The sequence below is a fragment of the Actinoplanes hulinensis genome (genome assembly GCF_019429605.1).
Lineage (GTDB): Bacteria > Actinomycetota > Actinomycetes > Mycobacteriales > Micromonosporaceae > Actinoplanes > Actinoplanes campanulatus.
On the sequence record NZ_JAHXZI010000013.1, the window covers coordinates 230,687 to 288,357 of the forward strand.

Below are 57,671 nucleotides of genomic sequence, written 5' to 3' on the forward strand. Positions count from 1 at the left end.
ATCAGCGACGTGCTGGCCAAGGCCGGCGCCGACCCGGCCACGAACGTCGCCGCGGGACGGCCGGTCACCGCCACCTTCTCGGCATCCGGCCGCGGACCAGGGGGCGCGGTCGACGGCACCACGATCAACGAGCCTTTCTGGGGTACGGCGGGATCGTCCACCGGCAGCGACGCCATCACGGTCGACCTGCAAGAGCCACGCCGCGTCGATGACGTGCGGGTTCACTTCTACAAGTCGTCCACCACCGCCACGGCACAGGGGTACGAGCCGCCCGCACAGTTGCTCGTCGAATACGACGACGGAACCGGGTGGAAGACCGTTTCCGGCCAGTCGCGCTTCCCCTCGTACCCCCGGGGGAATTTGAATCAGATCCGCTTCCCCGCGGTGACCGCGCAGAAACTGCGGATCACCGTGCAGCACGCGGCCGGCGCGAAGACCGGCATCAAGGAGATTCAGGCGTTCGACAGTGGTGTCGCGGCACCCGAGCCGACCTCGGTGCCGCCCCTCGCGGACGCGTGGATCGACTCCACCTACAGCCAGGCCGGATCGGTGCGCCTGATCGGCCTCGCCCAGGACGACGGGAATCCCGGCGCCGCGCTGACCTCGGTCTGGTCGATGGTGGACGGGCCGGAGGGCGGCACGGTCGCCTTCGACCCGGCGAACACGCCCGGCACGGTCGCCCGGTTCACCGTCTCCGGGCGGTACACGCTGCGGCTAACCGTCGGCGAGTCGACCAGGGACGTGGTCGTCGACGCCACCGCCCTGGCCGAGGGCGAGATCAACGTGGCGTCGACCGCGACCCCCTCGGCCGGCTACACGGCCGGGTGGAACAACGTGAACGCGGTCAACGACGGGAAACCGCCACTGTTCGCCGGTGGGGCCCAGACCGACCTGTGGGGCACCTGGACCGGGAACGAGCCGGCCACCCGCTGGTTGCAGTACGACTTCGCGGCCGGTGTCCGCGTCGACCGGGCGTCCGTCGACTTCTGGTCGGACAGCGCCACCGGCGGCAGCGGCGTGTCCGTGCCCACGTCCTGGAAGATCCAGTACTGGGACGGCGCGAACTGGCAGGACGTCACCGGGGCGAGCGGTTTCGACCCGGCGGTTCGCGGGCGCACCAACGAGGTCACCTTCGACCCGGTGACCACCACCCGGCTGCGGGCCACCTTCAACGCCCTGCCGAACACGGCCGGTACCGCCTGGTCGGCGGTCGGGGTCTCGGAATGGCGGGTGTACGCGGCCGCGTCGTCGTCGATTCAGGGCGTCGACGTCCGTACCCCCGTGGGTGTCGTCCCTGCTCTTCCGGCGACCGTCGAGGTCACTTACGCCGACGGGGCACGCCTGCCGGTGGCGGTCGCCTGGAGTGCCGTCGACCCCTCCCGCGTGGCCGAGATCGGTGACTTCCGGGTCACCGGGTTCGTCGCCGGGACCACCTTGACCGCCTCGGCCCATGTCTGGGTGCGCGGCAGTGATCCGGTGCAGATCAACACGATCGACCCGGTGGCCGTGAGCACCCGCGTCGGTGTGGCGCCGGTGCTGCCCGCCACGGTCACGGTCGGCTACAACGACGGGTCGCGGCAGAGCGGCATCGGGGTCACCTGGGCGGCGATCGACCCATCCGAATATGCGGCCGCGGGCGTCTTCGAGGTGACCGGCCAGGTGGCCGGAACCGACAAGCCCGCGGTCGCGGCCGTCACGGTCGGGGCGGGTGGACCGGATGACACCGCGCCGCCGGTCGCTGTTCTCACGGCCGACCCGGCTGACGCCTGGACCAGTGGGAACGTCAAGGTCACGCTCTCCGCTACGGACAACCGGGACTCCTCACCGGACCTGGAGATCGCGGTCGGGGCGGGGGAGTGGGACGACTACGGCGGGCCGGTCACGGTCACCGCCGAGGGCGAGACCACGGTGAAGGGGCGGGCCACCGACGACGCCGGCAACGTCTCGGCGGTCACGCAGCGGATCGTCGGCATCGACCGGACCAAGCCCACCGCCACGGCCTCGTTCGACTCGGGGGCGCGGGCGGTGACGATCACCGGTACGGACGCGCTGTCCGGGATCGGGGCGGTGCAGTACCGGCTCACCGTCGGTGGGGTCGTCACCCAGGACTGGACGGTGGCGAACGGGGCCGTGCCGGTCGGGTCGGCGGCCACCACGGTCGGCTACCGGTCGGTGGACCGGGCCGGGAACACCTCCGACGCCGGGAGCATCGACGTTCCGGCTGGACAGGCGCCGGTCAATGTGGCACGGACGGGGACGGCCTCGGCTTCGTACACGCCGGGGTGGCTCACCGTCGACAACATCGCCGACGGGGTCACACCTGCCGGGCCGTCCGGGCCCGACACCGACGTGTGGAACACCTGGCCGCAAGTCGGTGAACAGTGGATCCAGCTCGACTGGGCTTCGCCGGTGACCGTGGACCGCACCCGGATCTGGTTCACCGAGGACCTCGACGACACCGGTGCGGGTGTCGCCCCGCCGAGCGCGTGGAAGCTCCAGTACTGGGACGGGGCCGCGTTCAAGGACGTTCTCTCGCCCAGTGCCTACGGCACCTCGGCAACCGGATGGAACACGGTGACCTTCACGAAGGTCACCACCACCCGGCTGCGGGCACTGTTGACCGCCAGTGGCGCCGAGGAGGGCAAGGGTGCACCGGGTGTACAGGAGTGGGAGGTGTACGACGTTCCCGCCCCTGTCGAGCCCGGGTTCGACGTGACGGTCCAGGCCAAGGCGCAGTGCACCGGCGCCAACGCGTATATATCCGTCAACGCACGCAACATTGACGATCAACCACTCAACATTGAGCTGATCACGTCGTACGGGACACGGACGGTCGTCAACGTTGCGCCGGGCAAGGCCGCCTATCAGTCCTTCAACACGCGGCAGGCGTCGGTCGCGGCCGGCACGGCCACCGTCCGGATCACCGGCGGGGCTGACACCGTCTCCGTCGAAGCTCCCTACAGCGCCATCACCTGCGGTTGACCCGGTCACCGCGGCACCCGGTCCTGGGCGCCGCGGTGACCGGTCACGGCGGCGCCCGCGACCAGGAGCCGTATTGACCACGTTGCGGTGGCGCCCACGAGCGGGCGCCACCACCCCGACTCCGACAGGAATCGCCATGAGACCGCTCCGAGCAGCGGTCGCAGGACTGGTCGCGGCCGGGCTGCTGCTCGCAGCACCCGCAGCACCGGCCCGGGCGGCCGACCCATACACCTTCACCAACACCGTCAATCCGATCCTCGGTGACGGCTCCTACCACTCCGCCGACCCGGCGCCCCTGGTCGCCGACGGGCAGCTCTACGTCTACACCGGCCACGACGAGGCCGGGCCCGCGGTCAACGACTTCGTCATGAACGAATGGGGCGCGTTCCGTACCTCCGATGTCGCCGAAGGCGAATGGACGCATTTTCCGTCGCTGATGCGGCCCGAGCAGGTCTTCGCCTGGGCCACCCCCGGCCGCGCCTACGCCGGCCAGGTCGTGCAGGGCCCGGACGGCCGCTACTACTGGTACGTCCCGGTCAGCGAACGCGACTCGACGGCCGCAAACACCTTCGCCGTCGGCGTGGCCGTCTCCGGCACGCCGACCGGGCCGTGGACCGACCACATCGGCGGACCGCTGATCTCGCAGCGCACCCCGACAGCCAACACCATCGAGAACATCGACCCGACGATCCTGGTGGAGGGGCAGCGGGTCTTCGTCTACTGGGGCACTTTCGGCCAGCTGCGGATGCTGGAGTTCCACGCCGACATGAAGACGCCGGTCGGCACCCAGCGGGCGGTCACCGGTCTGACCGGGTTCTTCGAGGCGTCCTGGCTGTTCAAACGGGGGAACACCTACTACCTGGCCTACGCCGGGAACAACGCCGGCGCTTGTACCCCGGCGCACTATCACGCCTGCATCGCCTATGCGACCGCCACCGCACCGGCCGGACCGTGGACCTACCGCGGCATCATCCTGCCACCTGTCTCTTCCACGACCAGCCACCCGGGACTCGTCGAGTTCAACGGCCAGTGGTATCTCGTCTACCACACCGCCGATGCCGTCGGAGGCGGTCATTTCCGCAGGTCGGTGGCGATCGACCGGGTCGTGTGGGACGACACCCAGTCGCCTCCGCGGATCAGGCCGGTCGTGCCGACACCACCGAAACAGGCCGACCGCACGCCGCGCGCCAACATCGCCCAGGCCGCCACGGTGACGGTCTCCAACGAGCCGGTGCCGACCCAGTACTGGGTGAAGGCGCTCAACGACGAGATCGTCCGCGCCAACCCGCTGCCACCGGACATGTGGGGCACCTGGACCGGCGGCAACCCGCCTCAACAGTGGATCCAGTACACCTGGGACCAGCCGATGCGGATCACCGGTTCGCAGATCGACTTCTGGAACGATCAGCCGCAGGGCACCGGCGTCGGTGTCGCCGCACCGGCCCGCTGGAAGATCCAGTACTGGAACGGGCAGTGGACGGACGTGCCCAATCCGAGTGGCCATCCGACCGGCACCCAGGGCTTCCAGGACACGACGTTCGACCCGGTCACCACCACCCAGGTCCGGGCCGTGTTCGACGCGTCCACCAACGGCAGCACCTACTCGGCCGTCGCCGTCGAGGAGTGGAAGATCCTCGCGGCGCAGCCCGCCACGATCACCCCGCCGCCGATCACCGTCGAGGTCGGCGAGAACGAGCTGCCCGGGTCCGTTCCGGTCACGTTCGGATCGGAGACGTTGCAGGTCCCGGTCCACTGGGATCCGATCACCGCTGATCAGCCGGGCACCCTCGGCGTCAGCGGCAGCGTCCTCGGATACGCGGCCGGGACTGTCACCGCACCGGTCACCGTGATCTCGCCGGGCGACACCGAAGGAGATCGAACCCCACCGTCCGTCGTGCTCACCGCGAGCGGTTCGGCGGGCGCCGCCGGGTGGTTCCGCTCCTCCGTCCGGGTACGGGCGGGCGCCGCCGACGACCGCGGCGGCCGCATGCGGATCGTCACCACGGTCGACGACGGCACACCGCAGACCGCCGAACCGGTCCGCTCCGCCGAGGTGACGGTCACCGGCGACGGCCGCCACACGGTCACCGCGACCGCCACCGACCGGGCCGGGAACACGAGTCCTCCGGTCTCCCGCACGGTCGACGTCGACGCCACCAACCCGGTCAGCAGCGCCGCGGTGGCCGACCGGAAGGTGACCGTCACCGCCACCGACGCCACCTCCGGGGTGGACCGCGTCGAATACGCCGTCGGCACCGGACCGTGGACCGTCTACAGCGGGCCGGTCAGCGCCCCCGACGCGGCCAAGCACACCGTGTCGTACCGGGCCGTCGACAGGGCCGGGAACCTGGAGACCGCGCGGACCGTGGTCATCCCGGCCGACCTGTCCGAGCCACTCAACGGCAACGTCGGCCCGATCGCGGCCGGGACCGCCTCCTACACGGCCGGATGGAACAGCCTCACCGCCCTCAACGACGACTCCGACCCGGCGTCGCCGTCACAGGCCCAGATCTGGGGCACCTGGTCCGGCACCCGGCCGGAGTCGCAATGGATCCAGTACGAATGGTCCCGGCCGGTTCGGCTCACCGGCGCCGAGATCAGGTTCTGGCGGGACGTCGACCAGGGCACCGGAAACGGCGTCGCCGAACCCTCCGGCTGGATCCTCCAGTACTGGGATGGCACCGGCTGGCAGGACGTCACCGGAGCCACCGGCTACGGCACCGCCACCACGGCGTTCAACCGGGTCACCTTCGATCCGGTGGTCACCGCCCGGCTGCGGGCCATGATCAGCGCCGACGGCAACGGCAGCACGTACTCGGCGGTGGCCGTCACCGAGTGGCGGGCGTTCGCCGCGGAACACGCGCTCACCGCCACCGCCCAGCCGCGCTGCATCGCCGGCAAGGTCTATCTCGCCGTCACCGCCCGCAACGGCCACACGGCGGCACTCGACATCGAGGTCGTCACCGCGTACGGGAAACGGGTCTTCGCCGCGGTCGCACCCGGCGTGAGCGTCTATCAGAGCTTCCCCGCGCGTGCCGTCTCGGTGCCGGACGGCGCCGTGACCGTCAACGGAACCGCCACCACCTATCCCGCCCACTCCTGTGGAGGCTGAAATTGATCAGAAGAATGCCGGTTGCCGTCGCCTGCTCGGTGCTCGCCGCGGCGACCGCTCTCCCGGCCACCGCGAGCGCCGATCCCGGTGAGGCCGAGGTCGAGGTGACCGTCCAAATCCCCGAGATCGAGGAACCCGGCGTGCTCGCCCTGTCCGTCGCCGGTGACGCCGTGGCGCTCACCGAGAACGGCTCAGACCTGCTGGTACGCCAGTTCACCGGCCGCCTGCCGACGGTCACCGTCACCGACACCCGCACGCTGGAGGAGATTCCCGCCGGATCGTCGTGGGCGGTGCTCGGCAGCTCGGGCGACTTCGCCGGAACCGCCGGGCAGGCCCCGATCAGCGCCGGGCACCTGGGCTGGAAGCCGAGGCTCATCGACGGCGGCGGTACCGGGCTGGTCGCCGAGGGCGAGGAGGTGGTGACCGTTCTCGACGATCCCACCCAGCCGGGCAACAACGTCGGCCTCGTCGACCAGGAATTGCTGGTGTCCACCTACGACTCGGCGGAGGTGACCGGCGGCGCCTACACCGTCGACGCCGACCTGTACCTGCGCACCCCGGCCGACGTGGCGGCCGGCTCCTACCACTCCACCCTGACCCTGTCCCTCTTCGAGTAGGACCGATTCCGAGCAGGACCGATTCCGAGCAGGACCGATTCCGAGCAGGACCGATTCCGAGCAGGACCACCGATTTCCGAGCTGGACCGATTTTCGAACAGGAGCCGCCATGCGCCGTGCCGTCGCCGTCCTCGCCTGCCTGGCCGTGCTGTCACCCGCGACCCCGGCGGCGGCCGCGCCGGCCACCGTCACCTGGACCGTCCAGCCCGCCGGCACGAACGGCCCGGACGGGCGGCGGTGGGCCGAGCACACCCTCGACCCGGGCGGGACGGTCACCGACCATCTGGCCGTCCGCAACCTCGGCGACGCCACGGCGGTGTTCGCGCTCAAGGCCGCCGACGGCTATCTCACCGAGAACGGCCGGTTCAACATGCTGCCCTCGGACCGGAGATCGGCGGACGGCGGAACCTGGATCAGCGTCCAGGAGACGGTGACCGTGGCGGCGGGCCGGACCGTGGTGGTGCCGTTCACCGTCACGGCTCCGGCCGACGCCGCACCCGGTGACCATCCGGCGGGGATCGCCGCCTCGATCGCCGGGAAGCGGGGCACCGTCCAGGTGGAGAGCCGGGTCGGTTTCCGGGTGCTGCTCCGCGCCTCCGGCACGCTGCGGCCGGCGCTGGCCGTCTTCGGGGTGACCACCCGTTTCCGGCCGAACTGGAATCCGCTGCGACCCGGCACACTGCACGTCGCCTACACCGTCGCCAACACCGGCAACGTCCGCGCCGGAATCCAGGGCCGGGTCGCCGGGAACCGGGCCGATCTCGGCGAACTCCTGCCCGGCGGTAGCCGCACCGCCACGGCCGCGGCGGAGTCCTGGCCCCTCGGCCGGATCCGGACCACCCTCACCCTCACGCCGGTGGTCCCCGGCGCCGCCGCCGAACCCCACACGGTCACGGTGACCACCTGGGCACTCCCGTGGCCGCAGGTGCTCGCCCTCGCGGCCGTCGCCGTCCTGATCCTGTTGGCCCGGATGAGGCGGGCACGCCTGAAACGGCTGCTGGAACAGGCCCGCCTGGAAGGTCGCCGCTCAGCGGGCGCCACCACCCCGTGAACTGGCGCTCCCGGCTCGCCGTGGGAGCTGGTGGAAACGCGTTCGAACCGAGTCACGCGACCCGCGACGAGCTGTCCCGGCTCTGCTGATCCAGCGTCTCGCCGGAGAGCGCGTCCCCGACGGCCGCGAGCAGTTCCACGGCGGTGAACGGTTTCTGGACGATGCGGGCCGAGTCCAGGTCGTAGCGGCGGCGCAGGTCGTCGTCGCCGTAACCGGACATGAACAGCACCGGCAGCTCCGGATGACGGACCCGCAACCGCTCGGCGATCGCCGGGCCGGAGCGGCCGGGCAGCACGATGTCGGTGACGAGCAGGGCCACGTCGTCCGGTTCGTCGCCGGGTGGTGAGCCGTTGAGCCACACCGTGGCGCGGTAGCCGTTCTGTTCCAGGATCCGGACCACCAGATCGCGGACGTGCTCCTCGTCGTCGATCACCACCACGTGCTCGCCGTGGCCGTTCGCCGGGCTGTCGTCCACGTCGGGAACCCGGTCCGCCGGTTCGGGCGCCAGCGGCAGCAGGATCTGGAAGGTCGTGCCGACGCCCGGCGACGAGTCCACGCTGATCTGCCCGCCCGCGTCGGTGACGATGCCGTACACCGTGGCCAGGCCGAGCCCGGTGCCCTGATCGGCGGGTTTGGTGGTGAAGAAGGGCTCGAAGAGCCGGTCGCGCACCTCGGCGGTCATGCCGCAGCCGGTGTCGCTGACGGTCAGCCGCGCGTTGCCGCCGGAGGGCTGGTCCGTCTCCATCACGACCACGCCGCCGTCGGGCATGGCGTCCCGGGCGTTCACGATCAGGTTGAGCAGGATCTGATCGAGGTGTCCCCGGTTGGCGCGGACCGGCAGTGGCTCGGGTTGCCGGCGGCAGACCAACTGGATGTTGGCGGCGATGCTGCGCCGGAGCAGTTCGCCGGAACAGCCGACGACCTCGTTCAGATCGACCGTCTCCACCTGGGTCGGCTCCCGTTTGGCGAAGAGCAGGAGCTGCCCGGTCAGATCGCGGGCCCGCTCGGCGGCGTTGCGGATCCGGGCCAGGTCCTTGTCGCCCTTGGCGGTCACCTCGTCGGTCAGGAAGTCGGCGTAGTTCAGGATTATCGCCAGCAGGTTGTTGAAGTCGTGCGCCACGCCACCGGCCAGCTGCCCCAGGCTCTCCATCCGCTTGGCCCGCGCCGAGCGTTCCATGGCCAGCTTCTCCTCGGCCTCGAGCCGCTTCTGGGTGGTGATGTCGCGTTCGGTGGCGGCCGTCGCGACCACCCTGCCCGAGTCGTCGCGAATCGGTGCGACCGTGACCGACACCACGATCTCCGAGCCGTCCTTGCGGAACCGCCGGCTCTCGTCGAGGCGCAGGTGTTCCCCGGTGGCAAGGATGGCCTGGGCATGTTCGAAGACGGGCAGCCGCTCCGCGGGCAGGATCTTGGTGAACCTGTGCCCGATGACCTCGCTCGCCTGGTAGCCGTACATCTTCTCGGCACCGGCGTTCCAGATACGCACGGTGCCGGCGAGGTCGGTCACGATGATCGCGTCGGCCGACTGTTCGACGAGGGCGCCCAGCATCTCCCGTTCGCCGGTCGCGGCGGACCGGGCGGTTAGCAGGGCGCGCAGATGGCGGGCGATCAGCCAGCCGATGGCCGTGACGACGGCCACCGTCAACAGCCGCAGGATCTGGTCGGGCGAGCCGAACATCCCCTGCCAGGTGGAGATCGCGAGGGCGGCGGCACCCGCGTAGGCGCCGATGACGAGCACCAGTGGGGGACTGGCGGTGGCGGCGGCCAGCGCCGGTCCCACCGCCAGCACCCCGAAGATGAGCATCCGGGGCGGCGAGAGAGCGGACAACACCGCCAGCACCGTCACGGCCATGAAGGCCCCGACGACCCCGGGCGTGACTTTCGGTCGCCTCATCGTCCGGCCCCCTTTCCGGATGCAGGTAGGCTATGCCCGGTTTCGCCACCTCAGACCCGGAACCTGGAAACCAGCGCCGCGGCCCGACTCCCCGTGGTGATCCTGTCGTAGGGTGCAGCGGAACCCCTCGCCCGCTATCCGAAGGACCGGTGCCGGTGGCCCGTCTGCTGCTCGTCCGCCACGGTCAGGCGTCGTTCGGCGCCGACGACTACGACGCGCTTTCCCCGCTTGGGCACGAACAGGCCCGTACCCTCGGGAAATTGCTTTCCGATCGGGGTGTCCGCCCCGCCCTGCTGGTGCGGGGCGCGCTGCGCCGGCACGCCGAGACCGCCGCCGGGATCCTCGACGGCCTGGCCATGTCGGTCGACGTGGCGATCGACCCGGGCTGGGACGAGTTCGACTTCCAGCACGTCGTGGAGATCCACCGGCCGCTGTTCCGGGACCGCGCCGCGATGGCGGCCGAGCTGGCGCGCGAGGCACGCCCGGACCGGGCTTTCCAGGAGATCTTCGAGGCGGCCACCACGCGGTGGGCGTCGGGCGACCACGATCCGGAGTACGGCGAGTCGTTCCCGGCGTTCCAGAGCCGGGTGGCCGCCGCACTGGCGTCGGCCGAGGCGCTGCTGCGTGCGCACCGAGAGGTGCTCGTGGTCAGCTCGGGCGGGCCGATCGCGATGGCGGCCACGCTGCTCACCACCGGGTCGGTGGCCGGATGGGCGGCCTTCAACCGGGTTTCGGTCAACACCGGCGTGACGAAAGTGATCGCCGGGAGCCGCGGTCTGTCCCTGTCGACGTTCAATGAGCATCCGCACCTGGAGGCCGACCGGCGGCTGCTGACCTACCGGTGACGGACCGGGCGGGGCAGCAGCGCCGGGACACGGCGCATGTGCTCGGCGTAGGCGGGACGGCGGACCAGTGAGCGCTCGTCCATCATCGGGATGCTGACGAACGTGAACAGCAGCACCATGGTGACCGGGCCGGCCACGGTCCACCACCAGTCCGGGGCGGCGGCCAGGGCGAACAGCCACATCCCCCACCAGAAGAGGATCTCGCCCAGATAGTTGGGGTGCCGCGAGTACCGCCACACGCCGCGGTCGATGATGCCGCCCCGGTTGGCGGGATCCCGGGTGAACCGCTGCAACTGGCGGTCGGCGGTCGCCTCCAGGAGCACGGCGGCCGCGGTGACCGCGACGGCCACCACGTCGAGCGGCCCCCATGACCGGCCGGTCACCGTCACGGCGGGCCAGACGGCGAGCAGCCCGGCGAAGACCACCAGCGTGGGCATGAGCTGGATGCCGGCCAGGTTGACCAGCCACCACGGGACGCCGCGCGGTCGCCGCTCGCGCAGCCGGACGTAACGCCAGTCCTCGTGGTCGAGGCCGCGCCACGACGACGCCCAGTTGGCGGTCAGCCGGATCGACCAGGCGAGCACCAGCAGCAGGACGGCCGTCTGCCGCCCGGTCACCGCCGAACTCTCGCCACCGGTGTGCCACCACACCCAGGCGGTCACGATCACGGCCGGGGCGACGCTCCAGTACGGGTCGTAGAGGCTGGCGTTGGCGACGAGCATGCTGGCCGCGAACACCACGACGGTGGCGGCCAGGTCGGCGTAGAAGGTGAGCAGCAACGGGTGCGGGCCACGCGCCACGGCCACGACCGCCCACGCGACCAGCCCGGCCGCCAGGTAGGCGGCCGTCACCACCGCGAACCCCACCGCCCGGTCCCGGCCCGTCGACATAGGACGAGACTAGGCGTGCACCACCCGTACCGTGAAGTCCGGTTCTTCGGCCGGACGGCCGAAGTGATAGCCCTGCAACAGCCGGTAACCGAGCCGGTAGAGCACCTCGGCCTGCTCCGCGGTCTCCACGCCCTCGGCCACCGCGTCCAGCCCCAGACCCGAGGTGACCTGCATCATCGCCTCCGCGATGACCGCGTGCCGGCCGGCTTCGGTGACCCGGTCGACGAACGACTTGTCGATCTTCAGCACGTCGACCGGCACGCTCTGCAACAGCCCGAGCGACGAGTGCCCGGTGCCGAAATCGTCGAGAGCGATCCGTACGCCCAGGGCCCGCAACTCGTGCAGGGCCGCCACCGCGGGCCCGCCCTCGAACACGGCCGTCTCGGTCACCTCCACGGTGAGACGGTGCGGAGCCAGACCGGTACGGGCGAGCACCGCCGCCACCGACGTCGCGAACCCGGAGCGGGCCAGTTGACGGGCCGACACGTTGACACTTATCCGGTCCGGGGCGAGCGGCCCCAGTTCGGCGGTCCACCGGGCCAGCCGTTCGCACGCCGTCTCCAGGATCCACGCGCCCAGCTCCACGATCAGGCCGTTGCGTTCGGCGACCGGGATGAACAGGGCCGGGCTGATCAGGCCACGCTGCGGATGCCGCCACCGGACCAGGGCCTCCACCGCGACGACCCGGCACTCGGGCAGCCTGACGATCGGCTGGTACACCACCTGGAACTGGCCGGTGTCGAGCCCGTGCCGGATCTGCGCGCCCAGCCGGGCCTGCTCCGACGACCGCTCGTCGGCCGCGGGGGTCCACCGCGCGTAGGTCTCACCGGTCCGCCTGGCCACGCACATGGCCACCCCGGCGCGGCGCAGCACCTCCACCGGATCGTCGGCGCCGCCGGAGTCGGCGACCCCGATCGCGGCGCCGACCAGCACCTCGTAGTCGTCCGACCGGACCGGGTAGTGCACCGCGCCGATCATCCGGCCGGCGACCGCGTCCGCCTCGGCGTGCGGCGCGTCGCGCAGCAGCACGGCGAACTCGTCGCCGCTGAGCCGGGCCACCAGCGCCTGCGGGCCGGCCAGCATGCGCACCCGCTCGGCGATCCGGACGATGACGTGGTCACCGGCCACCGGCCCGAGCTCGTCGTTGACGCTGCTCAGGTCGTTGAGTCCGACCAGGATCACCTGCGGGCGGCCGGTGGCCAGCGCGTCGCGGAGGGCCTGCTGGAAGTGGCGCCGGGTGTGCAGGCCGGTGAGGTCGTCCTGGTTCGCCAGGCGCCGCAGTTCGGCCGACTGCCGGTGCACCTGGCGCATGACGCCGGCCATCCGGGCCACCCCGAGCGCGAACAGCACGATGGCGCCGGCCGCGATGACCACCCGGTCGACCTGGTTGGCGCCGACCGTGGGGATGAACAGCAGGGTGGGCGGGAGGACCGCGCAGCATGCGGAGACGGCCAGGCGGCCGCGGCCCGCCGGGGCCGCCTCGGGCCGGTCCCCGGTCTCGGCCGTCGCCATCGACGGGTGCAGCGCGGCGGCGGCCCACACCACGTAGGCCAGCAGCCACGTCCAGTCGAGTCCGCGCCCGTCGTAGTCGAAATGCAGGCTCAGCACGGAGAACGCGATGTCCGCCACGAGCAGCAGCCCGGCCGCCAGGCCGAGCAGGTCGGAGCTGACCGACCGGGCGCGGGCGCCGAGGAGCAGCCGGGCGACCATCACCAGCAGCAGCATGTCCAGTGCCGGGTAGGCGGTGCTGACCCCGCTCTCCAGCAGCGACGCCGACTCCCCGGCGGCGACCGGGTGCAGGACGAACACCCACAGCACCAGGCTGAGCCCGAGGGCGGCGATGGACGCGTCGATGAGGCCGCCGGTGTCCCGGCCGCGGCGGCCGCGCAGCAGCAGGAACAGCCCGGCGATCAGGGGCGGGTACGCGCCGAGGTAGAGGATGTCGGCCACCGACGGGTACGGCTCCTCGTGCCGGACGTACTCCAGGTACCACCAGACGAGATCGCCGAGAGCGGAGAGCGATATCCCAGCCGCGAACAGGGCCCACGCGGCCGGGCGCGGTGGCCGGTTCCAGCGCACGCCGACCAGGATGGCCAGCCCGGCGAGGAGCCCGACGACACTGTAGCCGATGTTTGACAGCGGACTGTCCGCGGGCAGCAGGTAGTAGCCCACGGTCGCGAACATGCCGCCCGCCGTCCACCACCGCCACCATCGGTTACCCGGCCCCATGGGCTGACCATCGGTCGCGCCGGGACCCACTTGAGAGGTGGGTGGTGCGCCGACCCTCTTGTATAACGATCACATTCACGTTTCTGTAATCTGCGGAGTCCTGTGACGGACGTGATGGCATCAAAATGTTTCTAGATCGATAAACCTTGACACCTTCATTGTTATCGATAACATCGGCCGGTAGCAAAGCCTCCCGCCGTGTACCGCCGAAAGGCGCGTGCCGTCGTACCCGGAATCCGCCCCAGATCGGAGTCCTCCCGATGTCCCCGCTCCCCCTCACCCGCCGCAGCCTGCTGGGCGCCGCCCTCGGCGGCGCCGTCGTCGCCACGACCGGCTCCGGCAGCCCCGCCGCGGCCGCCGAACTGCCACCCGCCCGCTCCGACCTCGGCGTTTCCGCCTACCCGTTCCCCCTCGGGCAGGTGCGGCTCACCGCCGGCCGGCTCATGGACAACCAGACCCGCACGCTCAACTACCTGCGGTTCATCGACGTCGACCGGCTGCTCTACGTCTTCCGCGCCAACCACGGCCAGTCCACCGGCGGCGCCGCGGCCAACGGCGGCTGGGACGCGCCGACCTTCCCGTTCCGCTCCCACGTGCAGGGCCACTTCCTGACCGCATGGGCGCAGGCTTACGCGATCCTCGGGGACACCGTCTGCCGCGACAAGGCGAACTACATGGTCGCCGAGCTGGCGAAATGCCAGGCGGCCAGCGGCTACCTGTCCGGCTTCCCGGAGGCCGACATCACGGCGGTCGAGAACCGCACCCTGACCAACGGCAACGTGCCGTACTACTGCATCCACAAGACGATGGCCGGGCTGCTCGACGTGTGGCGGTACGTCGGCAACACCCAGGCGCGCGACGTGCTGCTCAAGCTCGCCGGATGGGTCGACACCCGTACCGCCGCTCTGTCGTCCTCTCGGATGCAGGCCATGCTCGGCACCGAGTTCGGCGGGATGAACGCCGTCCTCACCGACCTCTACCAGCAGACCGGCACCGCGCGCTGGCTGACCGTCGCCCAGCGGTTCGACCACGCATCCGTCTTCACCCCGCTCGCCGCCGGCACCGACGCGCTCAACGGCCTGCACGCCAACACGCAGGTGCCCAAGTGGATCGGCGCGGCCCGCGAGTACAAGGCCACCGGGACCACCCGCTACCTGGACATCGCCCGCAACGCCTGGAACATCACGGTCGGCGCGCACACCTACGCCATCGGCGGCAACAGTCAGGCGGAGCACTTCCGGCCGGCCAACGCGATCGCCTCCTACCTGACCGACGACACGTGCGAGCACTGCAACTCGGTCAACATGCTCAGGCTGACCCGCGAACTGTGGGTGACCGACCCGAACCGGGCCGCCTACTTCGACTTCTACGAGCAGGCGCTGCTCAACCACGTGCTCGGCGCGCAGAACCCGGCGTCCAACTACGGCCACGTCACCTACTTCACGCCACTGCGGTCCGGCGGCCGCCGCGGTGTCGGCCCGGCCTGGGGCGGCGGCACCTGGTCCACCGACTACGGCACGTTCTGGTGCTGCCAGGGCACCGGCGTCGAGGTCAACACACGGCTCATGGAGTCGATCTACTTCTACAGCGGCACCACGCTGACCGTGAACCTCTACGCCCCGTCGGTGCTCACCTGGTCGCAGCGCGGGATCACGGTCACCCAGACCACCACCTTCCCGGCGGGCGACACCAGCACCCTCACCCTCTCCGGGACGATGAGCGGCTCGTGGAGCATCCGTGTCCGGATCCCGTCGTGGACCAGCAGCGCCGCCATCAGCGTCAACGGCGTCGCCCAGTCGGTCACCGCCACCCCCGGCAGCTACGCCACGATCACCCGCACCTGGGCGGCCGGCGACACGATCACGGTCCGGCTGCCGATGCGGATCGTGCTGCGGCCGGCGCCCGACAACCCGGACGTCCAGGCGATCACCTACGGGCCGACTGTGCTGGCCGGAAACTACGGGGACACCGCCCTCAGCGCCCCGCCCGCGCTCACCGTCTCCTCCGTCACCCGGACGAGCGCCACCGCCAACGGGGCCACCGTCAACCTGGTGCCGTTCTACGACGCACACGGCTTCAACTACAGCGTGTACTGGCTCACCACGGCCACGTACAAGATCGTCAACAACGCCACCGGCCTGGTCCTCGGCATACAGGACATGTCGACCGCCAACGGCGGCCTCGCCGTCACCTGGGGTGACACCGGCACCCTCGACCACCGCTGGGTCCGGATCACCGACGGCACCGCGGTCCGCTTCCGCAACGTCAACAGCGGCAAGGTCCTCGGTGTCGAGAACATGTCGACCGCCGACAACGCGCGCGTCCTGCAATGGGACGACAACGGCACGGCCGACCACCGCTGGACCCTCGTCGACCAGGGCGGCGGCCTCTACAAGATCCGCAACGTGAACAGCGGCAAACTCCTCGCCGTCCTCAACGGCGGCACCGCATGGGGCGTCCAGGCCGTCCAGGACCCCGACAACGGCAGCGCCGACAACCTCTGGCGCTTCGCTTAGAAGACCATCATTTAGTACGGGCTACGAAGCGTCACCGTGGCGAGCGCGCGGCCGCCTGCCCCGGCGCGGCCGTCGGCCGCCGCCGGGCTGATCCGGTGACGTCACCCTTACCCCGAAAGGTGAAACCGTGTCCCTGACCCGCCGCACCTTCACCCTGCTGCCCGTCCTGTCCGCGGCCGCGACCGCCACCGCGGTCGGCGCCGCCCCGACCGCGGCCCTCGCGGCGAACACCGCCTACGTGTTCGCCTACTTCACCGAGACCCCGAACATGTCCGGCGCGAACTACGGCCTGCACCTGGCGGTCAGCCAGGACGGCCTGAACTGGTCGCCGCTGAACCAGAACGCACCCGTCGTCACCCCGACCGCCGGCACCCTCGGCCTGCGGGACCCGTTCATCCTGCGCAAGCAGGACGGCACCTTCGTGATCCTGGCGACCGACCTCAACGGCACCGACTTCGGCCAGAACAACCAGTACCTGCACGTCTGGGACTCGGTGAACCTGACCAGCTTCACCGGCTACCGGCGGATCCGCATGCACACGCTGGCCACACACACCTGGGCGCCCACCGCGTTCTGGGACGCCGCCCGCGGCCAGTACGGCATCGTCTACTCGGCCAACAACGGCACCGACGTTTTCATGGTCAACTACACGTCCGACTTCCGGACCGTCTCGGCGAACCAGGTCTACTTCAGCCCCGGCTTCCCGGTTCTTGACGGTGACATCGTCGTCGACGGCTCCACCTTCTACCTGTACTACAAGAACCTCACCACCGGCATGATCCACGGCGCCCGCTCCAGCACCGGCGCGGCCAACAGCTACACCACGTACACCAGCGGCCTGCGCCAGGGCAGCTCGATGGAGGCCCCGCTCCTGATCAAGAACAACGCGGGCACCGGCTGGTGGCTCTGGGGCGACTCGTTCAGCCCGGTCAACAACGACTACTACCTGTGGAGCAGCGGCAACGTCGGCGGCAACAGCTGGACCGTGGCGAACCAGCGCACCTTCACCCCGCCGCTGAACGCCAAACACGGCAGCATCGCCGGCATCACCGCCACCGAGTACAGCGCCCTGGTCAGCCGCTGGGGCCTGCCCGCCTGGGTGCGGCTCAAGTCCTCCAACTTCCCCGACCGGTACGTACGCCACGCCAACAGCATCGGCCGCATCGACGCCTACCCGTTCGACCCGCACCAGGACCAGCTGTGGCGGATGGTGGCCGGACTGGCCGACAGCGCCGGGGTCTCGTTCGAGTCGGTCAACTATCCCGGGCGCTATCTGAGGCACAGCAACTACGCCATCCGCCTCGACCCCAACGACAACACCACCGCGTTCCGCGCCGACGCCACCTTCCACCGGGTGGCGGGGCTGGCGGATTCCGCGTGGTCGTCGTTCCGCTCCTACAACGTCCCGGACCGCTACCTGCGCCACTCCAACTACGTGCTGCGCATCGACCCCCTCAGCGCCTCCTCCAGCGCCACCGACCGCCAGGACGCCACCTTCCGCATCTCCTAACCCTCACCCTCGTCCCCTCCCTCCTTCGTCCCTCCGTCGTCCCCGCCCCGTCCCCGCCGATCTTGGACGTTCTCCCACCGTCCGCGGTGGTCAGTCGTCCAAGGTCGGCGGGAGTTGGGCGGCGTGCCTCCCGCCTTTTCGGATCTTGGACGTCTTCCTACCGCGGGCGGTGGTCGGTCGTCCAAGGTCGGTCTGGGGTGGGCGGCGCGGCCTCCTTGCCCAGTTCTTGGACGTTTTTCTGCCGCCCGCGGTGGTCGGTCGTCCAAGATCGGCAGGGGTGGGCGATGATCGAGCGGCGTGGGTGCGTGGGTGCGTGCGTGGGTGCGTGGGGTGGAAGGGGCGGTGCGGATCTTGATGCGACTGGCGCGGGTTGAGGAGGCTGGCGCTCTGAGCGAGCTGGCACTCAGGTCGAAGGCTCATTGGGGGTACGACGAGCTGTTTCTGAAGGCCTGCCGGGACGAACTGACGTTGTTGCCGGAGGACGTGAGCTCTCGCCGTACCTCGGTTGTGGAGATTGACGGCCGGATCGCCGGCTTCTATACGTTGGACGGGCAGCCGCCCGAGGGTGAACTGGGAAATCTCTGGATTGACCCGGAATACCTGCAGCGCGGCATCGGCCGGAGTTTGTGGCAGCACGCCATGGGGGTAGCGCGGGAACTCGGTTTCGCGACGATCCTGATCGACGCGGAACCGAATGCCGAAGCCTTCTACCTCGAGATGGGGGCGACGACCGTGGGCACGACTCCGTCGCCGTCCATCCCCGGCCGTGTACTGCCCCGGATGCGGTTCGACCTCAGGTGAGGTTGAACTCGCTGCCTTTGACATCGTCGATGAAGGCGGACCGTTCGGCACGGTGGTAGAGGCGGGGCGGCATGCCGCGGTCCACGGTGGCAGCGAATGGCCACCTTCACGCAGGCGTCGTTCGCGTCGCTTCGGCCGCTCTTCTTCCAATGTCCTCTGGTGCGGTCCACGCGCCGCTGAGCTGCCTGTTCCATCGTCTGCGGGGTGTCTCGTGGGCTCAGGGCCCGGGGTGACGAGGCGTTGAAAGCCGGCCTTGTACCAGCGGTCTCCGGTGACAAGGGATGGCCGTGTGATCCGGCGTGGGAGTTCCGGTTGGCGAGCACCCCGGACTCGGTCCAGCTTGACGTTCGACCGTGGACTTCAGCGGAGTGTGCCTGTCGATCGAGCGGTTCCTGCGCTGGTGCCCGCCGGAACTGGCGACGGCGCCGCCCGTACCAGATGATGTTGGTTTGAAAGGAGCGCCAACATGGAGAATCGGGTTTTCGGCCTCGCGTTCGTCGAAGATGGCGAGATCGACGTGCTGGGGGCGTTCCTGCCAGGCGTGGGACTTCGGCCGGTCGAGCCGGCCGCGTCCTGGAACCCATGACCATGGACCCGCATCCGGGCGAGCCGCACGACGCCGCCCTCGCCGGGCGGCTCAACTGGCTGCGCGCCGGTGTGCTCGGCGCCAACGACGGCATCGTGTCGACCGCCGGTCTGGTGATCGGTGTGGCGGGAGCGACCACCTCCACCGGGGCGATCGCCACCGCCGGTGTCGCCGGGCTGGTGGCCGGCGCCGTCTCGATGGCGCTGGGGGAGTACGTGTCGGTGAGCAGCCAGCGGGACACCGAGAAGGCGCTGCTGGAGAAGGAACGCGGCGAGCTGGCCGAGTTCCCGGAGCAGGAGTTCGAGGAGCTGGTCGCGCTCTACGAGGCCAAGGGGCTCAGGGAGGCGACCGCCCGGCAGGTGGCCCGGGAACTGACCGACCGCGACGCGTTCGCCGCGCACGCCGACGTCGAGTTGCGCCTGGATCCGGACGAGCTGACCGACCCGTGGCAGGCCGCCGTCGCGTCGGCCGTCGCGTTCACGACCGGTTCGCTGCTGCCGCTCGCGGCGATCCTGCTGCCGCCGCCGGGCGCCCGGATCGTGGTCGCGTTCGTGGTGGTGCTCGCCGCCCTCGCCGGCACCGGCTACCTGAGCGCACGGCTCGGCGGCGCCCGGCCGGGGCGGGCGGTGCTGCGGCTCGTGCTCGGCGGCGCGGCGGGAATGGCGGTCACCTACGGTATCGGGACATTGGTCGGCGCCGGGACCGGATGAGTCACGGCGTCGGCGATCCACCGGGCGACCTCCGCCGGCGTACGGTGCGTGGTGTCCACGACCTCGGCCTCGGCGTGCAGCCAGGTGCGGGCCGCCTCGGCGTACGCCTCGAGGTATTGGAGCCGGAACGGTGACGGAATCGGGGAGGCCGCCGCGATCCGGCCCCGAAGGGTGTCCTGGTCGGCGTGCAGGACGAAGTGCCGCACTTCGATGGCGTGTGCGGCGAGGCCCGCGCTGATCTCCCGCCAGTACGGTTCGACCAGGACGGTCATCGGCATCACCAGGGTGCCGCCGGTGTAGTCGAGCACCCGCCGGGCCGTCTCGACGACGAGTTGCCGCCACGGCGGCCAGTGCTGGAAGTTGCCGGTCTCCGGCAGCCCCGGCGTGATGTCCATCAGCGTCTCGCCGACCTTCTCGGCGTCGAGTACCCGCGAATCCGGGATGAGTGCCCGCACGAGCGCACTGGTCGTCGTCTTACCGGCCCCGTGGGTCCCATTGATCCAAACGATCACGTGACCCGATGCTAGCGCCCCTTTGCATCCGGCCACACCGGGCGCAACTCGCCGGTTCTGGTCAGATGCCGGGCCACGTCGACCACCCTGGTCCCGGTGCGCCGGCTGACCTGGATCAGGAGCCCGAAGGCGAGGTCGGCGTCGAGGTGGTAGCGCTCCGGTCGCCGGTCACCACCCTCAGAAGACCACCCGGTCCCGCCCGTTGTAGTACGTGACCTGGAGTTCCACGGCCGGCGCGGGCTCGTCGTGCCGCAGGTCGAGGCACAGCTCGTACGCGTTGAGCCAGCCGGTCCGACGGCAGCCGACCCGCCGGGCCAGCGCGGCCTCGTCCGCCTCGCCGAGGCCGGTGACCGTGAACCGGCGGTAGCAGGAATTCGCGCCACACCCGGTCTCCTCGCGGAGCACGGTCATCGCGGCCGGAAGCGGAATCGCGTCGCGCGGCGGCACCGGCGGATCGCCGACGACCGGTATCGCGAAGATGGCGGCGACTCCGATCGTCGCGATGGCCGCGCCCGCCATCCAGCGCCCGGTCAACGGCTTTCGCGGCCGCGCTCCGGCCGCGACGACGAGAGCGGCCCCGATGAGGTGCCAGCGCAGACCGTCGTCCACGGTCGGCGGGGTGCTCCAGGTGCCGAACGTGACGGTCCATAACGACCACGCGGCGACCCAGACGGCAAGCCCGGCGCCGACCCGCCAGGCGTACGGCCGGGACCGGCCCAGCAGCGCCCAGGCGACCGGGAACATCAGCACGAGAGGCACGAGCCCGGCGACCTCGGCCGGTTCCAGCATCTCGTCCGCGATCGGGTCCCCCGGTTGGACGCCCGGCCACACCGGCGCCGTGGCGAGGAGCGCACCCACCACGAGCAGCGGCCGCGACCACCGGCGTCCCGGTAGCCGGACCGCCATTTCACGCCAGCGGCCGATCCACGCGCCCGGATGCGGAAAACGCCGTCCGGTGAGATACCCGAGCAAACCCACGACCATCAGCATCAGTACGTCCACGCGCCTTCGACGCCGTACCGAACGGGATGGTTGCCTGCTGACATGTTCGGCCGCGAGTGGGAACACGGTGGAGCGCGTGTGGCTTCGGTGGCCGCGACCAGCCGGCGCGGCGAGCGGCCTGGACGCGTACCGCGCCCCGGCCCTGAGCCGTTTCCCGCCCCGCCGAAACAAATCCTGAACTTTCTTAACAGATATCTTGACCGGGGGTCCTGCATCTAGTTAAGTCGATGTACCCGATATCCCCCTCGCACCAGTACATCCATTGATGTACGGAAGGTGAACCATGCCCAGAAAACGGCTCCTGTCGATCCTGGCGGCGGTCAGCGTGGCCGTGGCCGGCGCCGCCGCCGCGATCCTGCCCATGACCGCGTCGAGTGCGGCCGAGGCGTGCGTGGCCGCGTACAGCAACTCGGCCGTCTACACCGGTGGGATGCGGGCGTCCCACAACGGCCGCAACTGGACCGCCAAGTGGTGGACCCAGGGCGAGACCCCCAGCACCGGCGGCTCCGGGGTGTGGGCCGACAACGGCGCCTGCGGTGGCGGCGGCACCACCCCGCCCACCGGCACCTGCAACCACCCGAACTGGGTGGCCGGCCAGTTCTACGCGGCCGGGTCGATCGTCCGCTACACCAACGGGCAGTACTACCGGGCGTCGCACGACAACCCCGGCTACGACCCGGTCATCAGCACCTGGTACTGGTCGCCGTACACCTGCTCCGGTGGCGGAACCACCCCGCCGCCCGGCGGCGGGTCCGGAAGCTTCCCGGTCAGCGAGGCCCAGTTCAACCAGATGTTCCCGAGCCGGATCGCGTTCTACTCGTACGCCGGCCTGATCGACGCCGTCAAGAAGTACCCGGCGTTCACCACCACCGGCAGCGACACTGTCAAGAAGCAGGAGGCCGCGGCCTTCCTCGCCAACATCAACCACGAGTCCGGCGGCCTGGTCTACGTCGAGGAGATCAACCAGGCGAACTGGCCGCTCTACTGCGACCGCAGCCAGCCGTATGGGTGCCCGGCCGGTCAGAGCGCCTACCACGGCCGTGGCCCGATCCAGCTCAGCTGGAACTTCAACTACAAGGCGGCCGGTGACGCGCTCGGCATCGACCTGCTGAACAACCCGGACCGGGTCAAGAACGAGTCGTCGGTCGCCTACCAGACGGCCGTCTGGTACTGGATGACCCAGCGCGGTCCGGGCAGCATGACCCCGCACGACGCCATGGTCAACAGCCGGGGCTTCGGGGAGACGATCCGCAGCATCAACGGGTCGCTCGAGTGCAACGGCGGCAATCCGGCGCAGGTGCAGAGCCGGGTGGACGCCTATCAGCGGTTCAGCGCGATCCTGGGTGTGAGCCCGGGCGCCAACCTCTACTGCTGACAGTACTGAGAGGAGCAGCCCCGGCGCGCCGAGCGCCGGGGCTGTCGTCTTAAGGCACGCGAAAGGGCCGGGAAAGTCCGTCCTAAGCAGGTTTGGGAGCGCTTCCAGATCTGGTCTATGGTTCCGGTTCATGCCGATCCCCCGAACGCGATCACGGCGGCAGCTGTGGCTCGTCATCGCGTGCGCGCTGGTGCTCCTCACGAGTGCCGGTCTGATCCCCCAGATCATGTCGCGCGCGTCAGCGGCCACCAAGACCGTCTACATCCCCTCCTACTGGACCCAGACCGGCGAGGTGCCCTGGGCCGCCGAACGCACCAAGGAGTCCGCCAACTTCATCCTGCTCTGGGGTGAGAGGTCGGGCACCGATCCGAAGTCCGCGGCGTCGCCGTACAACTTCGACCCGGACAGCGTGATCAGCCAGCTGGAGAACCTCTACGGCTTCTACGTGAACACCATGAGGTTCACGCCGGAGACCGGGTTGCTGGCCCAGCACAAGATCATCGTCATCGTCACGAACACCTGGAACCGCACCGAACTCAACGCCTGGGCCACCGGTGGCTCGGTCGACGGGAAGGTGGGCGTCATCAACGTCGCCCCCGGCGCGGCCCTGCCCGGATCGTGGGGCCTGGCGCACGAGCTGGCTCACGTCTTCCAGAACTACACGTTCCTGGGCCGCGGCGGTTACGGCTTCACCGACCCCTCGGCCGGCACGTTCTGGGAGACCAGCGCCGAGTTCATGGCCATGCAGGCGCTGCCCACCACGGCGGCCGGTGATCTGACCCGCTGGCTGCGCTCGGAGAACCTGTACCACAGCTCCAGCCGGCACCACTACGGCAACTGGATGCTCGCGCAGTACATCAAGGACCGTGACGGCCTGGACATGTTCAACCGGATCTGGAACGAGGCCCGCAGCACCGAGCATCCACTTGAGGTGTACCGGCGGGTCGCCGGCATCGACCAGAACGAACTCAACCGGCGTCTCGGTGAGTACGCCACCCGGACGGTCACCTACGACTTCGGCAACCGGTCAACATTGATGCCGTTCATCAACAACGTGTACGGTGCCGGCTTCCTCAATGCGTACAACGGCGGCAATGTTGAGGCGGTCAACTCAAGTCTGGGGCATTACCAGATCAACAGTCGCGTCGCGCCGTCCGATTACGGCTTCAACAAGATCAAGCTGGTGCCGTCAACTGACGGTGGGCTCGTCAGGTTGCGGCTCAAGGGGCACGCCGAGACCGGGGCCAGCGGCTGGACGTTCGGCCTGGTGGCAGTCAAGAACGGCACGCCACGCTACTCGGGCGTCAAGACCGGCAGCGACGGCCGGATCGACCTCCAGTTGCAGGCCGGCGAGAGCGAGGTGTGGCTGGTCGTCACCGCCACACCCAGCGCGGTCCCGCACTACGGCTTCCTCGACGGGTACACCAAGGCACGCCGGTTCCCGTACGAGTTCCGCGTCTCCGGGGCCACACCGTCCGGTTTCGAGCCCGGCCACGTGAAGCCGAACCCGACCGGTGGCGGCCGCTGGCACTCCAACGGCGGCGGCTGGATCGCGGCGAACGCCAGTGTGGCGGTCACCGCGTACGTCGGGCCGAAGGCCGCCGTGATGGGTGGCACGGTCACCGGCAACGCCCGGATCGAGGGCCTCGGCTGGGTCAACGGCGGCACCGTCGGCGGCAACGCGGTGGTCAAGGACAACGCCCTCATCCAGGCCGGCGCCAACCTGTCCGGCAGCGTCGTGGTCGGCGGCGACGCGGAGATCGCCTTCGCCTGCTCGTCCGGCACGTACCTGCTGTTCAATCCGGACCGCAAGTGTGACGGCGCGGCCGGGGAGACCGACGTCAACCCGTCGTTCACCGCTTTCCCGAGCGCGGACCTGGCGCTGTCCGAAACGACGACGCCTTCGGCCACCCCGACGCCCTCGGCTTCCCCGGCCGGCGCCGACCTTTCCGGTACGGCCACCGCATCCGCCTCCTACACCTCGCCGTGGGAGACGGTCGGCGCCATCAACGACGGTCTCGAACCGGCGGCGTCGAACGACACGGTCAACCCGCGCTGGGGAACGTGGCCGGAGACCGGCAGCCAGTGGGCCGAGCTGACCTGGCCGTCCACGGTCACGGTCGGCCGTGCCCAGGTCTACCTCTTCGACGACGGCAACGGGGTACGTCTGCCGTCGTCCTGGACACTTCAGTACTGGACCGGCTCGGCGTACGCCGACGTGGCCGCGGCCAGCGGATACCCCGCGGTCGCCGACGTCTACAACACGGTCACCTTCACCCCGGTCACCACCACCCGCCTGCGGGTGTCGCTGCGCGCCTCCAGCGCCGGCTCGGTGGGCCTGCTCGAGGTGAAGACCTTCGCGAAGTAGTCACGACGGGCCGGGCGCCGCCCGTGAGCGGCGCCCCTCCCACTACGCCGGGCTGCCGGACCAGATGAAGGTCTGAGCCGGCACGCTTGCCGTGGTCGCGAAGTTGCGGTTCACGGTGCTGGCCTCAGTGGTGCTCGGGTAGGCGTTGGTGCAGCTCACCGGCGCGCTGCTGCCGGACATCAGGTCGGTGCACAGGCCGGTGCGCCGGTCCGGCAGCCCGAGCAGGTGCCCGAACTCGTGAGCGGCGATCCGCGGCTGGTAGTAGCCCTGGTTCACCGCCTGGCGGCCCATGTACCAGCGGCCGTTGCCCAGGGACGTGGTCTGTGCGCGCGGCCAGCCGTTGTCGGCGTACACCCGGATGTTGGGGGTTGATCCGGCCGGGACCGGCAGCAGGCGCACGTTTGCCACCCGGCTGTTCCAGATCTGGGCGCCCTGATCGACGACGGACTTGAACTCCTGGGCCTGGCTCGCGTCGTAGTAGAGGACGCGCGGCGCGGCGGCGGCGGGCGCGGCGGTGACCGCCTGGAAACCGCCGATGGCGAGGACCGCGACCAGGGCCGCGGCTATTCTGCGGAGCAGCATGGCTACCTCCGGGGATGGGGAACGGGACCCCTCCTTTCTATCGACGATCATCCATGAATGCGGCATACCGGTTCGGCCCTCTGCGCCGAATGATGTCTAAACCAGGAAGACCGCCGCCAGGACCATGACCAGCGCCGACACCAGGGTGGACAGCATCACCACGTCCCGCGCCAGCGACTCGGCCGTCCGGTAACGCAGCGCGAACACGAACACGTTCTGCGCGGTCGGCAGCGCCGCCGTGATCACCGCGGCGAAAACCTGGTGGTCCGGCAGATCAAGGACGAGACGCCCGATGAGGTACGCCAGAAGCGGCTGGACCACCACCTTCAACGTCACCGCGAGATACCGCTCCGGCGCATCCGGGCCGCCGCGCAACGGTCGCGCTCCCGGCAACGACATCCCGAACGCCAGCAGCGCGGCCGGCACCGCCGCCGCCCCGACCAGCTCGAACGGCTCCAGCAGCAGATCCGGCGGATGCCAGCCGGTCGCCGCCACCAGGATCCCGGCGGCCGACGCGATCATCAGCGGGTTCCGGACCGGCAACAGCGCCAGCCGGGCCGCCGACGGGCGCCCCTGCCCACTGGCCAGATCCAGCACGGCCAGCGCGATCGGGCCGAAAATCAAGAGCTGAAAGAGCAGCACCGGTACGACCAGCGACACGTCACCGAGCACATAGGCCGCGATCGCCAGCCCCATGTTGCCGGCGTTCACATACGACGCGCCGAGCGTGCCGATCGTGACGGTCCGCGCGTCCCGCCTCCACACCAGCCGGGCGACCAGCGCGTACAGGACCGCCACCACGATCGCCGACGCCGCGAACGCCAGTGACGCCCCGGTCACGATCCGGTCCAGCGAGGTCCGGCTCAGTGTCGTGAACAGCAGCGCCGGACCCGCCACCGAGAACACCAGCTGCCCCAGCACCCGTGGCGCCTGGTCACCCAGGAACCGGAGTCTGGCCAGCACGTAGCCGAGCGCCGCGAGCGCCCAGATCGTGGTGAAACCGCTCAGCACCCCCGCCATCGGTACGTCAGGGCAGGAACTGCTCCTCGAACCGTACGACCGAACCGTCCTCGACCGTCAGCCAGAACGGCAGCACCGCGATGTGCGGCGGGGAGACGTCGAGCCCCTCGTTCTGCTTCTTCAGGAAGGCCGCCAGGTCCTTGCAGGGGACCGTCGTCATGTCGACACCGCCGAGCGTCTCGAGCACCTGGCAGTCGGCGTCCGCGGCGACCGGCAGCGTCCGCAGCTTCGGGTTCTCGTTCACGATCATGTAGTCGTTGTCCGGCCCGTCCGGGTTCTCCGGATGCTCCTTCTTCCAGCGCGCCTTGGCCTTGTCCCCGGTCAGGAACTCGATCAGGTCGAAGGTCACCGTTCCGGCGGCCACCTTGGTGAGGTAGACCGGGTGCCGGCCGTCCTCCAGCGCCACCGGCGCCGTCGTCGCTGCGGTGGTCGCCGCCGGTTCCGTGGTGGCGACGGTGGTCGTGGCGGTCGCGGTCGTCGTCGGCGCCGGCTCCGCCTTGTCACATCCGGCCATCGCGAGCACGAGCAGGGCCGCCACGCAGACGCGTCTCATCACTGTTCCCCCAGGTCGCCGATCGCTTGCGGACATCATGTCGGATCCCGGCCAGTCCCCGGGCACGCGGGTACCGCGGAGGTATGACGGGCACCGGCCGTTCAGGGCGGGCTGATCCTCGGGCGCGCGGGTACTACGCTCCCGGCCGGACATATCGACGGTGCTGAACGGGGTGACACATGAGGGAGGCGTCGTACCGGACCACCGCGCTGGTCGGGCTCGGCTGGCTGGTCACGGTGGTGACCGCGGTGATCGCCGGTGCGGTGCAGTCGGCGGGCGAGCAGACGTGCGACGACGCGACCTCCTGGTGCCTCACCCCGGGCGAGGCCGCCACCCTCGGCCTGACTCTGGCCAGCCCGGTCCTCCTCGCCATGATCATCATCGTGTTGGTGCTGGCCGGTCCGTTCGCCCGCCGGCTGCCTTCGGCGCCGCTGGCGGGCACCCTCACCGCGGTGGTCGCGGTCCCCGTGGCGGTCGCGCTGGGCGGTCTGGTCCTGGCGGTCGCCCGATGAGACGTACGACGCTCGGCGCGCTCTTCTTCGGTTGGCTCTACGGCGTGCCGTTCCTGCTGATCGTCGGCCTGATCCGCCGCTACACCCTGCCCACTTTCGCCACCCGCGCCGAAGCCGAACACTTCGCGACCGTCACCGACCGTTACCTGAGCACGGCGATGGGGCTCAACGTGGCCGTACCGTTGCTGGGTCTGCTCGTGGCGGTCATGCTCCGCGACCGCTACTGGCGCACCCACTTCCTCGGCGCCCTGGCCGGAATGCTGCTGTTCCTGGCCGTCTACGGCATAGCCGCGACCCAGTCCGCGGCCCCGCTGATCGGCACCGTCCCGCCCGCCCGCGAACCCGTCCCCGAGGTAACCGTCTGCATCCCGACGAGCGGCGGCCGAGCCTGCCCCGGCGGCTGAGCTCGTCGTTCAACCGGTTCGTCGACGGCCCGGCGGATCCGCCCACAAGTGATCGGCGTGACGTCCGCCGCCCGTGGCGCTGGCGGCTCGCTCCCGGACTGCGCGGACCCGCTTGATGATCGAATGCCGTTCCCGACCGCTCGCCGACGATCGCGGTGGCGCGGGGATGAGTGGGGTCGGTGGCGCAGTAACGGCCGCATCGTGGTCGGCTCACGCTCGTGCCGAAAAGAGTGCATCCGATCACGCCATATAAGGGGCAACGCCGAATAAAGCAGTTGTCACGGGGATTTCTGAATCTGACCAATTGATTGACGGACGGTCTCGATTATGCGTGTCGCCCCGATCTTCTCGGCGGCGGTCAGGCTGGCCTCCAGGACGGATTTTGCCAGTTCCTGCTGGCCGGCCGCCAGCAGGAGCCGTCCCAGAGCACTGCCGACGAACGCGATGCCGTCGGGCCTCTGTAGTTGCTGGAAGGCTTGGAACGCCTCCACCAACCGTGGAAATGCGGCCTCGTAGTTTTCCCTCGCCAAGTCAATTTGGGCCAGCCCCCACTTTGTGGCCGCAATACCATCCAGGTCGCCAATCTGCTCGTGCACGAGCAATCGTTTGGTTTGCAGGGCAAGCGCTTCGTCGTAGTCGCCGCGCTGGTAGAGGATGTTGGCGATATTGCCCCAGGTGACCGCGGCCGACCGGGTGTCGCCGAGCCGTTCGTACACCGGCAACTGTACTTCGCGGCGGATGCGGAGGGCTTCGTCGTAGTCGCCGCGCTGGTAGAGGATGTCCGCGATCCGGCCCCAGGTGACCGCGGCCTCGCGGGTGGCGCCGAGCCGTTCGTACACCGGCAACTGTACTTCGCGGCGGATGCGCAGAGCCTCGTCGTAGTCGCCGCGCTCGAAGAGGATGTCGGCGATCCGGCCCCAGGTGACCGCGGCCTCGCGGGTGGCGCCTTGCCGCTCGAACACCGGCAGTGCTTCCTCGTTGTGGATGCGCAGGGCTTCGTCGTAGTCGCCGCGCTGGTAGAGGATGTCGGCGATCTTGCCCCAGGCGATGGCGGCCTCGCGGGTGGCGCCTTGCCGTTCGTACACCGGCAACTCGACTTCGCGGCGGATGCGCAGGGCTTCGTCGTAGTCGCCGCGGTGGTAGAGGATGTCGGCGATATTGCCCCAGGCGACCGCGGCCGACCGGGCGTCGTCGAGCCGTTCGTACACCGGCAACTGCACTTCGCGGCGGATGCGCAGGGCTTCGTCGTAGTCGCCGCGCTGGTAGAGGATGTCGGCGAGCGTCCCTTGACAGGCGGCAGCTTCGAGGTCGGATCCGGCCGAGGTGAACAGGTGGTGGGCTTGCCGGAGCAAGTGTTCGGCCTGCTGCAGTTCACCACGGCCGATCAGGTAGGTGGCGTGTTCTGCCGCGACGCGTGCCCGGTCCAGGGGGTCGCTCTGATGCGGGCCGTCGGCTTGTGCCTGCCGACTCGCCCGGTCATACAACCGCCCGGTGGCGTCACCGTCCCCACTGGTCTTCGCGGCGTCAGCGACACGCCGAAGAAGCAACAACGGCACCGCCACCCGATGCCGATCGAGTAGGGCGATCGCCTCTCGGCCGAGCCGAAACGCATCGACAGCGGGCCCGGACCTCAGCGCGGCCACGGCTCCAGCAGCGCAGGCGGAGACGATCTGCGGCGTGTCGGCGTGCAGCGCGATCCGGGTCAACTGCAGATCCAGACCGAGATCCCGGTCACCTTCCACGTCACCGCCCCAGGCGGCATACAACGGCTCCGCGACCACCCGCGCCAGATCAGGGATCTCGGCGGCATCGAGCGGATCGATACGCCCGGCGACCAGCGCGTTGACCGCCAGCGCCCGCCGCTGCGGGTCATAGCCGTCCGGGAAGACGTCGAGCAACCCCAACCCCACCAGCCGCGCCATCGAACCCCCGACACGTTCAGCCAGCACGGCGGCAACCGGCTCCGGCACCGGCAACTCGAACAGGCTCAGATCCCGCAACAACTCGCGATGCACCGGACCGGCTTGCTCGATCAACGTGTCGAGAGCCAGATTCTCCAGGAACACTCGCAGGTCGGCATCTGCGGGCGTCTGGCCCTGACGCAGATACGCCTCCATCCCGGCGACCGCCGCCTCAGCCCGGCCGCCATCGACCTGATCGCTGTATACCAGGCGCAGACCGATGAGATCCTGCAAACCCGGATTCCCCCGGCTGACCACCATCGCCCGCTCAGCAAGCGCATCCCGCTCCGGCCGCCGCTGCGAAACGACCTGAGGCTGCTGCTGCTGACGATTCAGCAGCTTACGCTGGGCGACCATCGACAGCGGCCGTAACGCAATCTGCTCCAGCCGATCCTCCACCCCGCCGAGAGCGAACTGGAACCGGCTGGTCACCAACAGACGGCTGTCAGTGTGGTTCGGGTCGAACGCCCGCAAGACACCGGCCAGCACCGCAGCCACCCGCGGCTCGAGCCGATGCGGGCCGTTCGGATCCGGCACCAGCACCTGCTCGAGATCGTCGATCACCAGCAGCAGCGGCCGCCCCCCACCGCCCTGCGCGCATGGCCCACTCAACAGATCGATCAACAGCTCCCCCAGAGCCTCAGGCCGATCACGCACCTCAGGCCGCCGGTCCCGAATCAACTCACGGGCGTTCCTATCGGCGTGGACCGCCTCGTCCACCGCCTCCAGAATCGCGGCGGCACTGTAATCACCGAACACCACCGCCGGCGCCAACTGCGGACAACGATCCACGATTCGGGCCGCCAGACTCGACTTACCGAGCCGGCCCTGCCCATGCAGCAAAACGCCCACCTTGTCCTGCCCGCGCAACGCCCGCAACGCCCGCTGCAACTCCGGGCGACGACCGACGAACATGTCCGGCGCCGCCACCGGCACATGCCGCTTACGGTCCAGGAACACCTTCGTACCCTGCACCGCCGACACCCGCGACCGCCAGCCCGCCCCCGCCACCAACGGCCGTCCACCGGCCGGACCCAGCCACAACCGGGCCAGATGCCAGTCCGCCCGCACCATTCGCTCATCGCAGTTCAACAACGTCCGCCGTGCGTCACCGACCGCCACCACGGGATCAACCCGCCTACTCAACTGCTCATACAGAACCCCCGCGAACATCGTCGCCGCCCGGTCACCGACCGAACCATCCCAGCCCAGCACCGCCGGAATACCAGCCGACACCAACGCCGTAGCCATCGAATGCGCCGGCATCGCCTCAGGCTCGACATCCACCACACCAGCGCGCCGCCCGGCACCAGCCGGCAGATGCCCCGCCGCACCCGATGGTGTCGCGGTCAGGCACGCCGACACGAACAACAACCGCGGCGTCGGCGTCAACGCCCGCACCAGATCAGCAGCCGTGACCGGCAGATCGCCCCCGACCTCGTCCTCCATCATCAGCACCGGCTCACCCGGCTGCCCCGGCCGCACCGGATACCTGTTCACCCCATGACAGGACAGATGCACCACCGGCATCCCACCCAGATCCGCCAACCGCTGCCCCAACCGGTTCGGATCCCCGGTGTCCTCCACCACGAGATCGATCCGGGCATCGCCGACCGCCTCGAGGATCGCCGCTTCCTCGGCCTCGAAATCCAGTTCATGCTGCCGCCGCGGCGACGACGCCATGAACGCCAACCCCAACCGAAACCCATCTGACTCCACCACCGCTGCCGCAGGCTCACCCAGCCGCCGCACCACACCGAACCGGCGCACCGCATCCGCCGCCAGAAACCCACCACCCGGCCGCGCCAGCAACTCGAACGGCGCCCGCAACACCGCCCACACCCGCTCCGACGGCGACCGCGGACCCCGCACCTCGAACGTCACCGGCACCGCAGCCCGATCCAGCAACACCGTCAACTGGCCTTGATCACCATCCAGCCATGCCCACAACTCCCGGCCCAAGGTCAGAAACACGTCGTCGGTGGCCTGCGCCTGCACCGCCCGCAGATACCGCACCCCGAGAGCAGACAGCAACGCCTCATCCGCCTCGGTCAGTGCCCGGCGTTCCCCGATCCGCCGGTCATCGGCCACGATCTCGAAACCGGAACCGTCGATCACCACACCGGCCACCACAAGCCACCTCCTACCCGATGACTGACGGACACAGCCCTCACCCCACCCGATGGACAAGCCGAGAATCGGCGGCTACCGGCGTCGTTCTCTTGCCGCCAGCCGCCGGGGCCAACCCTGCGCCGGCGGCTGAGAACCGGCGGGTCACCGGCGACGTTGCCCTCGCTGCCAGGCGGTGCGTATCGCCTGATAGCCGTCGTGGACGAAACACGGCGCGTCCTGGGCCGGGCCGTCGTGCACGCTCGCGAACGGCAGCCCGAACCGTCCGATCCGCGACACCCCCCACGCCCAGCGCGGCACCCCACCGGCCCAGACCCGGACGATCCACCCACCACTGGAGACGATGTCGACGTCCTCCACGTCGAACCAGTAGAACCGGAACGTCCGCAGCGGGTTCACCAGCGCGATGTGGTCGTCGTGCAGCACCACCCGAACCATCGCGAGCCGCAGCAGAAACGCCCCGAGCAGCGCGAACCCTGCCATCATCGCGATCAGCCCGACCGGCGCCGGCCCGGGGTCGGCCGCGGTCAGAAACGCCGTCGCGGCGAGCAGCGGCAGGCAGATCAGCACGCCACCGGCAACCGAGAAGAAGAGCAGACCAGCCAACGATCGCAGCACCCGGGGACGGCTCATGTCGATGGATTATGCGGCTTGGGGCCGCGGCGAGTGGGATCTCAAGCCGCTGCTCGGAGGCCGATGCCAAGGCCGACGATGACGACCAGGGCGGCGGTGGCGGTCGGGGCGGTTGCGGAGATGCGGGCGCCGAGGCGAGACAACCGGGTGCCCGGATGGGCTGCTCGGCCATGCATGATGATCAGATGGGAGAGGCGGTTCTGGGCTACCACCAGCAGGAGGCCGATCGCGGTCAGGGTGGCGGCCATGCCTAGGCCGTAGGCGATGACGAGGGCAACACCGAGGCCGGCTCGGCCGAGGCCGATCGCGCCGAGCAGGACCACCAGGGCTGACGGGCTGGGCACCAGGCCGCCGGCGAGGCCGATTCCGGCGAGGCCGAGCCAGCGTCGCGTAGGCCGAGGTGCTCGGTCGCGCTGCTGGTCGAATTCATCCCGCTCACCACGTTCGTCGCGTTCGGCCTGCTCGCCGTGCTCGCTGTGTCCGGCGTGCTCGCCCCGCTCGGAATGGGCGTGAGGGGCGTGGGGGTGATCATGTCCGCTCAGATGAGCAGCGTCGTCGCGTTGGGCGAGCCCGTGATCATCCCGGCCGTGGGTGTGGTCGTGTCCGTGTGGGCCGTGAGAGTGGGTTTGCGGGCCGTGGGAGTGGGTGAGGCCGGGCCAGCCGTGGGAATGGCTGCCTGACCTGCGGGAACGGAGGGCGGAGATCAGCATCGTCGCGCCTACCGCTACGACCAGTAGGCCGCTCACGACGCCGAGGACGCTCAGGGCTCGTTCGCCGGCCAGGGCGGTCGAGGTGCTGAGGAGCAGGCCGAGCGCGAGGACCGTACCGGTGTGGGTGAAAGTGACCGTGCCGCCGACGATGAGTGCGTCGCGGACGCGGCCCTGACGGCCCGCGAAATAGGCAGCCATGATCGTTTTTCCGTGGCCGGGCAGGACCGCGTGGCCGGCGCCGAGCAGCAGCGCCAGCAGGAAGGCGAGGCCGACCACCAGCGGGGTGAGCTGTCCGTCGACAGCCGTCTCGACCCGGGTCTGTGCAGTGGCCAGCCACCGCGGGCCGCCGGTGAGGGCCGGAGCATGGCCCGTCACGGCCGCTGAGCCGGTTGCGCCGCCGATCCCGATCGTGGCGGAGCGGATGTCCAGCGGTGAGGCGAGCAGATCGGCGGGATAGGTGCGCAACTCGTCCGTGACGCTTTCAACCGGCAGGGCGGAGTCGGAGAGGGCTATCCCGGCGCCGTTGGCCGTGATCTCCCGCCATCCGACCCGATCCGAACGATAGTCGTTGTCGATCTGGACGGTGGTGGCGCCGGACAGCCGGGCGGGGGCACTCAAAGCGCAGTCGAGGCGGCTGATGGACAGACCGCCGGAACCGGGCAGCACCTCGTACCGGGGATCGGCGACGGTCCACGCCAGGCGCTCGCCGCCCGCTGACACCGCGAGGCCTGCGGCCAGGCGCTGACACTCCTCCGCCGCGTGGGCGACGCGCTCGGCGGGCGACAGGACGCCGTCGCCGTCCACGTCCACCAGCGGTTTCTCCTGAAGGGTCGGGATCTCGGCGACGTCCACCGCGGCGGTCACGTCGATGCGGCCGGGGTACAGGGTGAGGCCTGCGTACTGGTTGACCGAGAAACTGTCGACCGGGTGCGCCTGGGCCGGCTGTGCGGGCCAGAGGAGAAGCCCGGCGATCACCATGATCATGCCGAGACGGATTCTCATCGGGGGCCTCCGGAGGTGGGCAGGCCGGCCAGGGCGCGGCGGGCGATGGGTACATCGACGGGGGAGAAGTGCGGGTTGGTGGCGAGAGCGCTTTCCAATTCGGTACGCGCGGCGCCGTGCTGCCCGAGGCCGAGATGGATCATGCCCAGGTGGTAGGAGTAGACGGCCGGCCGTGCCCCGCCGGCGACGGCGCGCTGGGCGTAGGGCAGGGCCTCGGCGTTGCGGCCGGTGGCGTGCAGCGCCCAGGCGAGGGTGTCGGCCACGTCGGGGTGCCGCCGTACCGCCCATTCGGCGCGCGCGGCGGTCACCGCGTCGGCCGGGCGGCCCTGGGCCAGGGCGAGTTCGGCGGTGGCCAGCCGGTCGGTGCCGCCGTTCGCGGTGAACAAGCGGTCCGCCGCCGCGGCCAGATCCAGTTGGGCGGCCGCCTCCGCGTCACGGTCGGCGGCCTTCAGCAGCAGGGCGTACTCCACCATGGAGGACAGCGACGGCGGCAGACCGGGGTATCCGGTGAGGTCGCCGCGGGCGGCCGCGATCCGGGCCATGCCGTGCCGTGCGGTTCCGGTGGCCGGATCGGCGGAGAGCGCGATCCCGTACTCGGTCTCGGCGGTGGCCAGATCTCCGCGGCCGAACGCGAGATCGCCGAGCTGGGCGCGGCAGAACGCCACGTCGTGCGGATCGACGGCGTTGTCCAGAGCCTGCCGCATAAGGTTCTCCGCCTCGCTCACCCGGCCGTGCAACTCCAGGTCGTAGGAGGCGCGGGCGTACGCCGACAGGCCCGGCCGCAGGTCGAGCATCCGCTGGACGGCCCGGGTGGCGCCGTCAGCGTCGCCGAGCTGGGTGAGCGCGTCGGCGAGCACCCCGTACGCCTCGGCGTCGTGATCGTTGACGGTCAGCGCCTTCTCGGCGTGGCCCCGGGCGGCCGGGAAGTCGTGCCGGGCGTTGGCGAGCGCGCCGAGCACCACCAGCGCGTCACTGTTGCCGTCGGCGCGCAGCGTGAGTGACCGGTGGGCGGCCTGCTCGGCCTTCGGGTAGTACGCGGGATCGGCGGTTACCCGGGCCCGCTCCAGGTAGGCCGCGCCGAGCGCCGCCCAGGTCGGCCAGTCCCCGGGCACGTCACGGAGCTGCTGCTGGGTCCGGGCGATGCGCTCGGCGAGCACGTCGGCCGGCTGCCGGGCGGCGACCGGCACGGCCGGGGTGGTGGAACGCGGCCAGGTCAGCAGGGCCGCGACGCCGAGCAGGGCGGCCGCGAGCGCTGCGGCGAGGCCGAGGCGGACGAGCGTACGTCGCATGATCTCTCCAGAGGGAGCCGGGCCGGAGATCGATCCGACCCGGAAGGCGGTGAAAACGCTGATGGGAAACGGATCCGGAAAGCGGTTGCGGCGACAGAAGGTTCCGGCCGGGTGGGTTGACCCGGAAAGCAGTGGAAACGCCGACGGGAAACGGATCCGGGAAGCGGTTGCGGGGCCGGGCGGCGCCCGCCCGGCCCGGCGGGTCAGAGCGAGAGCGTCTGATCAGGATCAGCGGAGGTGCGCTGCCTGCGCCGCCGCCAGAGGAAGAGGAGCAGACCACCCGCGACGACGAGGACGCCGAGGCCGGAGGCGCCGGCCGCGTACGACACCGGAACGGTGGCCGGCGCGGGCTGAGCGGTGTCCGAGGTGAGCGCGCCGGTGAGGCTGTTCGGCGTGGCGCTGCCGCTGGGCCGTGCCCCGGGCCGCTGTCCGCCGGCGCTGTTGACCGACACCCCGTTGGGCAGGGCCACGTACGGGAACTCGCCCGTGAAGTCCTGATCGTTGCCGTCCACCGCGTCCCCGGCCGCGAGCGCGTCGACCAGTTTGCCGGTCTGTGCCGCACCCACCAGGGCCTGGAGTTCGATGTCGACGACGTCGTCGGTGAGCCGCCGCCCGTTCGGGAAGCCCTGGAGGTCACCGGCGAGCACCCCGAGCCGGTTGGGCTGGCCCGCGACCGGCACCGTCAGGTTGAGGCGCAGCTGTTCGGACGGGGTGAACCGGGACGCCTTCACGTCGGCGTTGTTGAGCTGCGAGTTCAGGTCGGCCTTGATCGGGCCACCGGCCTTCGTGGTGATGCCGGTCAGGAAGATCTCGCTGAGGTCGTTGCGCGGGGTGGCCGGCGCCGGGATCTTGTAGATGGCCTCGATCAGCTTCGGCACCTCCGGGTTGAGCACCCGGTTCACCAGCGCGGGGATCTGGGCGTCCCGGTCCGGGCGGGTGGCGTTGAAGGTGTCCTTCAGCCCGGCCGGTACGACCACCTCGTTGACCAGCGGATTCCCCAGCCGGGACACCTGCACCCGGTCGCCGGACGAGCCGCCGCCGGCGATCCGGACCCGGTTGCGTTCGGTGGTGGTCCAGACGCCGACGACCGGGTTGCGGGTGGCGTCGCCGCCCAGCGCCACGTCCTCGAACGGCACCTGGAGGGCGATCGTGTTCACGTTGTAGCCGGCCAGGGTGTCCTGCCCGGTCTCCGACAGGTCCCCGCCGTACAGGAGATCGAAGACCTGCAGATCCAGGAAGAACGGGTCGTCGGCCTGCCCGGCGAAGATCTTCCACCCGCCGGGCAGGGTCTGGGTGGCCTGCTGGCGCAGGGTCGCGTAGTCCGGCATGGACGCGGCGCCGACCCGCGACGGTGCGACCGGGGCGTCCTGCACCCTGGTCTTGAACGACTCGCCGTCGAATTTCGACTCCAGCGAGTACGTCTGCCGGAACAGCAGGTTCTCGTCGTCGAGCGAGGTGACCGGGCCGTTGTTGTAGAGGAAGGTGCTGTTGCCGCGCTTGTCGACGTTCCGGAACTTCCAGCGGAACTCGGCATCCGGTTTCGCGTCACCGTCGTTGTCGACCTTGATGTGGTACGTGGCGTCGGTGGCGAACGGGTAGAAGTTGGGGCCGCCGTTGGGCTCCTCGAACGGCTGCCAGTTGGCGATGAACGTGACATAGCCGGGGCGTTCGGGGCTGACGAAGGCGTACAGGTCGGTGTTGTCGACCGCCGGGTCGGCGGCGATCAGCGGCGCCTCGCGGTGGCTGGACGCGGTGGCGGTGGACGGCCCGAGACCGTAGAGCGACCCGGTGAGCAGCACGCCGAGGCCGAGCGCGGCCACGGTACGCCGTCGCCCGCTCCGGGGAGGGTTGGCCCTCATGGTGGTTCCTTCCGTGCCGAGGATGGTGTTCTCGGCCCGGATTCGTGGCGCCACCCGGCCACGGATGGGCGTCTGTGAACTTCCCGACGCCCACCCATCCGGCCGGGTGGCTGCTCCGAATCAGCTTCCGGTGCCGGTGCAGTCGATCTTCACGACGGCGTTGACGGGCGGGAGTGGCCTTCCCGGGCGGACGGTCACGGGTGCTGACCGAAGCCTCGGACCCACGACGGGAAACGGCGCCGCCCGTAGAACCCTTTGTGGCCGATGCCCGCGTTCCGCTTCCGGCTTCTCTTCTCTTGTACGCGTGTCCTCGTCCCCGTCTCATCAGGGCCGTTCCGTCCGGTCGGCGCGATCTCGCTGCCTGCTGCGGCCTGTGCCGCGCCCGCCGGGCGTAGATCGATTGGACACCCCCGCATGTGCTGCCGCTCGCGCTTGGTGGGTGGTTGCGGTGGTGCTTGCAGGCATCCGGGGTGCCGCTACCGGCCGTCACACCACTCGCTCCGGGTGGGTGGTCGTGGTCGCCAGGCAACCGGGTTCCCACTCCCAGCCGTCACGCCCCTCGCTCCAGACAGGTGGTGGCGCTTGATGCCGGTCGCGCCATGGGAACCTGCCGGGAGTTACTCACCGTGACCGTGGTGGCTGTGGGTGAAGGTGCGTGGTGGATCCGGGTTGTTCCGGGGTCTTTCTCGGTCGTCGCCTGGTGTCGATGTCACGTCGCCTGTTCACTTGTTTCCGCCTTCGCTGCGAGATTCGGCCGGCCACCGGCGCCGCCCGAGCCATCCGCAAACTTCGATGTAGATCTTGGGTAATCGTCGTCGGGCGGCGCGATCTTGTGAGATTGTGGCCGCCCCGGAGTCTTCTTCTTGTCTGCCCACGGGGCCGAATCCGCAATCCCTCGCCGACGGACGCGCCGCCCGGAGCGACCTTGAGTGATTTGCCACCGTCTCGGGTGGCAAATCGTCCAAGATCGCCTAACCTCGGCATGCAGAGCGGGCGAAACGGTCGCCTAGCTCCGGCGAAAGCCCCATTTCCGCCTAGCGCGGCGGACGGCGGCCCCCACTCGGCGATTCGCCCGATCGGGCGCTTGACGTAGAACCGCAAACACCCAAGAAGAAGGCTCCCGGGCGCATCCGATAGCCAAGATCTTCCAGGGAAAATAGATCTTGGGTGATGAGGTGCCGCCGGGTGGCAACCAGGAATCAAGGTTGGCCCGAAGCCACAATCGACCAAGATCGCTGGCGAGCCGGGATGATGCCACGGTCATCCGAATGCGCGACGTGACATCGCGGCCGTCCACAACCGAGAAACAGGCTCTCTGGCTACCTCGATCTTCCACACGTGCCGGTTGACGGGGTTCGCCGCTTACGCGGAGTGCCGGGCCGGTCGGGGTTTCGGAGGTGAGCGCGCACGAAAGCCGGCCGTCGCGGTGATGGGCAGGCCATATGCCACGTCGGCGACCACGGCACTGCCACCGTGCGCGCCCACCCTCGGGTAAGCGCGACCGCCGCCCCGGGTGACCGGCGCAGCGGCCGAGTGCGGGCGATCCCGGTGCCTGGTGAGCGAGACCGTGACTACCTGCGTTGGGTGACCGGCGCAGCGGCCGAGTGCGGGCGATCCCGGTGCCTGGTGAGCAGACCGTGAACACCCGCGTTGGGTGACCGGCGCTACGACAGAGGGCGGGCCGGGAGCCCGGTCGGCAACATCGCGCCCACTCGCCCAGCGTGACCAAAACGGCCGTGAGCGGCGGCAGGCGGGGCGGTGGCGACTGGGTCGGCCCGCCCGGCCACCGATCTACGCCCGGCGGGCGCGGCACGGGCCGCAGCGGGCAGCGAGATCGCGCCGACCGGACGGGACGGCCCTGATAAGGCGGGGACGAGGACACGCGTACCGCAAAAGGAGCGACACGCGGACCTCGGCCACGAAGATCTCCAGCGCCCGGTCAGGTCGTCTCGCGGACCACCAGGGTGGGTTCGTAGATCACGGAGGTGACCCGGGTGTCCGGGTCGTCGACGCGGGCCAGCAGGAGGCGGGCGGCCTCGGCGGCCATGTCCTCCAGCGGGAGGCGGACCGTGGTGAGGGCGGGCCGGGCCGCGACGGCCGCGCTGCTGTCGTCGAAACCGACGACGGCGACGTCCTGGGGCACGCGGAGGCCGGCGTCGCGCAGTACCAGCAGGGCGCCGAGGGCCATCAGGTCGTTGGCCACGAAGACGGCGTCCAGCCCGGGATGGGCGGCCAGCAGGGCGCGCATGGCCTGTTCGCCGCTCTCCTGGGTGAAGTTGCCGGATTCCAGCGGCACCCAGGGGTGGCCGTGGCGGGCCATGGCGCGGCGGAAACCGTTGATCCGGTCGACGCTGGCCGGTACGTCGGCGGGGCCGGAGATGATGGCGGGCCGGCGGCGGTCGTGGGCGGCGAGGCGGGCGGCGGCCAGTGCGGCGCCGGCCTCGTTGTCCAGGTCGACGTAGCTGATCGGGACGGGCTGGGCGGGGCGCCCGATCAGGACGGCCGGGATCGCCGCCTCGGCGAGCAGCGCGGGCAGCGGGTCGCGGGCCGGCAGGGAGAGGACCACGGCGCCGTCGGCCTGGCCGTTGCGCAGGTCGCCGATCAGGCGGCGGTGGCCGTCGGCGCCGACCATCTGGAGGGCCAGCTGGATGCCGGCCGGGCGCAGCACGCTCATCAGGCCGCCGACGACGCGCCCGAAGTAGGGATCGGAGAAGAACCGGCTCATGAACGGGTCGTCGTCGTGGGTCTCGGAGTCGGAGACGACCAGGGCCACGGTGCCGGTGCGCCGGGTGACCAGCGATCGGGCCAGCCGGTTCGGCACGTAACCGGTCTGGTCGACGGCGCTCCACACCTGCTTGTGCAGCAGTGGGTCGACATTGCGGATGCCGTTGATGACACGGGACACGGTGGCGCGCGAGACACCGGCCACACGGGCCACGTCCTCGAGCGTGGGCAGCCGCTGGCTTTGCATGCCCGAAGTTATAGCACAGGGAGAGCGCTTTCCGAGTCTCTGTCCACAGGGGTGCCCGGCCAGGTTCCGGAACCTCAAATCATTGACGTACGTGAGCCGGGAGCCCACGCTTGGAAAGCGCTCTCCAAGTCTCCGACAGTCCTCAACCCCCGTGGAGACAACCGTGCGAAAACGAATCCTGGCGCCGCTGGGCGCCGCACTGCTCACCGCCGGCCTGCTGGTGGTGGCCGGTAACCAGTCCGCGCACGCCGCGGACACCCTGCTCTCCCAGGGCCGTCCCGCTCTCGCCTCGTCGGTGGAGAACGGCGAGTCCGCCGCCGTCGCCGCCGTCGACGGCCGCACCGACACCCGCTGGGGCAGCCAGTGGTCCGACCCGCAGTGGCTGCGCGTCGACCTCGGCGCCGCCGCCACGATCACCCAGGTCGTGTTGCAGTGGGAGACCGCGTACGCCAGGGCGTACCAGATCCAGACCTCACCGGACGGCAACGCCTGGACCACGATCAAGTCGGTGAGCAACGGTGCCGGAGGCACCGAGACGCACGCGGTCAGCGGCTCCGGCCGGTACGTGCGGATGTACGGCACCCAGCGCGGCACCGGCTACGGCTACTCACTGTTCGAATTCAAGGTGTACGGCACGTCGACGGTCACCCCGCCGCCGACCGACGGACCGGGGTACGTCTACGCGAACCCGCCGGTCACCGGCGTGGTCCCGTCCACCGAGACCCCGCCCGCCACGAATCCGCCGGTGACCCACCGTGAGTTCCAGGCGAACTGCTCGGTGAGCCGCACCAACCTCAACGACGACCCGATCATCTTCCCCAACCTGCCGGGCGCGTCGCACTCGCACACGTTCATGGGCAACCGGACCACGAACGCGGGCTCGACCCTGGCGTCGTTGCAGGCCGGTGGCACCTCCTGTGTCACGCCGGGGGACAAGACCGGCTACTGGATGCCGACGCTCTACAACGGTGACCAGGCCGTTCAGCCGGACGGACCGCAGGTCGTCTACTACAAGAGCGGCGTCATCGACTACCGCAGCGTCCGGCCGTTCCCGCCAGGGCTGCGCTACGTGGTGGGCAGCCCGACCGCCACGCAGGACGAGTTCCGCAACGCGCCCGGCGCGGTCGAGGGCTTCGAGTGCGGCAACAGCGCCTTCAACTGGGACATCCCGGCGAACTGCCCGGCCGGCACCCAGCTGAACGTCCGCTACCAGGCGCCGAGCTGCTGGAACGGCCTTCACCTGGACTCGCCGGACCACAAGGGCCACATGGCGTACCCGGTCAACGGGGTCTGCCCGGTCTCGCACCCGGTGGCCGTCCCGATGATCGAGTTCAAGATGGCCTGGCCGGTCAGCGGGAACATGGCCAACGTACGGTTCGCCAGCGGCCGTGGGTTCTCGTTCCACTACGACGTCTACAACGTCTGGGAGCCGCCGATCCTGGCGGCGCTGGTGCGGCACTGCATCAACGGCGGGCTGCAGTGCAACCCGCGCGGCTTCGACCAGTACAAGCCGGAGCGGGGCGCCGCCCTCAACGAGAACTATCAGCTTCCCTGATAACAGTTTTTAACTGAATTCTCAGAGCGCGGAAAGGGCGGTCCGCCGGGTCTCGGAAATGCGTGCGGCGAGGGCTGTCGTGCGCGGTTCGAGCCCGGCGGCCTGCTCGCTTTCGGCCAGTTTCCGGCTCTGTTCCAGGTGTGCGCGCAGGCATGAGCGCAGCAGTTCGTCGAACTTCTCTCCGCGCAGCGCCGAGGCCGAGGCGACGGTCGACGGTGCCACCATGCCGGGCATCGGCATGCCCTTGTGCTGGTTCTCGGCGGGCAGCCCAGCCTCGGCGCCGAGCCGCCGCAGCTCGGCCAGCTCGGCCTCGGTAAACGTCCTGACCTGTGCAGACACGCCTGCCAGTGCGGAGTCGCGAGGGACCAGGTCGAGCAGCGGGAGCAGTTGCTCGTCCATCGCGATGTTGATCTCGAGCCACCCGCGGTCGGTGCCGCCGAAGGCCGCCATCGAGACCACCGGGGCGGGCGGAACGGGAGCGGGGGACTCGCCGCAGCCGGCCAGCGTGAACACGGCGGCAGTGACGTATGCGAGAGATCGGGGATTAGCGAACACTCGCGCAGTCTCCGGTTCCGGAACCAACCCTGTCAATGCTTCCTTATTGACGCGCGGCAACATGGGCGAAACAATCTCCTCGCTTGGAGAGCGCTTTCCATCCCCTTACCCATTGGTGTGATCATGTATAGACGGCTGCTGCTCCTCGTCGCGCTCGCCGCGACATTCCTCGGCCTCACCGCCGTGTCCCCGGCCATCGCCGCCGACGTGCCGCTGTCACAGGGGAAGCCGGCCACCGCCTCGTCGCAGGAGGTCGACGGACCCGGCTACAGCCCGGCCAACGCCTTCGACGGCAACCTCGGCACCCGCTGGTCCAGCGCCTTCGCCGATCCGCAGTGGATCCAGGTCGACCTCGGATCGGCGGTCGCCATCAACCGGATCGTGCTCACCTGGGAGGGCGCGTACGGCAGGGCGTACCAGATCCAGACCTCGAACGACGGCAGCTCCTGGACCACCCTCAAGGCCGTGACGAACGGTGCCGGAGGCACCGAGGAACACAACGTCTCCGGAACCGGCCGCTACGTGCGGCTGGCCGGAACGCAGCGTGGCACGGGCTACGGCTACTCGCTGTGGGAGTTCCAGGTCTTCGGCGGCGGTGGAACCCAACCCCCGGACCAGTTCACCACGATCTGGAGCGACACCTTCGACGGCCCGGCCGGCACCGGCCCGAGCGCCGCGAACTGGCTGCTGCGCACCGGCACCCAGTACCCGGGCGGCGCCGCCAACTGGGGCACCGGCTCGGTGGAGACCGCCAGCAACGCGACCGCCAACGTCTCCCTCGACGGCGCGGGTCGGTTGAATTTGAAGGCGATCCGTGACAGCGCCGGGAAATGGACCTCCGGCCGGATCGAGACACAGCGCGCCGATTTCGCCCCGCAGCCCGGCGAGCAGCTCAGGTTCACCGCCGTGCTGAGGCAGCCGGACGTCGCCGACGCCGCCGGCTACTGGCCGGGCTTCCGCGCCACCGGCGCCGCCTACCGCGGCAACTTCACCAACTGGCCCGGCGTCGGCGAGACCGACATCATGACCGGCGTCAACGGCCGCGACCAGCTCTCCCAGACGCTGCACTGCGGCACCGCGCCGGGCGGGCCCTGCAACGAGTACGACGGCCGGTCCTCCGGGTTCGCGTCCTGCGTGGGCTGCCAGAGCGGCTACCACGAGTACACCCAGATCATCGACCGCACGAAGACCGACGAGGAGATCCGCTTCTACCTCGACGGACGGCAGACCTGGGTGGTCCGCGAGTCGCAGGTCGGCGTCGCGGCCTGGCAGGCGGCCGTCCACCACGGCTTCTACCTGCGGTTCGACCTGGCGATCGGCGGGTCGCTGCCGAACGCGATCGCCGGATTCACCACGCCCACCCCGGAGACCACCTCGGGCGGCGTGCTCAGCGTCGACTCGGTCACCGTCGCCCGCGCCGCCGGGACCACCGCCCCGGCGATGACCGACCCGCCGGTCCCGGCCGGGCCCAGCGTCGTCCGGGTGACCGGCAGCCAGGGCAACTGGCAGCTCACCGTCAACGGGGCGCCGTGGGAGGTCAAGGGCATGACCTACGGTCCGCCGCAGGCGGCGGCCGACGGCTACATGCGCGATCTCAGGAACATGGGCGTCAACACGATCCGCATCTGGGGGCCGGACGCCAGCACGCCACTGCTGCTGGACACGGCGGCCCGGCACGGCATCAAGGTGATCGTCGGGCTGTGGCTGAACCACGGCACCGACTACGTGAACGACAGCGCGTACAAGACGGCGGTGAAGAGCGAGATCGTCGCCAAGGTGAACGAGCTGAAGGGCCGCTCCGGGGTGCTGCTCTGGGACGTCGGCAACGAGGTCATCCTGGAGATGCAGAACTACGGGCTGGCCGCCGATGTGGTCGAGGCGCGGCGGGTGGCGTACGCCAAGTTCGTGAACGAGGTCGCCGAGGCGATCCACGCGGCCGACCCGAACCACCCGGTCACCTCGACCGACGCGTACACCCACGCGTGGACCTACTACAAGCCGCACGCTCCGGCGCTGGATCTGCTCGCGGTCAACTCGTACGGGGCGGTCGACACGGTGAAACGTGACTGGATCGCGGGTGGACACACCAAGCCGTACATATTGACCGAGGGCGGTCCGGCGGGGGAGTGGGAGGTGCCCAACGACGTCAACGGGGTGCCGAACGAGCCCACCGACCTGCAGAAGAAGGCCGGGTACACGTACAGCTGGAATGCGATCAAGGGGCATCCGGGCGTGGCCCTGGGCGCCACCGAGTTCCACTACGGCATCGAGAACGACTTCGGCGGGGTGTGGCTGAACACCACGACCGGTGGCTGGCGGCGGCTCGGCTACCACGCCATGCGGCAGGCGTACACCGGGCAGGCCGCGCCGAACACGCCACCGGAGATCACCGCTATGACGGTCGGCACGCAGACGGCGGTCCCGGCGGGCGGCACGTTCACGGTCAGCGCCACCGCCACCGATCCGCAGGGCGATCTGATCCGCTACAACCTGATGGCCGGTGACAAGCACATCAACGCCAATCGCGGGCTGCGGCATCTGACTTTCAGTCAGACCGGCAACGGCCAGTTCACGGTACGGGCGCCGGAGACGCTCGGGGTCTGGAAGGTGTACGTGTACGCCTACGACGGCCACGGCAACGTCGGCATCGAACAGCGCTCGTTCCGGGTCGTCCCGCCGCCGGCCCCGGGCACGGATCTGTCCCGTGGCAGGTCCACGTCGGCGTCCAGCTTCCAGCCGACCGGCACGAACGGGCCGCAGCTTCCGTCGTACGCGGTCGACGGCGACTACGGCACCCGCTGGGCCAGCGAATGGGTGGACTCCGCGTGGCTCCAGGTCGACCTCGGCTCGGTGCAGTCGTTCGACCGGGTGCGGCTCGCGTGGGAGGCGGCGTACGCGAAGGCGTACACCGTGCAGGCCTCCGACGACGGCGCCACCTGGCGGACCGTGTACTCGACGACGGCCGGTGACGGCGGCTTCGACACGCTCACGGTGAACGGTTCCGGCCGCTACGTCCGGGTGAACGGCACGGTGCGGGCCACCGCGTACGGCTACTCGCTCTACGAATTCGGCGTCTACCGCAGCTGAGGTTCCGGAACTTCCCGGCCCGCCGCCGAGGGCGCACCCCATTGACCTGGGGCGATGCTCTCGGCGGCGGCTGTGAAAGCGCTTCACCGAGGTTTGCCGAGCATTGACAGCCTTTAACGCCCGGTTCACAGTGTCCGGCAAGAGAGCGCTTTCACAAGCGTGAAACATCCCCCGAGGAGTTCCCCGCATGAGACGTCGTCTGTTATCCGTCGCCGCGCTGCTGGCCGCGCTCGTCGCGGTCCCCTCCGGACCCGCGAACGCCGCCGAGGTCCTCGTCTCCCAGGGAAAGCCCGCCACCGCCTCGTCCACCGAGATCGCCGGCGCCTACCTGGCGCCGGAGGCGGTCGACGGCAACAACGGCACCCGCTGGGCCAGCGCGTTCACGACCACCCAGTGGTTCCAGGTCGACCTCGGCGCCGCCACCGCGGTCAGCCGGGTCGCGATCAACTGGGAGGCCGCCTACGCCCGCGCCTTCACCATCCAGCTGTCCACCGACGGCAGCGCCTGGACCAACGCCTGGAGCACCACGACGGGCGCCGGCGGCCAGCAGAGCATCACGCTCTCCGGCACCGCCCGCTACGTGCGGATCAACCTGACCCAGCGGGCGCTCGAGGCGTACGGCTACTCGTTCTGGGAGTTCCAGGTCTACTCCGGTGACGCTCCGCCGACCGGAACCGCCCGCCTGCTCTCCTACGCCAAGCCCGCCCTGGCCTCCACCTGGCAGAACGACGTCAACTGCAACCCGTGCAGCCCGGACAAGGCGTTCGACAACGATCCGGCCAGCCGCTGGGCCACCAGCTCCACCAACGGCTGGGTCGACCCCGGCTGGATCTCGGTGGACCTCGGCGCGACCGCCCAGATCAGCCAGGTCGTCCTCCAGTGGGACCCGGCCTACGCCCGCGGCTACCAGATCCAGGTGTCCGCGGACAACGTGAACTGGACGCCCATCTACTCGACGACGACCGGCGACGGCCTCAAGGACGTCATCAACGCCACCGGCACCGGGCGTTACGTGCGGATGTACGGCACCGCCCGCAGCAGCGCCTACGGCTACTCACTCTGGGAGTTCAGCATCTACGGCACCGGCGGCAACCCCACCACCCCGCCCGCCAAGCCCGCCGACCCGGTCTTCCCGGCCACCCGCCTGGTCTTCTCCGACGAGTTCAACGGCGCTTCGGGCAGCAAACCGGACGGCGCGAAGTGGACCATGGACCCGGGCGTCCCGCAGAACGGCGAGATCCAGTACTACACGCCCAACAGTGAGAACGCGTCCATGAACGGCGCTGGCCAGCTCGTCATCGAGGCCCGCCGCCAGGACTACCAGGGCCGCCAGTACACGTCGCACCGGATGAACACCAGCAACAAGTTCCACGTCCAGTACGGCCGGATCGAGGCGCGGGTCAAGGTGCCCAAGGGCAACGGGCTGTGGCCGGCGTTCTGGCTGATGGGCGACGACTTCCTGCAGGGCCGGCCGTGGCCGTACAACGGCGAGATCGACATCATGGAGGTCCTCGGCCGCAACACCTCCGAGGCCTACTCCACGCTGCACGCCCCGGCCTACAACGGCGCCGGCGGCTATGGCCAGAAGTACGCGACCGTCGACCTTTCGCAGGACTTCCACGTCTGGGCCGCCGAGTGGGACAGCAAGGGCATCCGGTTCTTCCTCGACGGGCGCCTGGTCTTCGACGCCGCCAAGGAGACCGTGGAGAACACCCGCGGCCCGTGGATCTACGACCACAAGTTCTACCTGATCCTCAACCTGGCCGTCGGCGGCGACTTCCCCGGCCCGATCGACGCCACCACCCCGTTCCCCAGCCAGATGCTCGTCGACTACGTGAGGGTCTACCAATGAGCGAGCTTGCGAGCGAATCATTCAGCTCAGTCTTCAACTCATGGCGACGCCGGAGCGCAGCGGAGGTGGCGGCATGAGACGCCTGTTCGCCGGCGCGGTGGCCGCCGTTCTCGCCACCTACCTGATCATCACCGGCACGTCCGCCTCCGCCGCCGACACCCTGCTCTCCCAGGGGAAACCCGCCACCGCCTCGTCCGTCGAGTCGGCCGCCTTCCCCGCGTCCAACGCCGTCGACGGCAACGCCGGAACCCGCTGGTCCAGCGCCTTCAGCGACCCCCAGTGGCTCCAGGTCGACCTCGGCGCCAGCGCCACGATCACCTCGATCGTGCTGGACTGGGAGTCCGCGTACGCCCGAAGTTTCTCGGTGAAAGCGTCAGCGAACGCGCAGAGCTGGACCACGCTCCACAGCACCGCCGCCGGCACCGGCGGAAAACAGACGGTCAACGTCAACGGCACCGCGCGCTACGTGCGGCTCGAGACCACCGCGCGTGCCACGCAATGGGGCGTGTCGCTCAACGAGTTCCAGGTGTACGGGACGGGCGGCGGAACCACCCCGACCATCCCGCCGGGCGCCGTTCGCGTCGCCGAGTTCCTGGCCGACTGCCCGTTCAGCCACCGGCTGCCGGACGACCCGATCATCTTCCCGAACCTCCCGGGCGCCTCGCACATGCACAGCTTCTTCGGCGCGGCCGGCACCAACGCCTACTCGACCGTCGACACGCTGCTCAACGCCAACAGCAACTGCAACCCGTCGATCGACAAGTCCTCGTACTGGATCCCCACCCTGTACCGCGACAACGCGCCCGTCGAACCGGTCACCGGCATCTTCTACTACCTCGGTGAGGGCGTCCGCGACGACCTGATCGCCCAGACCCAGCCGCTGCCGCTCGGCCTGCGGATCGTGGCCGGAAACGCCAAGGCCACCGGACCGGCGGACAACACCATCTCCCGCTGGTCGTGCCTGCACGCCGGGCACGTCGGCTCGTCGGCGGACTTCGTCAACTGCCCGGCCGGGTCGATGCTGGAGTCGTACCTCGACTTCCCGCACTGCTGGGACGGCCGGAACCTGGACTCCACCGACCACAAGAGCCACATGGCCTACCCGGTGAACAACGCCTGCCCGGCCAGCCACCCGGTCGTGGTGCCCAAATTGCGGCAGGTCATGCGCTATCCGGTCACCGGCGACCCGGCCCGGCTGCGGCTGGCCTCCGGTGGCGGATTCACGATGCACGGCGACTTCTTCAACGCCTGGCCGGTCGAGGAGATGGCCCGCCGGGTGAACGACTGCATCCGCCCGATCATCAAGTGCGGGACCGACGGACGGCCCTGATAGAACTTTGCACATGAGTTCACGACCCGGCCGCGGTGGCCACCATCCCACGATGGATCAGGTGGCCGCCGCGGCCGGCGTCTCCCGGGCCACCGTCTCCCGGGTGATCAACAACGCGGCCTCGGTGGCGCCCGGCATCCGCGACGCGGTCCAGCGCGCGATCGCTTCGACGGGGTACGTTCCCAACGTCGCCGCCCGCAGCCTGGTCACCCGCCGGTCGAACTCGGTGGCCCTGGTGATCAGCGAACCGGACCGCCCCGACGACCACTCCTTCCTCAACCGGATCTTCACCGACCCGTACTTCGGTCGCGTCACCGCCGGCGCGACCGGCGCGCTGCGGCCGCACGACGTCCACCTCGTGGTCGTGCCCACCGACTCGGCCGACCACCATCAGGTGATCCGCTACCTGAGGCAGGGCCACGTCGACGGGGTGCTGCTGATCTGCTCCAGCGAACACGACCCGCTGCCCGGCCAGGTCCACGCGCTCGGCATCCCGGCGGTGCTGTCGTCCCGGCCGGCCGCGCCACTGCCGGTCAGCCACGTCGACCTGGACCAGCGCCTCGGCGCCCGGCTCGCCGCCGAGCACCTGATCGCCCGCGGGTGCCGCCGGCTGGCCACGATCAGCGGTCCGCTCGACATCCCGGCCGGATCCGAGCGCCTGGAGGCGTTCCGGACAGCCGCCGGCGCCGACGCCCCCGCGGTGATCGGCGACTTCACCCGGGCCGGTGGCGAGGCAGCCGCCCACCGCCTGCTCGACGACCATCCCGACCTGAACGGCCTGTTCGTCGCCAGCGACCTGATGGCCGAGGGAGCGCTGCGCGCGGTGCAGGACCGCGGCCGCCGCGTCCCCGACGACGTGGCGGTCGTCGGCTTCGACGACAGCAGCCCGGCGCTGGAGTGCCGCCCGCAGCTCACCACGATCCGGCAGCCGGTCGAGGAGATGGCCGCCGAGATGGCCCAGCTGCTGGTCGCCCACATCGACGAACCGGGCCGCGCGGCCCGCTCGGTCATCTTCCAGCCCACCCTGGTGCTCCGGGCCTCCGCCTGACCCGTCGCGCGTCGAACATTGACGGCTGTCCCTATTTCTGACCCGTTCGGCGTAGGTTGGCGGGGAGAAGAAGGGAGCCACGCCAGTGCGCGACACGCCACCGTTCCGCGCCGACCACGTCGGCAGTCTCCTGCGCCCGCCCCGCCTGCTCAAGGCCCGTGAACAGCACGCCCTCGGCGAGATCACCCCGGCCGAACTGCGGGCCGTCGAGGACGACGCGATCCGCGAGGTCGTCCGCATGCAGCGCGACGCCGGTCTGCGCTCGGCCACCGACGGCGAATTCCGCCGCACGTCCTGGCACATGGACTTCATCTACCGGCTCGGTGGGATCCGGCCCACCGACGAGAAGATCCAGGTGCATTTCCGTAACGAGAACGGCGAACTCGACTTCGAATCGGCGGCCCTCGCGGTGGACGGGCCGATCCGCCTCGAGGACACCGTCTTCGGTGACGACTTCGCCTTCCTGGCCGCGCAGACCGACCCCGGGATCACCGCGAAACTGACCATCCCGTCGCCCAGCATGGTGCATTACCGGGGCGGCCGGGCCGCCATAGATCCGGCCGTCTACGCCGACGAGGAACAGTTCTGGGCGGACCTGTCGGCCGCCTATGCCGACCAGGTGCGGCGGGTCGCCGACCTCGGCTGCCGCTATCTGCAACTCGACGACACCAGCCTGGCCTACCTCAACGACCCGGCCCAGCGGCGGCTGCTCACCGAACGCGGCGACGACGCCGAACACCAGCATCTGCGCTACATCCGGCAGATCAACGCGGCGATCGCCGGACGGCCCGCCGGGCTGAACGTCACCACCCACATGTGCCGCGGCAATTTCCGCTCCTCGTGGGCGGCCGAAGGCGGTTACGACTTCGTGGCCGAGGCGCTCTTCTCGGAACTGGCCGTCGATGGCTTCTTCCTCGAATACGACGACGAACGTTCCGGCGATTTCGCCCCGCTGCGGTTCGTCCCGCCGGGCAAGGTCGTCGTGCTCGGCCTGGTCACCACGAAACGCGGCGCGCTCGAATCCAAGGACCACTTGAAACGCCGCATCGACGAGGCGGCCCGCCACATTCCGCTCGACCAGCTGGCGCTGTCGCCGCAGTGCGGGTTCTCCTCCACGGTCGAGGGCAACGCGCTCACCTACGACGAGCAGGTCGCCAAACTCCGCCTGATCACCGAGACCGCCGCGGAGGTCTGGGGCTGAGACTCTATTTCCGGCCGGCCGGCTCCTCGTCCGGGTGGATCCAGCGGTCCAGGGTGACGCGCAGCTTGTCGGCGTCGATCGGTTTGGCCAGGAAGTCGTCCATGCCCGCCTGGAGTGCTCGCTGCCGGTCCTCGGCGAGCACCCCGGCGGTCATCGCGATGATCGGAGTGTGCTGATTGGGCTGTTCGGTGTGGCGCAGGCGCTCGGTGGCCTCGTAGCCGTCCAGCCGCGGCATCTGGCAGTCCATCAGGATCGCCTGGTATTCGTGACTGCTGGCCAGTTCGACCGCCTCGGCGCCGTTGACGGCGATGTCGGTCTCGTAGCCGAGGGCGCTGAGCGTGTCGACCGCGACCATCTGGTTGATCTCGTTGTCCTCGGCGAGCAGGATCCGGCCCCGACCGCCGGCCGACACCTCCGGTGGCACCACCGGAGCGGCGGCCCGGTCGACGGCGAAGTGCGTGAGCAGGCAGTTGTAGAGGGCGGAGGGGCCGACCGGTTTGGCGAGAACGTCGCCGTGCAGCCGGTACTCGGCTGACGGGTCGCGGCTGAGCAGCACGCAGAACGGGCGCGGCCGGATCATCGGGTCGGCGGCGATGTCGTCGCCGAGCAGGGCCGCGTCCAGTTCCGGGGGCCGGTGGTCGAGCACCACCACGTCGTACGGCTCCCCGCGCTCCCCGGCCGTCCGCAGATGCCCGAGCGCCTCACCGCTGCTGCCCGCGGTGGTGACCTGCATGCCCCAGGCGTGCACGTGTTCGGTGAGGAACCGCCGGCTGATCGGGTTGGTGTCGACGATCAGCGTCCGGTGCGCGGCCAGGTCACTGCGGGACGGCCCGCCGGTCCGGCCGTCCGGCGGGCCGGCGAGCGTGATGGTGAACTCGAAACGGCTGCCGTGACCGGGCTCGCTGTCCACCTGGAGGTGGCCGCCCATCAACTCGACGAGCTGGTGGCTGATGGTCAGCCCCAGCCCGGTGCCGCCGAACTCGCGGCTCGTCGTGCTGTCCGCCTGGGTGAACGGCTCGAAGAGCCGGCCCAGATGTTCCGGGTCGATACCGATGCCGGTGTCGGTGACGCTGAACGTGAACCGGTGCCGGTCGTCGCGGGGCGGGCCGAGCGGGTCCAACCGGACCACGACCTCCCCCTCGTGGGTGAACTTGACCGCGTTGCCGACCAGGTTCAACAGCACCTGGCGGAGCCGGCCCTCGTCGCCGCGCACCGTGCTCGGCAGGTCGGCCGGGTAATAGGAGACGACGTCGATGTTCTTGTCCCGGGCGCCGGCCGCGGCGGCGTGCACCACCTGTTCGATCAGGTCGCCGAGCGCGAAGTCCTGCTCCACCAGGGTGATCTTCCCGGCCTCGATCTTGGAGAAGTCCAGGATGTCGTTGATGATGGCCAGCAGCGCCCGGGCGGACGTGCGGACCGACTCGGCGTATCGTCGCTGGACCGGCTCCAGCGGGGTGTCCAGAAGGAGCTTGGTCAGGCCGATCACGCCATTCATCGGTGTCCGGATCTCGTGGCTGACCATGGCCACGAACTGCGACTTGGCTTGCGCCGCGGCCAGCGCCTCGTCCCGGGCGGTGGCCAGAGCCTGCTCGGTACGGCGGCGTTCGGACACGTCGCGGATGGCCGCGGACACCAGGATGCCGTCCTCGGTCTCCAGCGGGGCGAGGCTGATCTCCACCGGGAACTCCGTGCCGTCCTGCCGCCGCCCGAGCAGCTCCCGGCCCAGGTCCACCTGGCGTGCGGCCGGCGCCCGCAGGTACTCCTGGAAATCATGGGCGTGCTCGGTGTGCAGTTGCTTCGGGACGAGCATCTCCACCGGTCGGCCGATCAGTTCGTGCCCGAGATAGCCGAACAGCCTCTCGGTCTGATCGTTGACCAGCCGGATCAGGCCGTCGGTGCCGACGATCACCATGGCGTCCGGAGCACTCAGGACGAGCTGCCGGAACCGCTTCTCGGCCCGTTTGGCGTCGGTGATGTCGCGGGCGATGGACGCGGCTCCGACGACCTTGCCGTTGAGGTCACGGATCGGGGAGATGGTGATCGCCAGGTGCACGGAGGTGCCGTCCCGGCGTACCCGGGTGGTGTCCTGGACGTGGACCGTCTCGCCCCGGACCAGCTGGGCCCGGATCCGTTGCGGCTCGTCGCGGAGGGCGGCCGGGTACAGTACGTCCACGTTGTGGCCGATCATGTCGTCGGCCGGGTAGCCGTAGATGCGTTCGGCGGCAGGGTTCCAGCTGAGGATGGTGCCGTCCAGGCTGCGGCCGATGATCGCGTCGGCGGTGCTCTCGACGATGGCGGCGAGCCGGGCCTGCGCCTCACCGGCGGCCCGCTGGTCGGTGATGTCCCGGGCCACCGCGTAGATGCTCGAGCCGTCCGCGGCCGGCGTGGCGCTCCAGCTCAGCCAGCGGTAACTGCCGTCGCGCGCGCGGTACCGGTTCTCCAGATCGATCGTCGATGTGTGGCCCTCGGTCAGCAGGCGGACCTGGTGCACGGTGTTGTCGATGTCGTCCGGGTGCACGAACGCCAGGTACGGCCGCGCGCGTACCTCCTCGAGGCTGTAGCCGAAGGTGCGCGTCCACGCCGGGTTGACCCGGGTGAAGTAGCCGTCCGCCGAGGCGATGCAGAGCATGTCCCCGGAGAGTGTGAAGAAGTGGTCGAGCTCCTCGGCCATCCGGCGGCGCTCCGCCTGTTCCCGGTCCCGGTCGGTCAGGTCGCGGCAGGTGATGATGAGCATGCTGAGGTGATCGTCGGTGCGCAACGGGCAGACGGTGGCGAGAATCGGCAGGTTCTCGCCGTCCCTGCGCCGGATGTCGGTGGAGAACTCCAGCCGGCCCTCCGTGCCGAGGATGACCTGCAGATCCTGTTCGCGGTCCGGCCACCAGGGGTACGGCGGGTGGATTCCGATCACCTCGTCGGCCGGGTAACCGGTCATCTGCGACCAGCGCTCGTTGGCGCTGAGCACCCGGCCGTCCGGGGCGAGCGTCACCACCCCCTCGATCAGGGCGGTCAGCACGATGTCGTTGAAGTCGCGCTGGCCGCGCAGTTCGGCGATCACCGCCTGCCGGCGCCGGTCGGCCTCGTTGAGCATGTGGCCGGATCGCAGCAGCACCAGATAGAGGGTGAGCAGCAGCAGACTCACCATGATGTCGGCCCCGACGCTTTCGACGTCGACGCCGATCCGGGCCATGAGCGCCGGTGACAACGCGATCAGGATCACCACGGCCGCGACCGCCGGCGCCAGGCGGCGCACCGCCCGGCTGCCGAGCCACCGGCCGCCGAAGACCTGCACCGCGAGCGCGCCGGGCCGGCTGACCGTCACCCCGAAGGCCAGCAGCAGCACGCAGGCCTGCGCGGCGGGCGGGGTCACCCATACGAGGGTGTCCGAGTAGAGCGACACCAGACCGAACAGCGACGCCAGCTCCGCCACACCCATCACCAGCGCGGCGGCCGCGGCCAGCAGTTGCGAGGCCAGGTATCCGTGCCGGGGCCCGGCGTCGAGCAGCACCAGGCCCATGCCGATCAGCACGAACGCCACCAGGGAACGTACGGGCGGCGGCCCGGTGGGCGGCAGCATCGCGGTACCGGACAGCCAGTCGACGAGGGTGGTTGCCCCGGAGAGGGCCGCCACCAGCGCGCTGACCGCGATCGCCACCATCAGTACGGCCAGGACACGGCCGGTCCAGCGACGCCATCCGGCGGCCCGGACCGGGCCGGAGAAGAGCAGCGAGGCACCGCCGGTGACGGCCAGAACGGCACTGGTCGGCGACATCGACCACCATTCGAGAGCCTGCGCCGCATGGCCGGCCAGTGTCGCCGCGCCGATCACCGTGGCCGCCACCGCCGCGATCCGCCAGATCAGCACCCGGTGCCGGACGCCGGTCACCGCAGAAACCATCACAACTTCCAGCGTCACCAATAAAATGCGAATACAAGCCGCATCTAGGAAATTACCTCGCGGAGAAGATGTGGACCAGACAACCGCCGTCGTGGCGTTGCCGGAACCCGGCGACCTGTTCGCCGGCAACGCCCTGTCCCGGCTCGGCCACGAGCTGCGCGGACCGCTGACCGGCATCATCGGCCTGACCGGCCTGATGACCCGCAAGGCCGCCACCGGCACGGCCGATCCGGCGCAGCAGGCCCGACAGCTCGAAATGATCAACAGCAGCGCGGCGGAGCTGCTCGGCACGGTCGAGCGGATCATCGCCTTCGCCCACAGCGCCACCCCGGCCGACGAGCGCCGGCTCGAACCGGTCGACTGCGTCGCGGTCGCCGCTGCCGCCGTCGCCGCGACCGGGGAGACCGCCGCAGCGAGAGACCGGCACGTCATCGTACGGACGCCGGCCGGCCCGGTCCGTGCGCTGGCCCATCCCGACGACGCCCGCCAGGCGGTGACCGAGCTGCTCGCCAACGCCGTCCGGTACGCCGACCACCCGGACATCCACGTCACCGTCCGCCCCGGCGACGCGGCCACCGGCCCGGCCGTCGAGATCGCCGACCACGGCCCCGGCCTGTCACCCGCCGATCAGCGGCGCGTCTTCCTGCCGTTCGAGCGAGGCGCCGCCGCCCACGACCACGACGAGCACGGCACCGGGCTCGGCCTGTGCCTGGCCCAGCACCTCACCCGCCGCTGCGGCGCCACCCTGACCGTACGGACCTCACCGGCCGGAACCATCTGCACCGTAGTCTTCCAGCCGGGTCCTGGCGCGGGGGAACTCTGATGGCCACCGTCCTCGTCGTTGACGACCGCGCCACCAACCGCGAGGTCGCCCGCCTCACCCTCGACGACGGGGGCCACCACGTCATCGAGGCCACCGGCGGCCCGGAGGCGCTCGACCTGGCCCGGCGCCTGCACCCCGACGTGGTTCTCGCCGACGTGGTGATGCCCGGCATGGACGGCTACGAGTTCGTCCACCTGTTGCGGGCCGACGCGGGCACCGCCGACATCCCGGTGCTGCTCTACAGCGCCAACTACCGGCCGGACGAGGCGTTGCCGCTGGCAGCCGCGTACGGGGTCACCCAGGTTCTCGCCAAGTCCGCCGACCCGGACGTCCTGCTCGCCGCGGTCGAGCACGCACTGCACACCGTACCGGTCACCGGCTTGGCCGCCGTCGGTGACGTGGGCGCCGAGCATCTGCGTACGGTGAACGCCAAGCTGTTGGAGAAGGTGCTCGCCCTCGACGCGAGCGAGGCCCGGTTCCACGCCCTCGCCGACGTCTCGCCGGTCGGCATCGTCTCCGGGCACACCGGGCTGCACGCGACCTACACCAACCCTCGTCTGGCCGAGATCACCGGCCTCGGCCCCGAGCAGCTGGCCGGGCACGGCTGGATGTGCTGCCTCGACCAGCGGCACCGCGAGGATCTGCTGCACGACGGCCTGCCGGTCGATCCGGCCAGCTTCTACGGCGAGCAGGACCTGCCCGGCGGCCGCCGCTGGCTGCACACCACCATCCGGCAGATCACCGACGAGAAGGGCGGATTCGTCGCCACCGTCGACGACGTCACCGCCGTGGTCGAGCACGAGATCGCCGAGCGCCGCCGGATCGCCGAGCGCTTCGACAGCCTCGCCCGGCTGTCCGGCGCCGTCGCCCACGACTTCAACAACATGCTCAACATCATCCTGTCGTTCGGCGAGTTCACCGCCGAGGCGCTGCGCGACACCGTCGGCACCGTCCTGACCGCTGAGCGGGCCGGCGAGATGCTCGACGACCTGGACCGGATCAGCCAGGCCGGCAAACGCGCCGCGCACCTCGCCCACGAACTGCTCTCCTTCGGCGGTCGGGAGGTCGTCCAGCCCACCGTGCTCGACCCGCACGCCGTCTTCGGCGAGGTGACCGAGTTGCTCGAACCGGTGCTCGGCCGGCACGTCACGGTCAGCGTCGACCTGCACCCGGAGGTGCGCAACATCTTCGCCGACGGCGGCCAGCTCACCCGGATCCTGATCAATCTCGCCAGCAACGCCCGCGACGCGATGCCCGACGGCGGTGCGCTCACCCTGACCGCCGACAACGACGGGGACAACGTGCACATCGCCGTCCACGACACCGGGCACGGCATGAGCCCCGAGGTGCTGGACCGCGCCGTCGAGCCGTTCTTCACCACCAAACCCAAAGGCCACGGTACGGGTCTGGGGCTGGCCACCGCGTACGGGATCCTCCGCCAGGCCCACGGCGAACTGGTGCTGGAATCCTCGCCGGGCAACGGCACCACGGTGCACCTCTACCTGCCCGCCACCGACGAGCCCGCGGCCGGATCCACGCCGCCCGCGGCCGCGTCCGCCGGCACCGGGCAGACCATCCTGATCGCCGACGACGAGGACGGTGTCCGCGAGGCCGCCCGGCGCATCCTGAACCGGGCGGGTTACACGGTTCTGGCCGCCGGCGACGGGCGTGCCGCGCTGCGCGTCGCCCGCGACCATCC

37 protein-coding genes (2 of these 37 running past the window's edge) are annotated in these 57,671 nt (G+C 70.2%); 21 read left to right on the plus strand and 16 right to left on the minus strand.

The annotated features are described in order from the left end of the window. The 4 genes from KZ829_RS25030 to KZ829_RS25045 all read left to right on the plus strand — a co-directional run. Positions 1–2,982 carry the 3' portion of a galactose-binding domain-containing protein gene (locus KZ829_RS25030; protein ID WP_220146346.1) on the plus strand. Its footprint begins 2,466 nt before the window's first position, so only the last 2,982 of its 5,448 coding nucleotides appear in the window; its start codon lies off the left edge, out of view; the stop codon is at positions 2,980–2,982. A gap of 136 nt (positions 2,983–3,118) precedes the next feature. Continuing rightward, positions 3,119–6,094 (plus strand): OmpL47-type beta-barrel domain-containing protein, encoded by a 2,976-nt coding sequence (locus KZ829_RS25035; protein ID WP_220146347.1) that lies wholly within the window; start codon positions 3,119–3,121, stop codon positions 6,092–6,094. 14 nt (positions 6,095–6,108) lie between these two features. Continuing rightward, the gene (locus tag KZ829_RS25040) at positions 6,109–6,711 is read left to right on the plus strand and encodes a hypothetical protein (RefSeq protein WP_220146348.1); all 603 of its coding nucleotides are present in this window, start codon (positions 6,109–6,111) and stop codon (positions 6,709–6,711) included. Between the two features lie 109 nt (positions 6,712–6,820). Continuing rightward, positions 6,821–7,762 carry a COG1361 family protein gene (locus KZ829_RS25045; protein WP_220146349.1) on the plus strand — a complete coding sequence of 314 codons (942 nt, stop codon included), beginning with the start codon at positions 6,821–6,823 and terminating at the stop codon, positions 7,760–7,762. 52 nt (positions 7,763–7,814) lie between these two features. Here KZ829_RS25045 and KZ829_RS25050 read toward each other — a convergent pair whose 3' ends face one another. Further along, positions 7,815–9,656 (minus strand): PAS domain-containing hybrid sensor histidine kinase/response regulator family protein, encoded by a 1,842-nt coding sequence (locus tag KZ829_RS25050; protein WP_220146350.1) that lies wholly within the window; start codon positions 9,654–9,656, stop codon positions 7,815–7,817. 155 nt (positions 9,657–9,811) lie between these two features. Between KZ829_RS25050 and KZ829_RS25055 the strand changes: the two genes are divergently transcribed. Next, positions 9,812–10,501, plus strand: coding sequence for a histidine phosphatase family protein (locus KZ829_RS25055; protein WP_220146351.1), 690 nt, complete (start codon positions 9,812–9,814; stop codon positions 10,499–10,501). Here the strand turns inward: KZ829_RS25055 and KZ829_RS25060 are convergent. Both KZ829_RS25060 and KZ829_RS25065 read right to left on the minus strand, forming a co-directional pair. Then, positions 10,492–11,391, minus strand: coding sequence for a DUF1295 domain-containing protein (locus KZ829_RS25060; RefSeq protein ID WP_220146352.1), 900 nt, complete (start codon positions 11,389–11,391; stop codon positions 10,492–10,494). The genes KZ829_RS25055 and KZ829_RS25060 overlap by 10 nt on opposite strands. Before the next feature lie 9 nt (positions 11,392–11,400). Continuing rightward, the gene (locus KZ829_RS25065) at positions 11,401–13,575 is read right to left on the minus strand and encodes a putative bifunctional diguanylate cyclase/phosphodiesterase (RefSeq protein WP_246636200.1); all 2,175 of its coding nucleotides are present in this window, start codon (positions 13,573–13,575) and stop codon (positions 11,401–11,403) included. A 305-nt stretch (positions 13,576–13,880) separates the two neighbouring features. Here KZ829_RS25065 and KZ829_RS25070 point away from each other — a divergent pair, with 305 nt between their 5' ends. From KZ829_RS25070 to KZ829_RS25085, 4 genes are all read left to right on the plus strand, one after another. Then, on the plus strand, positions 13,881–16,136 hold the full coding sequence (locus tag KZ829_RS25070) for a beta-L-arabinofuranosidase domain-containing protein (RefSeq protein ID WP_220146354.1): 2,256 nt from the start codon (positions 13,881–13,883) through the stop codon (positions 16,134–16,136). 127 nt (positions 16,137–16,263) lie between these two features. Beyond that, positions 16,264–17,646, plus strand: a complete 1,383-nt coding sequence (locus tag KZ829_RS25075; RefSeq protein WP_220146355.1) for a glycoside hydrolase family 43 protein — start codon at positions 16,264–16,266, stop codon at positions 17,644–17,646. Positions 17,647–17,976: 330 nt separating this feature from the next. After that, a complete protein-coding gene (locus KZ829_RS25080; RefSeq protein ID WP_308285650.1) occupies positions 17,977–18,447 on the plus strand; it encodes a GNAT family N-acetyltransferase in 471 nt (156 codons plus the stop codon). Between the two features lie 582 nt (positions 18,448–19,029). After that, positions 19,030–19,743: a VIT1/CCC1 transporter family protein gene (locus KZ829_RS25085; protein WP_220146356.1), complete on the plus strand. Its 714-nt coding sequence runs from the start codon at positions 19,030–19,032 to the stop codon at positions 19,741–19,743. Here the strand turns inward: KZ829_RS25085 and KZ829_RS25090 are convergent. Continuing rightward, a complete protein-coding gene (locus KZ829_RS25090) occupies positions 19,704–20,255 on the minus strand; it encodes an AAA family ATPase (RefSeq protein ID WP_220146357.1) in 552 nt (183 codons plus the stop codon). The two genes, KZ829_RS25085 and KZ829_RS25090, sit on opposite strands and share 40 nt — an antisense overlap. A 177-nt stretch (positions 20,256–20,432) precedes the next feature. Next, positions 20,433–21,233: a hypothetical protein gene (locus KZ829_RS25095; protein ID WP_220146358.1), complete on the minus strand. Its 801-nt coding sequence runs from the start codon at positions 21,231–21,233 to the stop codon at positions 20,433–20,435. A 307-nt stretch (positions 21,234–21,540) separates the two neighbouring features. Between KZ829_RS25095 and KZ829_RS25100 the strand changes: the two genes are divergently transcribed. After that, a complete protein-coding gene (locus tag KZ829_RS25100; protein WP_220146359.1) occupies positions 21,541–22,632 on the plus strand; it encodes a glycoside hydrolase family 19 protein in 1,092 nt (363 codons plus the stop codon). A 130-nt stretch (positions 22,633–22,762) separates the two neighbouring features. Then, on the plus strand, positions 22,763–25,000 hold the full coding sequence (locus KZ829_RS25105; RefSeq protein WP_246636201.1) for a DUF6055 domain-containing protein: 2,238 nt from the start codon (positions 22,763–22,765) through the stop codon (positions 24,998–25,000). 42 nt (positions 25,001–25,042) lie between these two features. On the opposite strand, the gene KZ829_RS25110 is transcribed toward KZ829_RS25105, so the two are convergent. The 3 genes from KZ829_RS25110 to KZ829_RS25120 form a co-directional block, all read right to left on the minus strand. Continuing rightward, positions 25,043–25,582, minus strand: a complete 540-nt coding sequence (locus KZ829_RS25110; protein ID WP_220146360.1) for a snapalysin family zinc-dependent metalloprotease — start codon at positions 25,580–25,582, stop codon at positions 25,043–25,045. A gap of 96 nt (positions 25,583–25,678) precedes the next feature. Next, the gene (locus tag KZ829_RS25115) at positions 25,679–26,602 is read right to left on the minus strand and encodes an AEC family transporter (RefSeq protein ID WP_220146361.1); all 924 of its coding nucleotides are present in this window, start codon (positions 26,600–26,602) and stop codon (positions 25,679–25,681) included. Positions 26,603–26,609: 7 nt separating this feature from the next. Next, complete coding sequence (locus tag KZ829_RS25120; RefSeq protein ID WP_220146362.1) at positions 26,610–27,155, minus strand: hypothetical protein; 546 nt, start codon at positions 27,153–27,155, stop codon at positions 26,610–26,612. Between the two features lie 179 nt (positions 27,156–27,334). Here KZ829_RS25120 and KZ829_RS25125 point away from each other — a divergent pair, with 179 nt between their 5' ends. After that, positions 27,335–27,667: a hypothetical protein gene (locus KZ829_RS25125; RefSeq protein ID WP_220146363.1), complete on the plus strand. Its 333-nt coding sequence runs from the start codon at positions 27,335–27,337 to the stop codon at positions 27,665–27,667. After that, a complete protein-coding gene (locus tag KZ829_RS25130; RefSeq protein ID WP_220146364.1) occupies positions 27,664–28,071 on the plus strand; it encodes a hypothetical protein in 408 nt (135 codons plus the stop codon). The genes KZ829_RS25125 and KZ829_RS25130 overlap by 4 nt, the downstream gene beginning before the upstream one ends. Positions 28,072–28,349: 278 nt before the next feature. Here KZ829_RS25130 and KZ829_RS25135 read toward each other — a convergent pair whose 3' ends face one another. From KZ829_RS25135 to KZ829_RS25160, 6 genes are all read right to left on the minus strand, one after another. Further along, positions 28,350–32,162 carry a tetratricopeptide repeat protein gene (locus tag KZ829_RS25135; RefSeq protein ID WP_308285651.1) on the minus strand — a complete coding sequence of 1,271 codons (3,813 nt, stop codon included), beginning with the start codon at positions 32,160–32,162 and terminating at the stop codon, positions 28,350–28,352. A 144-nt stretch (positions 32,163–32,306) separates the two neighbouring features. After that, on the minus strand, positions 32,307–32,795 hold the full coding sequence (locus tag KZ829_RS25140; RefSeq protein ID WP_220146366.1) for a PH domain-containing protein: 489 nt from the start codon (positions 32,793–32,795) through the stop codon (positions 32,307–32,309). 41 nt (positions 32,796–32,836) lie between these two features. Further along, on the minus strand, positions 32,837–34,507 hold the full coding sequence (locus tag KZ829_RS25145; protein WP_220146367.1) for a hypothetical protein: 1,671 nt from the start codon (positions 34,505–34,507) through the stop codon (positions 32,837–32,839). After that, entirely contained in the window at positions 34,504–35,796 is a 1,293-nt protein-coding gene (locus KZ829_RS25150) for a tetratricopeptide repeat protein (RefSeq protein ID WP_220146368.1), read from the minus strand. Before KZ829_RS25150 ends, KZ829_RS25145 begins: the two co-directional genes overlap by 4 nt. Positions 35,797–35,999: 203 nt before the next feature. Then, the gene (locus KZ829_RS25155) at positions 36,000–37,655 is read right to left on the minus strand and encodes a DUF4331 domain-containing protein (protein ID WP_220146369.1); all 1,656 of its coding nucleotides are present in this window, start codon (positions 37,653–37,655) and stop codon (positions 36,000–36,002) included. Positions 37,656–39,594: 1,939 nt separating this feature from the next. Then, positions 39,595–40,626 (minus strand): LacI family DNA-binding transcriptional regulator, encoded by a 1,032-nt coding sequence (locus tag KZ829_RS25160; RefSeq protein ID WP_220146370.1) that lies wholly within the window; start codon positions 40,624–40,626, stop codon positions 39,595–39,597. 163 nt (positions 40,627–40,789) lie between these two features. Between KZ829_RS25160 and KZ829_RS25165 the strand changes: the two genes are divergently transcribed. Continuing rightward, positions 40,790–42,181, plus strand: a complete 1,392-nt coding sequence (locus KZ829_RS25165) for a DUF1996 domain-containing protein (RefSeq protein WP_220146371.1) — start codon at positions 40,790–40,792, stop codon at positions 42,179–42,181. A gap of 21 nt (positions 42,182–42,202) precedes the next feature. On the opposite strand, the gene KZ829_RS25170 is transcribed toward KZ829_RS25165, so the two are convergent. Further along, a complete protein-coding gene (locus tag KZ829_RS25170) occupies positions 42,203–42,694 on the minus strand; it encodes a DUF305 domain-containing protein (RefSeq protein ID WP_220146372.1) in 492 nt (163 codons plus the stop codon). 165 nt (positions 42,695–42,859) lie between these two features. On the opposite strand from KZ829_RS25170, the gene KZ829_RS25175 reads away from it, so the two are divergent. From KZ829_RS25175 to KZ829_RS25195, 5 genes are all read left to right on the plus strand, one after another. Further along, entirely contained in the window at positions 42,860–45,823 is a 2,964-nt protein-coding gene (locus tag KZ829_RS25175) for a galactose-binding domain-containing protein (protein WP_220146373.1), read from the plus strand. Between the two features lie 187 nt (positions 45,824–46,010). Next, on the plus strand, positions 46,011–47,675 hold the full coding sequence (locus KZ829_RS25180; RefSeq protein ID WP_220146374.1) for a galactose-binding domain-containing protein: 1,665 nt from the start codon (positions 46,011–46,013) through the stop codon (positions 47,673–47,675). 73 nt (positions 47,676–47,748) lie between these two features. After that, positions 47,749–49,005, plus strand: coding sequence for a DUF1996 domain-containing protein (locus KZ829_RS25185; protein ID WP_246636203.1), 1,257 nt, complete (start codon positions 47,749–47,751; stop codon positions 49,003–49,005). A gap of 52 nt (positions 49,006–49,057) precedes the next feature. Continuing rightward, complete coding sequence (locus KZ829_RS25190) at positions 49,058–50,053, plus strand: LacI family DNA-binding transcriptional regulator (protein ID WP_220146375.1); 996 nt, start codon at positions 49,058–49,060, stop codon at positions 50,051–50,053. Between the two features lie 85 nt (positions 50,054–50,138). Then, positions 50,139–51,254 carry a 5-methyltetrahydropteroyltriglutamate--homocysteine S-methyltransferase gene (locus KZ829_RS25195; RefSeq protein ID WP_220146376.1) on the plus strand — a complete coding sequence of 372 codons (1,116 nt, stop codon included), beginning with the start codon at positions 50,139–50,141 and terminating at the stop codon, positions 51,252–51,254. Positions 51,255–51,258: 4 nt separating this feature from the next. Here KZ829_RS25195 and KZ829_RS25200 read toward each other — a convergent pair whose 3' ends face one another. Next, the gene (locus KZ829_RS25200; protein WP_220146377.1) at positions 51,259–55,167 is read right to left on the minus strand and encodes a PAS domain S-box protein; all 3,909 of its coding nucleotides are present in this window, start codon (positions 55,165–55,167) and stop codon (positions 51,259–51,261) included. A gap of 52 nt (positions 55,168–55,219) precedes the next feature. Here KZ829_RS25200 and KZ829_RS25205 point away from each other — a divergent pair, with 52 nt between their 5' ends. Both KZ829_RS25205 and KZ829_RS25210 read left to right on the plus strand, forming a co-directional pair. Then, positions 55,220–55,972, plus strand: a complete 753-nt coding sequence (locus tag KZ829_RS25205; protein ID WP_220146378.1) for a sensor histidine kinase — start codon at positions 55,220–55,222, stop codon at positions 55,970–55,972. Then, a protein-coding gene (locus tag KZ829_RS25210) for a hybrid sensor histidine kinase/response regulator (protein WP_220146379.1) crosses the window boundary here: on the plus strand, positions 55,972–57,671 show its 5' portion. It continues 244 nt past the right edge of the window; 1,700 of the gene's 1,944 nt are visible here — the first part of the coding sequence; its start codon is at positions 55,972–55,974; the stop codon falls past the right edge of the window. Before KZ829_RS25205 ends, KZ829_RS25210 begins: the two co-directional genes overlap by 1 nt.

Coding starts and splice junctions, on each gene's coding strand:
- KZ829_RS25160 (WP_220146370.1), bottom strand. CDS start 40,626: ATGCAAAGCCAGCGGCTGCCCACGCTCGAGGACGTGGCCCGTGTGGCC.
- KZ829_RS25120 (WP_220146362.1), bottom strand. CDS start 27,155: ATGAGACGCGTCTGCGTGGCGGCCCTGCTCGTGCTCGCGATGGCCGGA.
- KZ829_RS25105 (WP_246636201.1), top strand. CDS start 22,763: ATGCCGATCCCCCGAACGCGATCACGGCGGCAGCTGTGGCTCGTCATC.
- KZ829_RS25115 (WP_220146361.1), bottom strand. CDS start 26,602: ATGGCGGGGGTGCTGAGCGGTTTCACCACGATCTGGGCGCTCGCGGCG.
- KZ829_RS25100 (WP_220146359.1), top strand. CDS start 21,541: ATGCCCAGAAAACGGCTCCTGTCGATCCTGGCGGCGGTCAGCGTGGCC.
- KZ829_RS25085 (WP_220146356.1), top strand. CDS start 19,030: ATGACCATGGACCCGCATCCGGGCGAGCCGCACGACGCCGCCCTCGCC.
- KZ829_RS25035 (WP_220146347.1), top strand. CDS start 3,119: ATGAGACCGCTCCGAGCAGCGGTCGCAGGACTGGTCGCGGCCGGGCTG.
- KZ829_RS25185 (WP_246636203.1), top strand. CDS start 47,749: ATGAGACGCCTGTTCGCCGGCGCGGTGGCCGCCGTTCTCGCCACCTAC.
- KZ829_RS25125 (WP_220146363.1), top strand. CDS start 27,335: ATGAGGGAGGCGTCGTACCGGACCACCGCGCTGGTCGGGCTCGGCTGG.
- KZ829_RS25040 (WP_220146348.1), top strand. CDS start 6,109: ATGCCGGTTGCCGTCGCCTGCTCGGTGCTCGCCGCGGCGACCGCTCTC.
- KZ829_RS25145 (WP_220146367.1), bottom strand. CDS start 34,507: ATGAGAATCCGTCTCGGCATGATCATGGTGATCGCCGGGCTTCTCCTC.
- KZ829_RS25190 (WP_220146375.1), top strand. CDS start 49,058: ATGGATCAGGTGGCCGCCGCGGCCGGCGTCTCCCGGGCCACCGTCTCC.
- KZ829_RS25175 (WP_220146373.1), top strand. CDS start 42,860: ATGTATAGACGGCTGCTGCTCCTCGTCGCGCTCGCCGCGACATTCCTC.
- KZ829_RS25060 (WP_220146352.1), bottom strand. CDS start 11,391: ATGTCGACGGGCCGGGACCGGGCGGTGGGGTTCGCGGTGGTGACGGCC.
- KZ829_RS25110 (WP_220146360.1), bottom strand. CDS start 25,582: ATGCTGCTCCGCAGAATAGCCGCGGCCCTGGTCGCGGTCCTCGCCATC.
- KZ829_RS25050 (WP_220146350.1), bottom strand. CDS start 9,656: ATGAGGCGACCGAAAGTCACGCCCGGGGTCGTCGGGGCCTTCATGGCC.
- KZ829_RS25180 (WP_220146374.1), top strand. CDS start 46,011: ATGAGACGTCGTCTGTTATCCGTCGCCGCGCTGCTGGCCGCGCTCGTC.
- KZ829_RS25065 (WP_246636200.1), bottom strand. CDS start 13,575: ATGTTCGCGACCGTGGGCTACTACCTGCTGCCCGCGGACAGTCCGCTG.
- KZ829_RS25045 (WP_220146349.1), top strand. CDS start 6,821: ATGCGCCGTGCCGTCGCCGTCCTCGCCTGCCTGGCCGTGCTGTCACCC.
- KZ829_RS25150 (WP_220146368.1), bottom strand. CDS start 35,796: ATGCGACGTACGCTCGTCCGCCTCGGCCTCGCCGCAGCGCTCGCGGCC.
- KZ829_RS25070 (WP_220146354.1), top strand. CDS start 13,881: ATGTCCCCGCTCCCCCTCACCCGCCGCAGCCTGCTGGGCGCCGCCCTC.
- KZ829_RS25130 (WP_220146364.1), top strand. CDS start 27,664: ATGAGACGTACGACGCTCGGCGCGCTCTTCTTCGGTTGGCTCTACGGC.
- KZ829_RS25140 (WP_220146366.1), bottom strand. CDS start 32,795: ATGAGCCGTCCCCGGGTGCTGCGATCGTTGGCTGGTCTGCTCTTCTTC.
- KZ829_RS25155 (WP_220146369.1), bottom strand. CDS start 37,655: ATGAGGGCCAACCCTCCCCGGAGCGGGCGACGGCGTACCGTGGCCGCG.